Below are 56,038 nucleotides of genomic sequence, written 5' to 3' on the forward strand. Positions count from 1 at the left end.
CGAGTTTGTTGTTCTGCATTGGGATAGATGCGATAGCGAAAGGCCTTCTCTACGAGCAAGCCAACACCTCCCCTCAATCCAATTATATCCATTATAGCACATATGTTCGTTTTTCTCACAACAAAAAGGCATCGATTCATCCCCATTACGCATGGTGTTGAGGTCGAAGGCTACTCGAAATAGCTGATAAATTTTCCATGAATTCGGCATGCTTTCACATTTTCTATATTCCTAAAAATATAGAAATATTCTCGAAAAAAATTACTTCAACAAATAGGGCGCGTACTTCTGCGCCATATCGCGGTTTACGCTATAGAAAATATACGTGCCGTCCTTGCGCAGGTTCAGCAGGCCGCAATCGGCGAGCTGCTTCAGATGGTGCGACAGCGTAGAGCCGGCCACGGATTCCAGCTTGCCGCCAATGTCGGAGCAGCACAGATTGTTCTCCCCGTCCGCGAGCAGCAGCGCGATCTTCAGCCTTGTCGGTTCTCCGAGCGCTTTGTACACCTTCACCGCTTGCCCGACATCCTTGTCGTCCGCGTCCATCCTTTCTCACCTCGCCCTATATTTCTATATGTATCGAAATTAGATTAGCACAACGTTCGTCGTCTGTAAACAGGCAAAGAGGAGACGGGCAGATAAACGCCCATCCCCTCTTCTCCGTCTGCCAAACCCGATCGCGTTCCGGAGCCTGCCGTAAGTTGCCCTGCAGCGGGTTCTCCCCCGATCCTGAACCGGTCCGGATCATGGATCAGATCTCCACCGAGCCCGTGTAGACGGCCGCCGCCGGACCGGTCATATAGATACGGTCGCTGGCCTCGTCCCACTGGATGCGCAGATCGCCGCCGGCGAGCGAGATCGTCGCCTCGCGATCGGTCAGCCCGTTTAGCACCGAGGAGACGAGCGTCGCGCAAGCGCCCGTGCCGCACGCCAGCGTCGGCCCCGCGCCCCGCTCCCATACCCGCATGTCCACTTGGTCGCGGGTATTGACGGTCGCGAACTCGACGTTGATTTTGCGCGGGAACAGCGGATGCTTCTCCAGCTTCGGTCCCCATGTCGCCAGGTCGAACCCGGCCGCATCGTCGACGTAGATGACGCAGTGCGGATTGCCCATCGATACCGCCGTGAATCGGAACTCGCGTCCGTCCACCTCGACCGAGTGCCCGATGACCGGATTGGCGTCGATCGTCGTCGGCACGTCGAGCCCGTTCAGAATCGGCTTGCCCATATCGACGGTTACTTGCGCGACCTTGCCGTCTTCGACTTGAAGCACGACCGGCTGCACGCCGGCGCCCAGCGTCTCGATCGTCAGCTCCGTTTTGGCCGCCAGGCCGTTGTCGTAGACGTACTTGGCGACGCAGCGAATCGCGTTGCCGCACTGCTCCGCTTCCGATCCGTCGGAGTTGATGATTCTCATCCGGAAGTCCGCCTTTTCCGAAGGCAAAATGTATACCAGCCCGTCCGCCCCGATGCCGAAGTACCGGTTGCACAGCCGAACGGCCAATTCCGCCGCGTTGTCCGGCAAAGCTTGCTCGCCGGCCACGACAATGAAGTCGTTGCCGAGCCCGTGCATTTTCGTAAATTCCATAACAAAAGCCTCCCGCTATGACCAGTCAGTCAAGTATTCTCGCTCACTGGAATAATCATAACGGGAAGGCGGCGGGATGAGCATACAGCAAACCTTCATTTATTTGCACTTTTTGACTACGACGAACGGAAAATCAACCCTCTTGCACGCTTAGACGCTCCAGCGCCTTCGTCGCGCGCTCGCGCGCTTCGGCAACCGTGCCGCCCGTCGACAAAGCGACCGCCATCCGGCGTCCCGGCTTCGTGACCGGCTTGCCGAATACGCGCAGCTGCGTATACGGAACGGACAGGGCCTCGCCGATTCCGCCGATCCGGTAGTCGACCAGCTCCCGGTCCGCTTTCAACGGGCGGCTGGCTCCGGGAGCGATGTTCTCGATCTCCGGAATCGGATAGCCGAGAATGGCGCGGACGTGCAGCGCGAATTCGGACAGGTTCTGGCTCACGAGCGTGACGAGACCGGTATCGTGCGGCCGCGGCGACACTTCGCTGAAATACACCTTGTCCTTGGCGAGAAACAGCTCCACGCCGAAGATGCCCGCTCCGCCCAGCTCGTCCGTAATCGCTTTGGCGATCCGCTGCGCCTCTTCCAGCTGTCCGGCGGTCATCTCGTGCGGCTGCCACGATTCGATGTAGTCGCCGTCCTTCTGGATATGGCCGATCGGCGGGCAGAACGCCGTGCCGCTGACCGAACGCACCGTAAGCAGCGTAATCTCCGACTCGAACGTGATGAACTCCTCGACGATGACCCTCGTCTGCTGCACGCGGCCGCCCTCCATCGCGATCGTCCAGCAGCGATCCAGATCCGCTACCGAGCGGCAGACGCTTTGCCCCTTGCCCGACGAGCTCATCAGCGGCTTCACGACGCAGGGAAAGCCCATCTCCTTCGCCGCAACGGCGAATTGCTCGTACGTATCGGCGAACCGGTACGCAGCCGTAGGCAGGCCCAGCGTCTCCGCAGCCAATCGGCGAATGCCTTCGCGGTCCATCGTCAGACGCGCCGCTCGGGCGGTCGGGATAACCCGGTAGCCTTCCTCCTCCAGCTTCAGCAGCTCGGCGGTGGCGATCGCCTCGATCTCGGGCACGATCAGATCCGGCTTTTCCCGTTCGACGACTTCCCTGAGCGCCTGCTTGTCCAGCATGTCGATCACGTAGCTGCGATGCGCGACCTGCATGGCCAGAGCGCCTTCGTAACGGTCGACCGCCACGGTCTCCACCCCCAGACGCTGCGCCTCGATAACGACTTCCTTGCCAAGCTCGCCCGATCCGAGCAACAGTATTTTTTGACTGGCGTACATGTTAGCATTCCTCCATCATGAGCTCGAGTTCGATAACGTCCATTATACACGATGGCCAGCCGAAGCGTAGCCGTTTGTCTCTCTATAGCGGTGTCAAAGCCGATATCGCGAAACACGCCGCAAGCAGCAGACAGAGCGGGCTGTACAGGCGCGTATCGCTTGCCGCGAACGCCGTGCCGCGCACTTTTTTGAAGAAGCCGACATACTTGAAATCCCCCACCGTTCGCATCATAAAAACCGCCCCTCCCAGCAGGCAACCCCATTGCGTCCAAGTCCCCGAAAGCCCGAGCGGCAGCAATCCTCGGTGCGCGAGCAGCAGCGCTCCGGCCGCAAGCAGCATCGTCCCCACCGCCAGCGTCGCCGGCTTGCCCGGGCGAAACAGCGGTTCCCCGTCCGGTCTGTCCGGCACCGCAGCGCGTGCTCCCGCTTTCCCTCCGAACGCCCAATAGTAATGAAGCCCCCCAAGCCCCGCCAATACGAGGCTCGCAAACCAAGCAACGAAGTCCGCCATCCGAATCTCCTCCCGCCTCTCGCGAGTCACATTTATTTCCATTATACCGTCCCCTCAGAAGAGAGACACCGACGAGACTCCCGCGAATGTGACCGATTCCCGACAAAAAAAACAGCCCGTCATCCCACGAACGGGAGAGCAAGGCTGTTTGGCGGATCGAGCCGTTTATCTGGCGGGTCTCGCCGAAGCGGAGTTGCCTCCGTAAGTGACCTTGGTTCCTTTTCTCTTCTGCTTCGAAGAGCCCCAGACGCTGCCGGCGCCCATAGCGAACGTCGGGATGCCGGCGGCGACGATGACGAGCGCCCAGTCGCGCAAGTCCAGCGGCACGGTTTTGAATATCGGCTGCAGCGGCTCGATGTACAGCACGGCCAGCATCAGCACCAGCGAGGACAGCACCGCGAGGACGAGGAACTTGTTCTCCAACAGCTTGCGGTGAAAAATCGAACGGGAGCTGCGGCAGTCGAACACGTGAATGAGCTGAGCCATGACGAGAGTGGCGAACGCGACGGTCTGCGCGTGAATGAGCTGGTCCGGCTGCCCTTCTCCCGCTTTCAGCGCCAGCACGAACGCACCCAGCGTACAGAGGCCGATCAGCACGCCGCGGCTGACGATCTTCCAACCGAGCCGTCTGGCGAAAATGTTCTCCTTGGCCGGTCTTGGCTTCTGCTGCATCAGATCGCTCTCAGCCTGATCGACGCCGAGCGCCATCGCCGGCAGTCCGTCCGTCACCAGGTTGACCCACAAAATCTGGATCGGAACGAGGGGAAGCGGAAGCCCGGCCATCATCGCCAGGAACATCGTCATAATCTCGCCGACGTTCGACGCCAGCAGATAGCGGATGAACTTGCGGATGTTCTCGTAGATGCCGCGCCCTTCCTCCACGGCGGCGACGATGCTCGAGAAGTTGTCGTCGGACAGCACGAGCGCGGAAGCTTCCTTCGTCACATCCGTTCCGGTGATGCCCATCGCGATGCCGATGTCGGCCGCTTTGACCGCCGGAGCGTCGTTGACCCCGTCCCCCGTCATCGCCACGACGTGTCCGCGGCGCTGCAGCGCCTGCACGATTCTCAGCTTGTGCTCGGGAGAGACGCGGGCGTATACGTTCACGTCGTCGGCGACCTTCTCCAGCTCATCGTCAGGCATCGTCGACAGCTCTGTTCCGGTAATAACGCGGCCCTCGCGGCCGATAATGCCGAGCGTTCTGGCGATCGCCTCCGCCGTCGTGCCGTGATCCCCGGTAATCATGACCGTCTTGATGCCCGCCTGGCGGCACTTGTAGATCGCTTCCTTGACTTCCTTGCGCGGCGGGTCCATCATCCCCGTCAGCCCGACGAAGATGAGCCCGCTCTCGGCTTGCTCGCTGCTGTCGCAGTTCTCGTGGCCTTTGACGTCCCGATACGCCGTTCCCAGGACGCGAAGCGACTCCCTGGCCATCGCTTCGTTCGCGGCGAGCACCTTCGACTTGAGCGACGCCGTGAACGGGACGACCTGATCGTCCCATAGCACGTAAGCGCATTGGCCGACGAGCAGGTCGGGCGCTCCTTTGGCGCAGATCAGCTTGCCTCCCTGGTGGGAGACGAGCACCGACATCCGCTTGCGTTCGGCGTCGAACGGGAATTCTTTGACGCGCGTATACAGGCTTTGCAGCGCGGATTTGACCAGACCGGTCTTCGCCGCCAGCACGAGCAGCGCCGCTTCGGTCGGATCGCCTTTGATTTTCCATTCCGCCGCGTCGGAAACCGGCGGTTCTCCTTTGGCCGGCTTGCGCTTTTTGGCATCATCGCTCTTCTCCTGCTGCGACAGATCCGAGTTGTTGCAGAGCGCGGCGATCTGCGTCAGCCGGCGCAGGGCGGAGTCGCCCTTGGCGTCTATGCTCTTGCCGTTCTCCTTCAGCAGGCCGACCGGCTCGTAGCCTTCGCCCGTCACTTCGATCGTCCTGCCGCCGAGCCACAGCTTGGTGACGGTCATTTTGTTTTGCGTCAGCGTCCCGGTCTTGTCGGAACAAATCACGGAGGCGCAGCCGAGCGTCTCGACGGACGGCAGCTTGCGGACGATCGCCCTGCGCTTGATCATGCGCTGGACGCCCAGAGCCAGCGCGATCGTCACGATTGCCGGAAGACCTTCCGGAATGGCGGCGACGGCCAAGCTGACGCCGGCCAGGAACATGTCGTAAACGGGTTGTCCGTGCAAGATGCCGGCGAGCACGACGACGACCGTCAATACGAGCGCCACGACGATCAAAATTTTGCCGAGCTGCTCAAGACGGTGCTGAAGCGGCGTTTCCGCCTCTTCCGTCTGCTGGATCAGATCGGCGATTTTGCCCATCTCCGTCCGCATTCCTGTAACCGTCACGATGCCTTTCGCCGTTCCGCGCGTCACCATCGTCCCGAGATAGCCGCAATTTTTCCGGTCCCCGAGAGCCAAATCCGCCGAATCCAGCTTGCCCGCCGACTTGACGACAGGCACCGATTCTCCCGTCAAGGCGGACTCGTCCACCGAGCAGTCGTTGCATTCCACGAAACGAAGATCCGCGGGCACCCGGTCTCCGCTTTCCAGAAGCACGAGGTCCCCGGACACGAGGTCCCTCGCCGGAATGTGCAGCAGCTCTCCTCCCCGGATCACTTTGGCAAAAGGAGCGGACAGCTCCTTCAGCGCCCGAAGCGAACGCTCGGCCCGATATTCCTGGTAGAAGCCCAGCACGCCGTTAATGAGGATGATCGCGATGATCGTGAGCGCGTCCAGCATCTCCCCGAGCAATCCGGAGATGATCGTCGCCCCCACCAGCACGAGTACCATGAAATCCTTGAACTGATTCAGCAGCAGCTTCAGCGGAGAATCTCCGCGCTTCTCGGCGAGCTCGTTCGGACCGAACTCCTGAAGACGCTCGTCCGCCTGCTCCCGCGACAATCCTTTTTCGCCGTCGGTGTCCAGCGTCTTCGTCAATTGCTCCTCGCTCAGCTGATGCCATGCCTGACCTTCCAAGATCGTCAACCCCTTCCGTCTTATCCGCGTGCGGTTCTTGACCTATATGTATTCAGACAAGCCGGGAAATATCCCCGAGGGTTGTACGAGGAATGGCGATCGTCAAGCATGCAAAGAGCGGCCGCCCCGCCGCCATGCGAAATGGCGACAAGACGACCGCTTATTCTTCAAAACCGCGCTCTTTATCGGGCTTGGACCTTCTCCAGCTGCTCCTCCAGGCGATCCAGCAGCTCGCTGGCGCCTTCCGCCATGCCGGTTTGCAGCACCGCTTCGCGAACTTCCACGGAAGGATACAGCGTCAGCTCCGTAAACTTCGTCTTGCCGCCAGCCAATTCCTCGAACGTCGTCGTGACGAGCCCGACCACTCCGGGATAACCTTCGAACTCGTACGTGTTAATGAGCCGTTCCGGCGCGGCCACCTCGTGGTAAACCCCGTTATGCGCAAACTCGTTCCCGCCGCTTTCCCGCTGAACGTACCTCCAGACGCCGCCTTTTTTGACTTCCATCCGGTCTACCCTCGTCTGCAAGCTTCTCGGTCCCCACCAGTCCGGCACCGTGACCGGGTCCGTATACATCCGGAAAACAAGGTCCCGAGGGGCGTTGAAAATCCGGGTGATCGTGACTTCCTGTTTGCCCGGTTCGGCGATAATGTTCGTTTTGGACATGTTTGATTTCTCCTTTTTATCTCATCAGTATGAGTTGTTCCCGGCGTTCTCTTCGTGCTGGGCCTTCTGCAGCAATTGCTCGAAACGGTCGTACTGCTCTTCCTTGATCCGGATGAAAGTCTCCAACCAGTCGTTCATCTCGATCAGCGGCGTCGGACATAACGAATAAATACGGCGGTTCGCATCCACCTGCACTTGGACGAGACCGGCTTCGGCCAGCACATGCAAGTGCTTGGAAGATTGCGGGAGCCGCAACCCCAGCTTCTTGGCGATCTCGCTGACAGTCAGTGAGCCGTAATCGCGCAGCAGCTCGACAATGTTGAACCGGTTGGGCTCAGCAAGGGCGCTGAGCGTTGCGAATGTCATCGCTGGCGTTCCTCCTTTCCGAAAAGATTAAGCTTTATGGTTCCAATTTACACCACGGGGAAATTTCCGTCAAGGGAAATTTCTTTTGAAGGAAAATTGAATGAATGAGAGCAGAAAGTCCGCCTCGCTTTCCCTTTCCGAAAATGTATGGCATCATAGGAGACGGAAACTACCCGAAGCGAACCTACTTACACAGGAGATAAACGATATGTCATTGGACGGAATCGTCGTCAGAGCGCTCGTACGCGAGCTTCAATCGTGCGTCAGAGCGCGAATTCTTAAAATCTATCAGCCTACGGACAATGAACTGATCCTGCATATTCGCGGGCAAGGCGCCGGCGGCAAGCTGCTGCTGTCCGCACACCCTTCGATGCCCCGACTGCATTGGACGGAGCAGGTTTGGGCCAACCCGTCCGAACCGCCGATGTTCTGCATGCTGCTGCGCAAATATTGCGAAGGCGGCGTTATCGAATCCGTGCGCCAGGTCGGTCTGGAAAGAATCGTGGAGATCGACGTCCGGCACCGGGACGAGCTCGGGGACGCCTCCCTGAAGCGGCTTGTTATCGAAATTATGGGCCGGCACAGCAACGTTATTTTGATGGACCCGGTCACCGGCGTCGTGCACGACGGCATTCGCCACGTCACCCCGGCCATCAGCAGCTACCGCGTCGTCCTTCCGGGAAGCGCGTACGTCTCTCCTCCGGAGCAGGATAAGGCCGACCCTCTCGGCGTCGGCGAGTCGGAGTTTGCCGAATTGACGTCCCGCGGCGGCAATCTTCCGGAGCTTCGCGAAGATTCGTCTTACGTCGACGCCACTTCGAAGGCTTTGCTCGGAGCTTTCACCGGGCTGGGCCCGCTCATCTCCCGCGAGATCGCCTTCCGGGCCGCGCGGCACCCGCAAGGGTTGTGGGCAGAATTCAGGGATACGCTCGATCAAGTGGCGCGCGATGCGTACGAGCCGAATATCGTCGTGCAGGAGAACGGCAAAGCGGCCTTCTCCGCCCTTTCCCTGACGCATCTGGACGGGGCGGTGCAGACTTTCCCTTCCGTTCACGAGTGTCTGGAAAGCTTCTATCGGGATAAGGCGTCCCGCGATCTGGTCCGGCAGCGCACGACGGACTTGAACCGTTTCCTGCTGAACGAGATCGCCAAAAACGAGAAAAAGCTGGTCAAGCTGCAGGAGACGCTCGACGAAGCGGCCGAAGCCGACAAGTTCCGTCGGATCGGCGAACTTCTGACCGCGCATCTGTATGCCTTCCAGCGGGGCGACTCCTCCGTCGACGTTGTCGACTACTACGAGGAAGAGCAGCCGACGCGCACCGTCGCGCTCGATCCGCTGCTGACGCCTAACGAGAACGCCCAGCGCTACTTCCGCAAGTACAACAAGCTGAAAAACAGCCGCGACGTCGTAACGGAGCAGATCGAAGCGACGAACGCGGAACTCGCCTACTTGGCTTCCGTGCTGCAAGGACTCGAATCGGCGAGTCCGGACGACATCGGGGAAATCCGGGACGAGCTGATCGAGCAGGGCTACATTCGCGAGCGGGGCGTTAAACGGGGAGCTAAAAAGCGGAAAAAGGACCGCCCGGCCGTGCTGTGCTACACGTCGAGCGAGGGCGTCCCGATCTACGTCGGCAAAAACAACACGCAAAACGACTACATTACGAACCGTCTCGCATCGTCATCCGACACGTGGCTGCATACGAAGGATATTCCCGGCTCCCACGTGCTCATCCGCGGCGGCGAGTTCGGCGAAGCGACCCTGCACGAAGCGGCGATGCTGGCCGCTTATTACAGCAAGGCCAAGTCGTCGAGCAGCGTCCCCGTCGACTACACGCTCATCCGCTACGTCCGCAAGCCGAACGGGGCCAAACCCGGCTTTGTCATCTACGACGCCCAGAAGACGCTGTTCGTCACTCCGGACGAAAGCCGGATTCAGCAAATGGCTTCCGCGGTAAAGTAACAAAAGAGGCGGCAATCTCCGGAGCTTAGGCTCCAGCGATTGCCGCCTTTCTGTTGATCGTGCCGCCTCGCGGGCTTATTGGCCCGCGCTCATCGGCAGACAGACGGGCAAGCTATTCCGTCCGCACGCCGAGCCGATCGAGGATATCGGCGTCCACGCAGCGATTGCCGATAGCCCCGTGATAGACCTTGCCGTCCTTGACGCCGTGGAAATCGGAGCCCCCGGTCGCCAGCTTGCCGCGAGCCGCCGTCCATTCGGCGTAGCGGCGCTCCTGCTCCGGATTATGATCCGAATGGTACGCCTCCAGACCGTCCGCTCCCCCATCCAGCAAAGAGAGCACGAGATCGTCGTCCCCGTATATGCCCGGATGGGCGATGACAGCCTTGCCGCCCGCCTCGTGAATCCAACCGATCGCCTCCAGCGAGGAGGCGCGTTCCTGCCGCTCGTAAACCGGCTTTCCTTCCGCCAGCCACCGGTCGAACGCCTCTCTCAAGTCCGATACGTAGCCTTTGTCGACCATCGCCTGCGCGATGTGCGGCCTGCCGACCGATTTGTCCTTGCGCTCCGACTTCCCGGCCGCGGCCGCCAGCTCCTCCGGAGTGATCGGCATGCCGATTCTGCCCAGATTGGCCAGCATGCGCTCGTTCCGAAGATTCCTTCCTTCGCGCAGCGTCTCCAGCCTGGACAGCCACTTCCCGTCGTCCAATGCGAATCCGTAGGCCAGCACGTGAATATCCTTGCCGCCTGCAACCGTGCTAAGCTCGACTCCAGGCACGACGAAGACGCCAAGCTCGCGTCCGGCCCTCAGCGCTTCGTCTACCCCCGCCACCGTATCGTGATCGGTAATCGCTATCGCGAACAGCCCCGCTTCCTTAGCCATCCGAACGTTGTCGGCCGGAGCGAACATGCCGTCCGAGGCCGTCGTATGCATATGCAAATCCGCGCGTCTACTCATGCGACAATTCCCCCAATTCGCTCAGCAAGGCGACCGCCGGAATCGGCAGCAAAGACGAACGCAGCCTTACCGAATAGAACTGGCGCCTAAAGCTGACGCCCGTAATTCTCACCGGCTTCAGCAGACCAAGCGCAAGCTCGTGCTTGATCGTCCACACGGACAGCAGCGACAGGCCGAGTCCGGCCTCCACCGCCGATTTGACCGCACCCGTGCTGCCGAACTCGCTAACGACCCGCAGCCGGTCTTCGGTGACGCCGTGCCGCTGCAGCTCCTCCTCCATGATCTGTCTCGTCCCCGAGCCATTTTCCCGCAGCACGAGCGGCTCCCGGATCGCCTCTTCGAGCGATACCTGCTCCCGGGAAGCGAACGGATGGTTCGACGGAGCGATGAGCAGCAATTCGTCGTCCATGACCGCCTGGACCTCGAAGCCCGGAACGTCGCAAGGCGCTTCGATAATGCCGAAATCCAGCCCCTGATGGGCGACCGCTTCGATGATCTCGGTCGTGTTCATCACCTTCATATCGACGGAAACGTTCGGAAATCTTCGCAGGAAGCTGCCGAGCAGCCGAGGCAGCACGTATTCCCCGATCGTCAGGCTGGCCGCGAACTGCAGCCTCCCCTTCAGCTCTTCGATATACTTGGTCATCATCTCGTCCGTATCCCGCATCAACTCCACCGCTTTGCGGGCTTGAGGCAGCAGACGGTGCCCCGCCTCCGTCAGATCCAGCCGTTTCGTCGTCCGGTTGAACAGCTTCGTGCCGAACCGCTCCTCCAATGCTTGCACCTGCATCGTCACGGCGGGCTGGGTCATGTGGAGCGACTGCGCGGCCGCGGAGAAGCTTCCCCGCTCCGCGACGGTGTAGAAAATGTGAAGTTGGTGCACGTTGAGCGCCATCTCTTTCCGCCTTCCCGTCCGTAAGTTTCTCTCGCATTATACCACAGAATACGAACGGCCGGGCGGAGGGTGCTCCTCCGGCCCGGCCGTTCCGATCGCGCGCGGCCGCTTAGCGGCGTTTGCGGTTGTTTTTGATTAACGTCATGCGCCTGGAATGGCGCAGCCACGAATAATAAGTCTTCAGATCCCGGAGCTCCATCGTCTCCGACATTCTTCCGAGGAACGTAACGACGATCATCTTGTGGAGGGGATTTCCAAGCAGGTCCGTGTCGGTCTCGCTCACGGAAAATTCGGCGACGAAAACAAGGTCGTCGTCGATCGTATAGACGTCCTGCTCATTCCGGTAATAGGAAACGATACGCCCGTCCTTCAAGCATTGCCACATGAATTCGGCGATATCGGAATAGCCGGTCTTCTCCTGCTCCACTCGGTCCGACCAGCGGGTACGAGCATGGTTCGTAATGATGATGTCGGATACTTTCTTATCCCCAAGAACGACATGAAAGGGTTCGTATGTGCTCCATCGCTCCGTATGCCTATCCTTCACCGGGCCATCCCCTTCCCGATTCTAGGTCTTCTGAATCAAATTTGTCAGGTGTTCCTAGGAACTTAAGTACATTCTACAGCATCTATTCCCTACGATTCAACAATAAAATAGACGTTTAGAAAAAATTCCCATACAATAAAAAGAGGCGCCCGCCCACCATCGGATGATGAACCGGGACAGCCCCGTTTAACCCAATACGATACGGTCGTCCGACAGCTGGTGTCCGCTGATTCTCTCGAATTCTCCGAGCAGCTGCGCGACCGTCAGGCCCGCCTTGCGCTCCGCGGAAACGTCGAGGATGATGCGCCCTTTGTCCATCATGATCAGGCGGTTGCCCAGGCGGATCGCCTGCTCCATGTTGTGGGTCACCATCAGCGTCGTCAGCTTCATGTCGCGCACGATTTCATCCGTCAGCCGCGTGATCAGCTCGGCTCTGGCCGGATCCAGAGCGGCCGTATGCTCGTCGAGAAGCAAAATCTGCGGCTTCGTGAACGTCGCCATCAGCAGGCTGAGCGCTTGCCGCTCCCCGCCGGACAGCAAGCCGACCTTGGCGCTCATGCGGTTCTCGAGACCGATGCCCAGACGGCTGAGCTGCTCGCGGAACAGCTTTCGCTTCGAGGCGGTCGCTCCCCAGCCCAGTCCGCGCGGCTTGCCGCGCTTGTAGGCCATCGTCAGGTTCTCCTCGATCGTCATCCGCGGCGCGGTCCCGGCCATCGGATCTTGGAAGACCCGCCCGATCCAGCGGCTTCTCTTATATTCGGGCAATCCGTGCACCTCGGCGCCTTCGATTCTGATCGCTCCGATGTCCGGCTTCATGACGCCGGAGATCAGGTTCATCAACGTCGACTTGCCCGCCCCGTTGCTGCCGATGACGGTTACGAAATCTCCCGATTCGATTTTCAGGTTGGCGTTCATCAGCGCCACCTTCTCGTCCGGCGTTCCGGGGTTAAACAGCTTGGATACGTTCGTCAGGTCGAGCATCAGGCTTTGCCTCCTTTGCCTGGAGCGATCGTCGCGAGCAGCTCCTCGGAACGCTTCTTGGCGACGCTGCGCTGCCTCATCACCCGGCGAACGTAAGGAACGACGAGCGCGACAATGACGATAAGCGCGGTAACCAGCTTAAGATCGGAGGCTTCGAACAGCTCGACGCGCAGAGCGATGGCGATGACGATCCGGTAGATAATCGCGCCGATCACGACGGCCAGCGTCGCCATGAACACCGTTCTCGCGCCGAAGATCGCTTCTCCGATAATAACCGAAGCCAGACCGATCACAATCATCCCCACGCCCATCGTGACGTCGGCGAAACCGCCTTGCTGGGCAATCAGCGCGCCCGACAGCGCGACCAGGCCGTTCGAGAGGCTGACGCCCAATATTTTTGTGCCGTCCGTGTTCGCTCCGAAGCTGCGGATCATCCGCTCGTTATCGCCCGTAGCTCGGAGCGCAAGCCCGATATCCGTATGAAGGAAGGCGTCCAGCAGCAGCTTGACGAGCAGCACCGCAATGCCCATGACGAGAATAAACAGCCCGACCGGCTTCACGATCGATGAGATCAGCGTATCCGTATTGACAATCGACACGTTGGGACGGCCCATGATCCGGAGATTGATGGAGTGGAGCGCGATCATCATCAGAATGCCGGCCAGCAAACCGTTAATTTTGCCTTTCGTATGAAGAAGTCCGGTGCAGACCCCCGCGAGGAGCCCGCCTCCGAAGGCGGCCAACGTGGCGAGCGCGGGATGATAACCGGCCGAGATCATGATCGCGGCGATCCCTCCGCCCGTCGCGAAGCTCCCGTCGACGGTCAGGTCGGGGAAATCCAAGATGCGGAACGTGATGTAGACCCCGAGCGCCATTAAAGCGAACAGCAGTCCCAGCGCTACGGCTCCGTAGATCGAATCAATCATCGGTTAAGCCTCCTTACAGACAAATAGGGTGAGCGACGGCAGCCGCCCACCCCATTGTTCTGTTTACTGGATAATATTATTTTCTTTGTCCTTCACTTTATCCTTCATCGCGTCCGTAACGTCAATGCCTTGCGCTTCGGCCGCTTTCAGGTTCAGGATCAGGTCCAGCTTGTCCGGTACGGATACCGGCATGTCGGCGGGTTTCTTGCCGTTCTTCAGCACGTCGACGGCCATCTGGCCGACTTGGTAGCCGTGGTCGTAGTATTTGAACCCAACCGTCGCGAACGCGCCCTTCTCGACCGTGTCGCGGTCGCTGGAGAAGAACGGAAGCTTGTTGTCGTTGGCGACCTGGATAATCGAGTCCGCCGCGGTGACGACCGTATTGTCAAGCGTGATGTAAATCGCGTCCGCGCGTCCGATCAGCGACTCGGCCGCTTGCTTCACTTCGGAGGAGGTCGTCGCCGCCGCTCTGACCAGCTTGATGCCGTGGGCCGACAACGCTTCCTCGGCTTTCTTCGCCATAATGACGGCGTTGGACTCGCCTTCGTTGATCACGATGCCGACATTCTTCACGTTAGGGAAATCCGAAGCGATGAAGTCCATCAGCCGTACGATCGCTTCCGGGTTCGTGTCGGACGCGCCGGTGACGTTGGCGCCCGGCTTCTCCAGGCTGCTGACGACTTTGTCGGCGAGCGGATCCGTAACGGCCGCGAACAGAACCGGGAAATCCTTGACGTTCTGGGCGAGCGTCAGCGCCGAAGGCGTGGCGATGCCAAGCGCCAGATCGTATTTGCCGGAGGCGATCTTCTGCGCGATCGACAGGTTGTTCGTCGAGTCGCCTTGCGCGATGTTGACGTCGACCTTCAGGTTGTCGCCTGCTTTGATGCCGGCGTCTTCAAGCGCCTTGAGGAAGCCCTCTCTGGTGGCGTCAAGCGACGGATGTTCGACGATTTGCGAAATGGCAATCGAGTAGCTTGCGGAGCCGGATTCCTTACTGCCGCACCCTGCAAGCGCTAACAGCGCCGCGGTGGACAGCATTACGGTCGATAACAGTTTCTTTTTCAACTTCATTACCCCTTTATCGTGTTTGTTTTTTTCTCCAGCTGCTGAAAAGCTTCGACGCTTCTTCCAGTTACAGCGATAAAAAAGAATTGATACTAGTTTAATAGTCCGTTTCACGATTCGTCAATTGCAATCTTTCACAATCGTGGACAAAGGAAGAGACAGCCCCGCAGGCGAGGCTGTCTCTCTTGAGCGAATGCGGTTCCGTTCGAACGTCCGGCCCCCGAGAGATCGCGCTCCCGGACTTACAGGCCGTAAAACCGCGTTTTGTCCGGTACGTTCTTCTCGTACTCGGTTTTGATCTCGTTCCTGTAGGAACGTTCCACCTTGCGCACGAAGGGCAGCCGCTGCAAGTTGCGAACCGTCTCCTCCGCGACGTCGGCGTTCATATACATGACGGCGTAGTGCATCTTGCGGGACAAGTAATGGAGCGTTCCGTACTTGTCCAAGCCTCTGGCCGCCTTCGAATCGCTGAACCATACGATGTACCCTGTCCGTTCGGCAAACATGTCCAACCTCCGTCTGAACTGGAAATCCGTTACCCGCAGCCTCCGCTCCCGCAGGAGCAGCTGCCCCCGTTGCCGCAGCCCGAAGCTTTCGGATTAGGGTTGTTGTCCGGAACCTTGATGCTCTGCGATACCGCAAAAGCGAGCGTTCTGGATATATCGGTCAGCAACTCGTCCAAGGAGCTCTCCGCGGCTTTGTAGTTGCGCACGGATTCTACCTCGTCCAGCCGCTGCTGCGCTTCGTACACTTGCTCCAACGCGGCGTTGTAATCGGGATGGAATCTTCCGAAACGCTCGCACTCCGCGAACTTCTCCTTCGCCTGAAGAAACTGCTTCTTCAAGCTCTGGGCCTTGGCGTCCTGCAGAACTTCCGTCTTCCAATAAGCGTATTCCGCAGCGAAGTCGGAGCGGATCAGCGATTCCCCCAGCTCGTAAGCGCGGTCCAGCAGCAGCGCCATATCGACGGGCTCTGCCGCGCTATATTCCGCCGCGGGGAGGTTTTGCGTCATGCTGGCCATCGGCCTCACCTCACCATTCGGCTTTGTCTTACCTTCCCTATCATAACACAAGATGAGCTCATCCGGTCAAATGGTTTCAAGCTCCTCCAGATCGGGAAGAACGATCATCAGCTCGGCGACTTCCTCTGCGCGAACGCGCGCAGGTTCCATCGGACCGACAATGGAATCGCGGCCGTCGGACGAATGGCGCCATCTGCCCTCGGCCACCCAGGAAGCTCCGTTCTCGTGCATGGTGCGCGGCGCAAAATAACAGGCGTCTCCTTCCCGTTCCAGACGAACTGCCGTCCGCCACTCGATGGCCCGCCTGATCAACTCCTTGCTCGTGGAAGGATGATACTTCCTTGGCCTCGTCACCCATGCCGCAGGGATGTCTCCCAGCCCGGGGAACAGCTCTTCCGTACCGGTTATCCCCCTGTCCGACTCGAAGGCGGACAGGGCCGATCCGATGCCGAGCCACCCCCGTTCCTCGCTTGACGACCGTGCGTCTTTCCCGGCCAGCTCACCGCCTGCCGACCGTTCTCTAGTCTTTTGATCACCGCCTGCAGGTCGTTCGTCGCTCGCCAATCGCACTCTCTCCGGCCGTTCACCTCCGCTTCGAGACTCATCCGTCCCGCCCCGCTTCATTCGAACGGCATCCGCGGGCGGATAACCGACCTGCCGCAGCTTTGCACGAATCGTTTTGCCTGCGGCAGCGTCGACGAGAAAGTGCCTGTCCCCGATTCGCTCCAAGATCATCCCCGCTATGTCGGCGTCGGAGGCGACGACGTCCGCGACCTCCTTGCTGTCCGCGCGCAGCACCAGCGCTTCGACGAGCTCCGTCCTTCCGAGCGAAGCGAACCAGTCTCGGAGCGCCGCCCGAACGGGCTCGGGAACCGGGGCTCGGCCCCCCCGCTCCAATACGCCCAGCACCTCTCCGAGCGAATAGCCCAAGCGGAAAGCCTCCTCGCACGAGCGCCGCGTCAGCCGGTACACGCACAATTCGTCGGCCTTCTCCATCTCCGCAACGTCGAACAGCGTCCAGCGCGTCGCCAAGCCGACGTCCGGCGGAACGAGAATTTCCCCGTCGGGCTGCAGGATGAAAGGACTCTCCTCGCCCTCGTCATAGCTCATCGGCTCCATTCGCCTTCTTATGACCGTCTGACCCTGCCATGTTCCGCGTTCGATCCAGCCGAGCGCCTCCAGCAGGGCCAGCCGCCCGTCGGCTTCTTCCCGGCTCTGCCACTGGCCGCCGATTCGCCCTTCGGTATGCCACTTGCCAGCGCTTAATCCAAGCGCCGCCGAGAACGTCAGATGAAAGGCCGGCCGCGAGGAGCAGTATCTGGTCATGACCAGACCGTGCAGCCGGCGATCGGCTTCGCGCAGCGTCAAACCGAGCCATTCGTTCAAACCGCTCCGCCGAACGCCAATGATTCCGTCCTGCTCGTCCAGCACCCCGCAGACGAGTCCGAGATCGAGAGCCAGCACCGCCTGCGGGGGCACCTGTTCCGCATAAGGATAAGCCGGCAGCAAGCCTTTCAGCGCCTCCGCCTCAAGCCGCATAGCCGCCGCGACCCGTGCGACCGCCGCCTGCTGCGGCGCTCCCTTGGCCGTCCGCGCAACCGGCTTCCTGGCGATCTCGTGCCAGGCCGACAGCAAGCCGAGCGCCAGCGGCTGTCGGAAATCCGCCGCGTTCGGCGCGACCTCCCAGGCTTCCTCGGGCTCAAGCGGCCGATTATCCGCAGGAAGCAGCAGCGGCTGCCACAGCGCGACGGCGTCGTCCGGCACGTAGATCAGCCGGTCTCCCCAGCTTTTGCGCACCGCGAACACGATGCCGCTTCTGCGCAGCTTCGCGATCGCGACGCGCGCCTCGGCCCCGGTCAAACCGAGCTCCTCCTCCGCGTCCGCCGCGATCCGTTCCGGCTCGAACGGATTGGCTCCGTATTTGTTCAGCACGCCCCTTAATACGGCGAGCTGATCGGCGTCGCGGCAGCGATGCAGCCAAGCCTCGGCCCATTCCGGGTCCGACAGCGCGTCCGCCAGCTCCATGCCCGGCTCCAGCCTCGCCTTGACCGCGGGATCGGACGCAATGAGCCGCTTGATCGCTTCCGGCAGCCTCTCGACGGACCGTCTAACGTTCATGGGTACACCTCCCCGGCAGCTTGCCAACGGGTTCGGCGTTCCAGTAGTCGATCTGGTACGGATACCCCTGTTCAAGCAGGAAACGTCCGCGATTGCGCGAAAATTCCACCTCGTCCGTCCCCTCGCTGACGAGCGAATAGAACCGGGCTTTGGCCCCGTTCTTCTTCGGACGCAAAATGCGACCCAGCCGCTGCGCCTCCTCCTGGCGGGAACCGAAGCTTCCGGACACCTGGATCGCGATCGCAGCATCCGGCAGATCGACGGCGAAGTTGGCTACTTTGGAGACGAGCAGCACGCCCAGCTCGCCCCGCTTGAACCGCTCGAACAGCTCTTTGCGCCCGCGCAACGGCATCTCTCCGGTAATGAGCGGCAATGACAGCTCCCCGGCCAGTCCGTGCAATTGATCGAGATACTGGCCGATCACGATCGTCGGAACGCCGGAGTGGCGCTGCAGCAGCGCTTTGACGACCTCCGCCTTGCGCGGGTTCTCCCCGGCGATCCGGTTGCGCCGGCTTTTGGGAGCGGCGACGTAATCAGCTGCAGCGGCAGGTTCCATCGGCACGCGAACCTCGGTGCACTCCGCCTCCGCGATCCATCCCCGGTCCTCCATCGTCTTCCAGGGCAGCTCGTATCTCTTCGGTCCGATCAGCGCGAACGCGTCCTCCTCCCTGCCGTCCTCGCGTACCAGAGTGGCGGTAAGCCCCAATCTCCTCGTCGCCTGTATATCCGCCGTCATTCGGAACACCGGAGCCGGCAGCAGATGGACTTCGTCGTAGACGATCAGCCCCCAGTCCCGATTGACGAACAGTTCGAGATGAGGATATTCCTCGCCCTTGGAAGAGCGGTATGTGAGCACTTGGTAGGTCGCCACCGTGACCGGTCTTACGTTTTTCGATTGCCCCGTATATTCGCCGACCTCGCTCTCGGTCAGCGTCGTATGCCGCAGCAGCTCCGAGATCCATTGCGCCACCGACACTCCGTTCGGCGTCAAAATGAGCGTCTCGCATTGCAGGCGGGCGAGCGCGGCCATGCCGACCCACGTTTTGCCCGCACCGCACGGCAGCACGACAACCCCGCTCCCCGCGGAATCTCCCAGCAAGGCGTCCACAGCCTCCCGCTGATAGTCTCTCAGCTTCACGGGTCTGCCGTCCTCCGTCTCCGATCGCAGAGACACGGACAGCGGCTGCCCTTCACGAAAACCGGCCTCGTCCTTGACCGGGTAGCCCGCGCTCGCCAGCTCCCGCTTGATCCAGCCCCGGGCTTCGGGCCGAATCGCCCCCCGCGCGCCTTCGGGGCCGCCGGCGAAGCAGGCGGAGATCGATTCCAGCCGTCCGACCCGTTCCATTAACTCTAGCGAATCGGTCAATAGAACAAGCTCGCCGCCGTCGTTAACGAGCCGAATTTGCCCGTACCGCTCCATCTGCATCCGGACAAACTGCTCTACCGAAGCCGGAAGCGGACAGCGGGCCATGGCGGCGAGCCGCTCCGACACGTGCACGGAAGTCCAGCCGGCGGCGGCCGCGTTCCACAGCGTCACCGGCGTTAACCGGTATGTATGCCAAAAGCCCGGACGTTTCTGCAAGATAGCGACTTCCCTTAGAAAATCCCGCGCTTGCGCGTACTCCGGATGCCGCTCGTCCAGCAGCAGCGTGCCGTCCGACTGCACCCACAGCGGCCTCGTCTTTTCCATCCGGCATTCCTCCTTGTCGTTAACAAGGTTCTCCTCCTCGGCGCCGGTTCATGCATTGGGAACGCAAAGAGGCCGTCCTATAAGAGGTCAGCGAGCAACAATTGGCATTATCGATGAACAGGAACGGGGTACGTATCTCCTTACGCTGCTGATATGATCATGAAATATGGAACGGATAAACCCGTGACAGGGTAATTTCATGACCGTATGAGGCAGGCGCTTCGCTCTCCAGGAGATACATCCCCCTATTCTATCTCGATATACCTGTTGCCTGACTTAATGGGACGGCCTCGCTATCGTTAATGCGCGTAAGACGAGTTGCCGTGCTCGGAGATTTCGCTCAGCGCCTCTCCTGCTTCGTTGACGAAAATTTCCCGCACGGCCAAGTCGCCGATCGAGACGATGCCTTCCAGATGGCCGTCGTTCACGACTGGTAGTCTGCGGATTTGTTCCGCCGCCATAATCGACGCGGCTTCGTCGACGGACATGTCGGACGGCACCGTCCGAACCCCGCTCGTCAGCACTTCGTCCAGAGATTCGGAGCCCGAGCGATTGTCCGCGTAGCCGCGAACGACAAGATCCCGGTCGGTCACGACGCCGACCAGCTTGCGCCCGTCCACGACCGGGATGAAGCCGATATCGTGATCTCTCATCAAGCGCGCGGCTTCCGTAATGCTGGCACTCCGGGAAAGCGTCACGCAATCGGTCGACATAATGTCGGCAATTTTCCTCATCGATAGCCTCCTGTATGGCCGAATGACGCTAATGGCGCCCGATCCGGCTTCGTTGTTCTTTCCTACAGTAGAATGACCGAATCGCGGAGGCCCCATACAGGTAAAATCGGCTAAAGAAGGTCGAGCGCGGCATCGTCCGCCACCGCGATCAGAAGCCGGGCCGCGTGCAGCATAGCCTTCTCCTCGATGTCGAACATCGGATGGTGGTGGGGCGCCGAACTCCCCTCCGGCTTGCCCGCCCCGACGAAGAAGAAGCAGCCGGGCTTGCGTTCGAGATAATAAGAGAAGTCTTCGCCGGCCATGATGCGTTCGCACGGTCCGGAAGCCGTGTCCGGCAGCAGCTCGCCGATGATACGCAGCACCCGGCTGGCTTCGCGTTCGTCGTTCACGACGGGAGGATAGCCCTCGATAAACCGAAACCGGTAATCGCAGCCGTGCATCTCGCAAGTGTGCTTGACGATCTCCTCCATCCGCCCCCTCACGAGGGCTCTCATTTCCTTATTAAAGGAGCGAACCGTTCCGGCCAGCTTGCTGCCAGCGGCGATGACGTTGTTGGCCGTGCCGGCGGAAAACCTGCACACGGACAGCACGGCGGCGTCGAGCGGGTTGACGCTGCGCGAGACGATCGTCTGCAGCGCCGAGACGAGAGAAGCGCCTGCCAGGAGCGCGTCCCGGCTCTCGTGCGGGAGCCCTCCATGACCGCCGCGGCCGATGATCTCGATCTCGAACTCGTCCGGCGTCGCCATGAAGGGTCCCGGCCGGGTCGTCGCGGCGCCGCACGGCAGCGGAGACCACAGGTGAACGCCGTAGATTGCGTCCACGCCGTCCAGCGCGCCGTCCTCGATCATCCGGATCGCTCCGCCCGGCAGCATCTCCTCTCCGGGCTGGAAGAGAAAGACGCGCGTTCCGGCCGTCTCCGCCCGATGCAGGCTGTAATATTTGGCCACCGCCAGCAGTTCGGCCATATGCCCGTCATGGCCGCATGCATGCATGACTCCGGGGACGGTTGAACGATACTCACAATCTTTGGCGTCCTGAATCGGCAAGGCGTCGATATCGGACCTCAGCGCGATCGTCCGGCCCGGCAGGCCGCCGGCGAGCCGCGCGACGATTCCCGTTCCGGCGACGCCCCGGCGCACCTCCAGTCCCCACTCCTCCAGCAGCGCCGCGATCATCGCGGACGTTTCGTGCTCCTGAAAGCTCAGCTCGGGATGCCGATGCAAATGTCGGCGCCATTTCACCATCTCCCCGTAAAGAGGCTGAAGCGTTTGCTCGTTGACCGTCATGGCGACGACTCCTTTCCGTAAACCGCGTATTTTTATTATTGTATCAGAAACGGCAAGGCTCCGTAACCTACCGGGATAGCAGGCGAAGCGAATTGTCAATGAACGTTCGAACTTAGGTCCCGATGCAGGCTTGCAGAAGGCATGCAAACCGACTATCATGGAAGTGGACAGCGCTTGCCCCAACGGGCTCCGATTAAGCGCAAGCAGCCTGCACGTTGGATTGCACCTACATAAGGAGGATCACCATGTTACTCGAAAATACAGGGTTAAACGGAATGCGCAGCGATCTGGGCCATCTGGACGAGTCCGGCGACAAGCTCGGCTTCGTACGCTGGCAGTGGGAATATCGCCGCGCGACTTACGATCTGAAGCTGCACGACCGCACAAGCGGGCAAGATTACTATCTGCGCATCGCGACGAGAGCCGTCGAGGGCAAATTGGAAAATCCGGACGCCGTTCTGGAAGTGGAAGCCGTCTATCTCGGACGTTCGACGTTCCCGCACGGACTGGATTACGAATCTCCGATTCCCGAGCCGATCTTGAATGCCGCCAATCAACGCGCGCAGGATCTGAAGAAGCTGCTATCCTAAGCGGCACGGGGGAATTCGGGATGAAATCTCCGGAGAGCGGCCAGCGCGGCGCGCCAGATTTTCTGTTGCTGATCCTGACGCTTCTGCTCGTAGGATTCGGACTTGTCATGGTTTTCAGCGCCAGCTCCAGCATGGCGGTCACGAAGCCCGCCTACAACAATGACGCTTTCTACTTCCTGAAGCGTCAATTGATGTGGGTCGGGCTAGGCACGTTTATCATGCTGATTCTGATGAACATCCATTATCAGAAATACAAGAAGCTGTTTCTGTTGTTCTTCATCGGCACGCTTATTCTGCTCGTTCTCGTTCCGATCATCGGGGAGACGAGGAACGGCGCGAAAAGCTGGTTCGGAGTCGGTTCGTTCGGCGTTCAACCGACCGAATTCGCGAAGCTGGCGATCATTATGTACTTGGCCGCGATCATCGCGAAGAAGGACGAGAAGTTCCGGAATTTTAAAAAAGGGCTGCTCCCCGTCATGATCGTCGTCGGCTTCTTCGCCTTCCTCATCATGCTTCAGCCCGACTTCGGCTCGTGCGCCATCCTCGTCATGTGCGCGTCGGCCATCGTCGTCGCCGGGGGGTCGAACCTCAAGCACATCCTGCTTTCCTCCGCCGTTCTGATCGGCTTGGCCGCGCTCGGGACAAGCTTCTACCTGCTCCTGAATCCGGACGCGGGGTTCGGCTTCCGCGGCGACCGGTTTACCGCTTTCCTCGATCCGCTGGCGGACCAGCAAGGGAGCGGATATCATCTCACCCGTTCGCTGCAGGCGTTCGGGCACGGAGGATTGACCGGCGCCGGGCTCGGCAACAGCATCCAGAAGCTGTTCTACCTGCCCTACGCCTACAACGACTTCATTTTCGCCGTCATCGGCGAGGAGCTGGGCTTCATCGGCACGACGATCTTTATTCTGTTCTACGTGTTGTTCCTGTGGAGAGCGCTGATCGTCTCCCTGCGCTGCCCGGACATCTACGGCACGCTGGTCGGCATCGGCCTCGTCTCGCTGATCGCGATCCAGGCGCTTATCAATATGGGAGGCGTCAGCGGAGCGATTCCGATTACCGGAGTCACTTTGCCGTTTATCAGCTACGGGGGCTCCTCGATGCTCACGCTGCTCGCCGGGATGGGCATTCTGCTCAGCGTGTCCAGGGAGTACAACCGCGTCGAGAAAACGGCGCAGAACGCGCCTCAGGCGCCGTATACTCGCAACAAAGCCTATCCTTCATGAACAAAGAGAGCCTTCCGCTTGGCAACTCGCGGGAGGCTCTCTTTTTCGTGTACACGGATGACTCTACTTCACCCGGTTAGGCTCTTCGGTCTCTTCATCCTTGAAGGCTACGCCCTCCACCTTGACATTGACTTCGACGACGTTCAAGCCCGTCATATTCTCGACGGCTTCCCTTACGTTCTCCTGAAGTCTCCGACCGACTTCCTGAATCGGAATACCGTACTGGACGACGATTCGCAAATCGATGGCCGCTTCGACCTGGCCGACTTCCACGGAGACGCCCTTCTGGGCGTTGCGTCCGCTGAGCCTCTTGGCCAACCCTTCCGATATGCCGCCCGACATCGCGGCGACTCCCGGCGTCTCCAGCGCCGCCAATCCGGCAATCGTGGCGACGACGTCGTCGGAAATCCGTATCATTCCTTGTTGAAGTTCATCCGTCATAGCGGCCCACTCTCCCCGACCTGTTATGCTTCCATTGTAATGGAAGACTACACCATAATCAACCGCAGCGGTTAACCGCCTCGCATTGTTCAAAACTCGCCGTTTACGAACATACAGGAATTGGGTATAGTAAGAAATGCCAAATCCGGATTTTTACATTCTGCCTTCGAGAAGGTGACCGCTTGTTAAAAAAATCGTTTTATCCTCTGCTCGTCGCTACGTTTCTCCTTAGCGCCCTCTCCCATTATCTGCATTGGGGGATGGAGCTCCAATTCGCCTTCGCCGGAATCGCGATTCTGTTCGCGGCCGGCCTGCTCGGCAAAGCGACCGAATCGGTCGCGCACTACGCGGGACAGCGGCTCGGCGGATTTCTGAACGCCACGTTCGGCAACGCAGCCGAGCTGATCATCGCCATCTTCCTGATCAAGGAAGGCCTGTTCGAGATCGTCAAGGCGAGCTTGACGGGCGCCATCATCGGCAACCTGCTGCTGGTGCTCGGCGTGAGCGCTCTGGCCGGCGGATTCAAGTTCAAGGAGCAGAAATTCAACGTCCACCTAGCCGGCCAGAACGCGTCGCTCATGCTGCTGAGCATCATCGCGCTGTTCATCCCCGCCATCTTCGTCAAGACCGAGCATATCTCCGTCGAGGATACGTTGAAAATGAGCGAGATCGTGGCCGCTTTCCTCATCGTGGCCTACATCGGCTGGCTTGTCTATTCGATGGTCACCCATAAGGATCTGCTGGCGGACAACGAGGATACGAAAGCCGATCACGGCGAAAGCGCCGGATGGTCCAAGTCGCTGTCCATCGTCCTGCTCGTCGTCGCTACCGTCATGGTCGCCTTCATCAGCGAATGGCTCGTGCATACGCTGGACGCGTTCTCCGCGCGCTTCGGCCTGTCGGAGCTGTTCATCGGCGCCTTCGTCGTGGCTATCGTCGGCAACGCGGCGGAGCACAGCGCGGCCGTCATGCTCGCGATGAAGAACAAGATGGGAGCCGCGGTCGAGATCGCGGTCGGAAGCAGTCTGCAGATCGCCCTCTTCGTCGCTCCGGTGCTCGTCTTCGTCAGCCTGCTGTTCGGCGGGGGCATGAACCTGATTTTCACGACGATCGAGCTCGCCGCCATCGGGGTGGCCGTCTTCATCGCAATCTCCATCTCGCGGGACGGATCAACGACCTGGTTCGAAGGCATGCTGCTGCTGTTCGTCTATGTCATTCTCGGAGTCGCGTTCTTCTTCGTCTGACGTTCTCTAGCTACGTGAGTACCGGAAGACCCGGCTGAGTTCAAGATTCGATGTCGATTCCGCTCCCTGGTTCCGCTTCGTGATCAAAATTGGACTTTTTGAACTACCTCTTTAAAGAAAAGAAGAGCAGCAACCCTGCCCTGTCAGGGTGCTACTCTTCTTTCTTTTCCAACGCTTCGTATAGCATCGCCAGATTGCGTTCCAGTTGGCTGATCAGCAGCTTGCCTGCATTCTCGTCGACCAATCCCGTTCGCACCGCGAAATCCACCGCCCGTGAGAAGCCGTACATCTGGGTGTCCAGAACTTCTTCGTATAACGGGCATTTACGAGTCGTTAGGTTTTCCATCTGGATAGCGATCAACTTCTCGATTTTATCGGCGTCTTCCTGAAGCAGCCTTAGCGCTTTCTCGTGAAGATCGATTAGGGTATCCGATGCTGCCATTCCCACTCCCCCTGTGCCCTTGCTTCCAATTGTAAGCCATTCTTCGCCAGAACGACGAACCGCCCCATGCCAATGTTTCTAGCTATCACTTTTATATTAGACCATAATGCCCGGAAGCACAAGGACAGGTGGCCGTATTCCCGAAACTTTCCGGTTCCAAGCAAAAAAGCCTTCGTCGTCCGTAGGACCGAGAATTCGTATTATCGGAGACGATTCAGCGAAAGAGAAATAAAAGAGCCGTCCCTCCACGGTACGATACCGCAAGGAACGGCTCCATCATGAACCAATCCCGAAAAACTGAAACGGATTATTCCACGACTTTGACGTTCAAACCGTGCTTGGAGAAAATATCTCCGAGTTCCTTCTTCGCTTCCTCGGCATCCGGACCGTGTACATGGAGCTCATAAGAAAGGTTGCCTACGAGCGTCGTGAACAATCCCAGAATGCTTTTCACGTCGATGTACTTGTTATCCGCTTGAAGAACGATGGAAGAACGGAACTTGTTTGCGGTTTGGGACAACTCTACAATAGCCGCATTGTTCGACATAGGATTCCCTCCTAAATTTAGGCGTAACAATCTCTCCCACATCATAACTTGTTCCCCCATTTTCACGCAAGGGGAAAAAAATCATGATTTCAAGAAATCGGGGTTAAGACCTTCCAATTCCGGGATGACGAACAGTCCGTCCTTGCGGATCAGCACGTCGTCGAAGTAGACTTCACCGCCGCCGTACTCGGGGCGTTGAATGAGAACGAGATCCCAATGAATGGATGAACGGTTGCCGTTGTCGGTCACCTCGTACGCCTGTCCCGGGGTGAAATGCAGGCTGCCCGCGATCTTCTCGTCGAACAGCGTATCCTTCATCGGATGAAGAATATACGGGTTAAAACCGAGGCTGAATTCGCCGATATGGCGCGCGCCGTCGTCGCTGTCCAGAATCGCGTTGATCCGGTCCGTGTCGTTGGCCGTCGCTTCGACGATTTTGCCGTTCTTGAACGTGAATTTGACATTCTCGAACGTAAATCCGTTATAGACGCTCGGCGTATTGTACGAGATCGTGCCGTTCACGGAATTGCGCACCGGACAGGAATACACTTCTCCGTCGGGGATGTTGCGCTCTCCGGAACACTTCTGGGCTCCGATGCCTTTGATCGAGAACGACAGATCCGTGCCCGGGCCGACGATGCGAACCTTGTCGGTGCGCGCCATCAGCTGCTGCAGCGGGTCCATGGCGCGGTCCATCTTGGCATAATCGAGATTGCAGACGTCGAAGTAGAAATCCTCGAACGCCTCGGTGCTCATATTGGCCGATTGCGCCATCGAGCCGTTCGGGTAGCGCAGGATGACCCACTTCGTCTTCTTCACCCGCTGCTCCATATGTACCGGATGGCGATGTATGCGATCGTACGCCTTCATGCGGTCCGCCGGCACGTCGGCCAGCTCGTTGGCGTTGTCGCCCGCGCGGATGCCGATATAAGCGTCCATTCGCTTCATCCGCTCCAGGTCGTATTCGGCCCAAGTTTCCAACTGCGCGTCGGTGGCGTTGAGAAGCAAGGCACGAAGAACGGAACGGTCCTCTATTTCGACGAACGGATTTCCCCCGAGCTTCGCCACTTCCTCGATCAGGCTCTTCAGCAATTCCCGTTCGGTGCCGATCATTTCGATAAGTACGTTTTCTCCCGGCTTGACTTTCACCGAGTAGCCGGCCAAGTTGGCGGCCAGCCGCCGGATTCGCGGATCTCTCATGATAGCTGCTCTCCTTCTGCTGTCGCTGTGTTCTTCTAACATTGTACCACCTTAGGCTTTGGCAAGGAAATTCGTTTCCGAAGTTCGCTTCTCGCGATACGTCTTCCCTTCCCACGCGTAAGTCAACTCCGTCCGCTCCGACATGCGGCCGGGAAACCAGCTTTTCGGATCGGCCGTCCAGATGACGACCGTATCGACCTTTAACGTATCGAGCGCGGCCTCCAGCTTGCGCTCGGCGGCTTCCAGCGCGCCGCGAGCCTCCTCCGCGGCATACAACCGCTTATCCGCCCGGACTTCCGCCATCTCCTCCCGCAAGATGTCCGCAATGCGCCGTTTCGCCGCTTCCTCGTTCAGCCGGATGCGAATGCGCACGGGCTCGCCCGGCGTCGGAGGATTCGCGTAGGAGATCGACGCGTTGCGGCGGTTCAACGCTTCGAGCAGGCTCAGCGGCTTGTATCCCGGACCGAACTCCCGAGACGCGTCCATGCCCGGCTCCGTCCAGTTCAGCTTCAGATTGCCGTGACGGCTGACCTCTCCTTCGAACGCCGCCCTCGTCTCCATCTTTCCCCCAGGATTGTACAGGGCCAGCTCGCCCGCAAACCCGTAGCTGTCGCTGCCGGACAACGCCGAAGCCGACAAAGCGAAAGCTTGATCCGCAGGCAGGCTCCCGACCCGACCCATGCAGCCGGTCAACATCAGCAGCAGCCACCCCGCTCCGCAGATCGCCGCGCCAAACCGAATTGCCCCTTTCATTCCGATCCCCCCTTTCGCTTCGTATCGTTTCCCCATTTGCCTCGTCTATGCACCCGATCCCGAACATGACCCAAACGCACTCAGGCGGCGCCGGGATCATCTCCCGGCGCCGCCTGAGCTTCTCTGTCATTCCGTTAAGTTCCAGCTTATCCGACGACGATGCAGTTGCGCCCGTGGTGCTTCGCTTCGTACAACGCCATGTCCGCCTTATAGAACAGTGCCTCGACGCTGATCTTGTCATCTTGCAACCGCCATTCCGAAATGCCGCACGACACGGTCACCTGCGGGTTCGTCTCCGTCTCGACCCGCTGCCGAATTCTCTCCGCTACCCGCTCGGTCTGCTCCAGACTAAGCAACGGCAAATAGATCGCGAGCTCTTCTCCGCCCCATCGGGCCGCGATATCGCTGTCCCGAATCGACGTGCGAATGATCTGGCTGACCTGGATGAGAATGTCGTCGCCAACCTGGTGGCCGTAGGTGTCGTTGATTTTCTTGAAATGGTCGATATCGACGACAATCAGCGATCCGGAGCTGTCCCGAAGCTGCTTGCGGCCGATTCGTTCGTTCAAGTAGTGGCGTGCGTACAGACCGGTCAGGTTGTCGGTAATGACCATCCTGCGCACTTCGGCATGCAGGGTAGCGTTCGAGATGGCCAAGCCCAGATGCGCCGACAGCACCTGCAGCAGCTTGTAGTTGTCGTAGGAGAAATGGTTCGGCTCCCGCTTGGCGATCATGACGGCGCCGATCACTTCCCCGTTGAGCAGGAGCGGCGAAGCGAGCAAGGAACGGGAAAGCGTCACGTCCATTAGCTTAGAAGCGACAGGGGTCGCCGAACAGTAGTCGGACAAAATGATCGGTTCCTTCGTCGACCACATGACGCCGCAGAAGCCGTATTCCTTCGAATACGCGTCTCCGATCATCTCCGCCACGTTAGAGGACATCACCATGAATTGCTGCAGCGCCTTGTCGAACTGAAGGATGCAGCAAAAATCGGATTTGAATATCGCCATCAGCTCGGCGGAAGCGAACTGCATCGTCTCCGACAGCTTCAGGCTGCTGTTCAGCCTATGCGTGAGCTCGTTGATCAGGCGCAGTTCCCCGACGAGGACGTTGGCCTGCTCGTGAAGCTTGGCCTTCTCGAACGCGGCGCCCGCTGCCCCCGCCAGCATCGTGAGGAAGCTGATATCCGCTTCGTCGAATTGGCTCTCCGGCATAACCAGCCGGAGCACGCCGTACACGCCCTGCTTCCCGGACAGCGGCAGCGCGATGCGATGCCGCCCGGCTGACAGCTCTTCCCGGATTTTCCCGTCCAGGAACGCCGCCTTGCACAGATCCATGTCGTTCAGGTGAAAGGCGAGCGGACGAACCTTCTCATTGGGGCTCGTATAATCCTGCGACAGAAACAGGTCCGCCTTGCAGATCGGATAGAGCTGTTCAAGACTGTCCAGCACTTCGGACAGCACGTTCTCGACGTCGATATGGTCGTTCAGCCGCCTCATGACGCCGAACAGGATGTTCCTGCGGGCTTCTTCCTTCTTGGACAGCTTGCGTTCCCTCAACAAGCCGCCGACAAACAAATTCTCGAAGTCCCGATAGATGCAGCTTCTTATATGAAGCGCCGCGGCCTGAAGGAGCTTCAGGTCGCCCGCCTGCGCTGCGCCCGCGGGAAGCAGGCAAGCGACGACCGCGCACGGAAAGCCGGTCGTTCTCGTGAAGATCGGCACGGCGATCGAATCGTATTCTTTCAGCTTGGCGACGCGGTGCTCTTCCGCCCGCATCAGCGTCGGCCGGCAAGTGTCCAGCGCCCTGCTGGCGGCCGTAGGACCTATTGCCTCCTCGCTCCAGGAAGGGAGGTCGGCTTCCGACTCTTCCGGAACCCGGTTCGCAACGACGTTCGTTCCGTCCGGATGGAGCAGCGCCATCGGCCCTCCGAGCCAAGGAAATCCTTCCACTTCCTCCAACCACTCCGCGAAGCCGCTCGCCAGCAAATCGTGGATATACGGCAAGTCCGCTTCGGTTAGCTCCTGCTTCTGCAACCAATGCGGCAGTTGCCGACGGGTGCGGGATGGATTCTCCGTATTGTCTTGCGTTTCGTGATGCTGCTGCATTTTCCGCTTTAGGACCATACCCGACACCTCCATCCCCCGATGTCTCTTTCTTTTTACTATACAATGAAACCGTGATTTTTGCACTAGCTTCATAGAAGTCCATAGTCTTCCGGCTTATTTTTTAAGCGCTTTCTCTCCTGTTCCGCTTCGCCGTTCCGGTGCTGCAACCCGTTGAACGAAACGAATGGTTCTTGACAATTCCCCTCAACTTCTTATAATATATCTTGTTGAATACTGGGCTTAGATCTTGTGGCACCCTCTCGGACGATCCACCAGCGGGCAGCGGCTGAACTCCCTGCTGGAACCGGACATTCCGGTTAAGGAAAATCCGCGCAACGAAACCCATTTTCAAAACCATTTTATTTTGAAAAAGGAGTTTTCACACACATGGCAAGATATACAGGTCCTAAGTTCAAGCTAAGTCGCCGCCTGGGCATTTCCCTGAGCGGATCGGGCAAGGAATTGAAGCGCGCATTCCCTCCGGGACAACACGGCGCCAACCAACGCCGCAAAATCAGCGGATACGGCATGCAACTGCAAGAGAAACAAAAGCTTCGTCACATGTACGGCCTGAACGAGAAGCAATTCCGCAACTTGTTCGACCGCGCTTCGAAACAACAAGGTATCGCCGGCGACAACTTCTTGATCCTGTTGGAAAGCCGTCTCGACAATCTCGTCTACCGTCTCGGCTTGGCTAACTCCCGCTACGGTTCCCGTCAATTGGTCTCCCACGGCCACGTGACGGTCAACGGCAAGAAAGTCGACATCGCTTCCTACACGGTGCAAGTCGGCGACGTGATCGGCCTTCGTGAGCGTAGCCGCTCCCTGAAGTCGATCAAAGAAGCTCTGGAAGGACGTCACCACATTCCTGGCTACGTAGACTTCAACGCCAACGCAATGGAAGGCAAGTACACTCGTCTTCCGGACCGCGGCGAGCTGTCCCAAGAAATCGACGTCAAACAAATCGTCGAATTCTATAGCCGTTAATCGTCTTTTCAAGCCTCGGCGCCCCTCGTCTTCCTTATTCAAGGAAGCGAGGGGCGTTTTTTATTGTCCGCGGACGAGGTCTCGATTTTTCTCATTGACAATGATAATGAGAATTAATATCATTTGTATGGAGAATCGATACGTCGAAGAAGAAAGCCGGTGCGTGCCCCCATGAAAAAAATCAAATTTTGCTGCCGGAACTTCAAGCACGGTTCCAAGTCCGTGTACAAAACGCTAAAAGCCGAGTACCCAGATCTCAAGCGCAAGAAAAAAGATTGCCTGGGCGTCTGCAAGCTGTGCACGAAGCAATGCATGGCTCTGATCGGCAAAACCGAGGTCGTCGTCGCCCCTTCCCCCGAAGCGTTGTACGAGAAATTGAAGCAGCGGATAGGATGACTCGACGCTTTATGGTACAATTCGGGTAGAAACTGCCAGATTCCATAAGGAGTGAGTCGCGAGATGATCAACGAAACTTTAAGCAAAGCCCTCAACGACCAACTGAACTACGAGCTGTATTCCTCGCACGTGTATTTGGCGATCGCGGCATACTGCTCCGGCGAGAGCCTGGACGGCTTCGCCAACTTCTTCACCGTGCAGGCGGAAGAAGAGAAATTCCATGCGATGAAAATCTACAAATACTTAAACGACCGCGGCATTCGCGTCACGCTGTCCGGCATGGACACGCCAAACAACGAATATTCGTCTGTACTCGACGCTTACGAGCATGCCTACGAGCACGAGCAGGAAGTGACCCGGCGCATCTATCATCTGTCCGATCTGGCCCTGAACGACCGCGAGCATGCGACGATCCAGTTCCTCAAATGGTTCATCGACGAACAGGTCGAAGAGGAATCGATGTTCGACACGATCATCAACAAGCTTAAGCGAATCGACAAGGACAGCAACGCCTTCTTCATGATGGATGCCGAGTTCGCCGCCCGCACGTTCACTCCCCCGGCTCTGTAAGCCGCGCAAACGCGATAAGGATCGCCCGCTGTCATCCTCGGATGACGGGGCGATCTTTTTTTGTCTGTCGAAAACACAACCTCCGCCCGATTGCTGCGTATAACCGTTACGGTGCGGAATCGCAAGGCTCCCGGAGCAAGCGCGTTCCGCCGGAGCGACTTCCAAGGAAGCCAAACTATGGTTATGTATGCTATAATAGTTCTGTTTGTTGAAGGAGGCTTTCTAAAATTATGACGACTACTAAACAACCCCCTTCGGAGCCGGAACGCAAGGGCGAAGGCTTCAAGACGGCGGGGAAAATCGCGGGATTCACCGTGCTCTGGCTGATCTTGTTCGGGATTCTGGCCGGACTCGTCGGCGCCGGAGCGGTAGCGGGCTTCGTCGCTTCCCTCGTTCATGAAGAACCGATTCGCGATCGTGCCTTCATAGAAGAAAAGATCAACGAAAACGCGATTACCGGATTCGTCTATTTCAACGACGGAACCCCAATCGGACAGCTCCGCTCGGAGGAGGACCGCAGGCCGGTCACCTACGATCAGATTCCGCAAATCATCGTCGACGCGGTCATCGCCATCGAAGACAAAAACTTCTTCACGCACCCCGGCGTCGACACGAACGGTCTGTTCCGCGCCGTGAAGCAGCAGCTGCTGAACGAGAGCGTACAGACCGGCGGAAGCACGATCACCCAGCAGCTCGCCCGGCGCGTCTTCCTGAACCTGGACCAGACGTCCAGCCGCAAAGCCAAGGAGATCTTCCTGTCGCTTCGCCTGGAACGTTATTTGAGCAAAGAGGAAATTTTGACGGCCTACTTGAACAAGGTGCCTTACGGCAACGGCTCCAGCGGCTATCAAGTGTTCGGCATTAAAGCGGCGTCCAAAGGCATCTTCGGCATCGACAAGCTGGACCAGCTGAACATCGCCCAAGCAGCCTATCTCGCGGGCGTGCCGCAGCTCCCTTCCCTCTATTCCGCTTTTAACGGCAAGGGAGAGTTCAACGAGAAGAACTTCAAGCGAGCGGTCACGCGCCAGAAGCTCGTCCTCAGCCGCATGCTCGAGGAGAACAAGATCACGAAGGCGCAATACGACGAGGCGCTCGCTTTCGACTTGTACAAGTCGCTCGCGAAGCCTACGGAGAAAGCGTACAATACTTATCCTTACTTGATGCTCGAAGCCGAGCGGCAAGCCGCCGAGCTTCTCGTCATGAAGCAGAACCCGGATCTGACCCGCGAAGACTTGAAGAAGAAGGAAAATTCCTCTCTGGTCGAAGAAGCCCGCGCGCAGTTGCTGCGAGGCGGATACAAAGTGAAGACGACCATCGACAAGAAAATTTACAATTTGATGCACGATATCGCGGAAAACCCGGAAAACTTCGCGAAGGATCATCCGGTGAAAGGCGTGGAACAGATCGCCGCCGTCCTGATGGACCATAAGACGGGAGCGATTCTGGGCATGATCGAAGGACGCGACTTCCACATCGAGCAGATGAACTTCGCGACCCAGATGGTCCGGCAGCCCGGTTCCGCGATGAAGCCGATCGCCGCTTACCTGCCCGCGATCGACAAAGGGCTTATTCAGCCCGGCAGCGTCCTGGACGATTCTCCTATCATCCTGAAAAACGGCGGCGGAGGCTACCATATCCCGAAAAACTCCAACAACCGTTATTCGGGTCTTGTCACCGCGCGCCAAGCATTAAACAGCTCTTATAACATACCTGCGCTGAAAATATTCCTGGACAAAGTCGGCATCAAGGATTCCTGGGAATTCGTACGTTCCCTCGGCATCACGACGCTCGTCAAGGAAGACGACGAAGCCCAAACGGGCGTTATCGGCGGCTTGAAGTACGGAACGTCCGTCGAGGAACTGACGAACGCTTACGCCGCGATCGCGAACAAGGGCGTGTTCAACGACGCTTACTTGATCGAGAGTATCCGCGACGCGAACAACCAGATCGTGTACAAACATGAATTGAATCCGCAGCGGATCGTCTCGGAGCAATCCGCCTACTTGATGACGGATATGCTGCGTACGGTCGTCACGAACGGCACGGCGACTTCCCTGATGTCGCAATACAAAAATTACAAGAACATCCCGATCGTCGGCAAAACCGGCACAACGCAAAACTACAGCGACGTCTGGTTCGAAGGCTTCACGCCGGACATCACGCTCGGAGTTTGGGCCGGATACGAAAAGGTCATTCATACGCTCTCCTCGGACAGCCACGGGCGAGCGCGCACGATCTGGGCCAAGATCATGAACGAAGTAACCGAGGCGAAGCCGGAGCTGTTCCCGACCAAGACGTTCGAGAAACCGGACGACATCGTCTCGATGACGGTATCCAGCGTAAGCGGCAAGCTGCCTACGGACTTGACCAAGCAAGCGGGCAAACTGGTCACCGACATTTTCAACCGCAAGTTTATTCCGACCGAGTCCGACGACGCTCTGGTCAAGGTCAAGTATATTTCCTACAACGGGGTCAATTATTTGCCTCAGAGCGGCACGCCCGAGGATCTGCTGCGGGAATCCGTCATGGTCGTCCGGGAATCGCCGCTCGACAAGTTGATCGAGGAGCTGCAGGCGAAGCTGGGTCAAGTCGCGGCCCAAAGCCGCAAGCCTCTCGCGTATTACTTGCCCAAAGACGCGGGCCAAAGCGCGCCTTCCAAGATCGACCCGAGAGTCGAGGACGGGGCCGTACCGAGTGCACCGCGCAACGTGGCGGTCGAGACGCTCAACAACATAGCGAGAATAACGTTTAGCGCGCCTCCGCAAGCGGACGTCGCCGGCTATCGTCTGTACCGCTCCATTAACGGAAGCCCGTTCCAGAAGGTCGAAGCTTCCTTGCCGGTCGGAGAAGACTTGAAGTTCGTCAACTACATCAGCGCCCGCCAATCGTACAGCTACTACGTGACGGCCGTGGACGTCGCAGGCAACGAATCGGTTGCGAGCGAGATCATCTCGACGGACGGCGGCATCATCGTCGATCCTACGCTGCCCGGCCAGACGGACCCGGGAACCGGCAACGGCGACGGCGGCGACAATCCGGATACCGGGGTTCCTCCGGAAATTCCGAGCGGCGGCAACAGCAACGCTCCGTCCTCGCCTAGCGGTCTGAACGCTCGCGGCACGGATATCGGCGTCGTCCTGACCTGGAACGCGAATCCTTCGGAAGAAGGCGTAACCCAGTATCAAGTCTGGTACAGCGGCTCAGAGAACGACAAATACAAGCTGCTGGGCACAACCGAATCGACTTCCTTCGAGTATATCGCCCCCGCTTCCGCGGGCTGGTACAGAATTACGGCGATCAGCCCTTCCGGGGAATCGTCGCCTACTTCCGCCGTCGAAGTCAGATCGGGCGGATAGGGGATTTAAGAATAAAAGGGACGAAGCAGATTGGATTCTGCTTCGTCCCTTTTTTGTCGCCGTAAGACGGCGGCGCAACTTCGATTAATCCTCGATCGTGGACAAGTCGCCCGTCGGCAAGTTCAGCTCCCAGGCTTTCAGCACGCGGCGCATGATTTTGCCGCTGCGCGTCTTCGGAAGTTTGTCCTTGAACTCGATCTCGCGCGGCGAAGCGTGAGCCGACAAGCCTTCCTTGACGAACTTCGCGATGTCCGCCTTCAACTCGTCGGACGGCTCGAAGCCTTCGCGCAGCGAGATGAACGCCTTGATGATCTCGCCGCGAAGCGGATCGGGCTTGCCGATAACGCCGGCTTCCGCGACGGCAGGATGCTCGACCAGCTTGCTCTCGACCTCGAACGGCCCTACCCGCTCTCCGGACGTATTGATGACGTCGTCGATTCTTCCTTGGAACCAGAAGTAGCCTTCTTCATCCTTGTAGGCGGAATCTCCGGAGACGTACCACCCCGGAATATGGAAGTACTCCTGGTACTTCGTCGGGTTGTTCCAGATTGTGCGCATCATCGACGGCCAAGGCGTCTTGATCGCCAGATTGCCCATCCGGAACGGCGGAAGCTCATTGCCTTGATCGTCGATGATGGACGCCTGCACGCCCGGAATCGGGCGTCCCATCGAGCCCGGCTTGATCTCCATGCTCGGATAGTTGCAGATCAATTGTCCGCCGGTTTCCGTCATCCACCACGTATCGTGGATGCGCTGGCCGTACACGCGGTTGCCCCAGCGCACGACTTCCGGGTTCAGCGGCTCGCCAACGCTCAGCACGTGGCGAAGGCTGGACAGGTCGAACGATTTGACCGCGTCGTCGCCGGCCCCCATCAGCATCCGGAACGCGGTAGGCGCGCTGTACCAGACGGTTACTTTATATTTTTCGATCGTGGCGTACCAGTCCTGCGGACTGAAACGTCCGCCGCGCACGACGTTCGTTACGCCGTTAAGCCAGGGAGCGAAAATGCCGTAAGACGTTCCCGTTACCCAGCCGGGATCGGCCGTACACCAGTATACGTCGTCTTCGCGCAAATCAAGCACGATGCGGCCGGTATGGTAGTGCTGAACCATCGCGTTCTGGACGTGGAATACGCCTTTGGGCTTGCCCGTAGAACCGGAAGTATAATGAAGAATGAGGCCGTCTTCCCGCTCCAGGAAGGTCACCTCGGCTTCTTCCGAAGCTCCGGCCATCGCCTTGGAGAAGTCGATGAGGCCGTCTCCTTCTTCCACAGAATCTCCGTATACGAGAACGTGCTTCAGTTCGGGCAATTCCGCCCTGGGCACGCGAGAAAGCAATGCGGGAGTCGTGATCAGCGCGACGGCGCCGCTGTCCTGCAGACGATCCCTGACGGCGGTTTCCATAAACGCTTCGAACAACGGGCCTACGACGGCGCCGACTTTGATCGTCCCAAGCAAGCTGAAGTACAGCTCCGGCGTCCGGGGCATAAAAATAAAGACGCGGTCGCCCTTGCCCACTCCCAACCCGCGAAGCACATTGGCGAAACGGTTGGACTGCTTGGACAGATCCGCGAAAGTATAGCTCTCTTCGCGATGGTTGTCGCTGTAGTGAAGCGCGACTTTGTCGCCGCGGCCTTCCGCCAGATGCCGGTCGATCGCCTCATGCGCCATGTTCACCTTGCCGGTGGTCGACCACGTAAAACGCTGCTCGACATCCGCCCAGTTAAAGCTGTTTACCGCCTCTTCGTAAGATGCCATGTTGGACACCTTCGCCGTAACGGCTAATTTTTCGTCCGATTGCAATGTCACACTCCATCACCTTCCCATTGAAATGCGGGTACCCGTTATGCCGTATGCGCTTTCATGAACTCGAGGTTACCCCTCTACCAAAGACATTATACCACAGTGCATCCGAGCTCTGCATAGTAGGCAAGGACAAAATCTCCCATTGCAGGGGCAATATTCAGTTACAGGGTCGCTTCTAAGCCCGTTGCATGCCGCTAATGTGCTATAATATACGGAGCATAAACACGGTTAACAAGGGGGGAACGGCATGGAGCACATTAAAAAATACGTCCGTCATACGATTGAACGGCACGGCCGATCCCTAATCGTGGAAGGACCTATAGCGCCCGAAGAACTTCAGAAGCTGACGATGCATCCGAAGCTTGACGCTTTCCGCAGACCCGCCGAGCAGCACGTCGCGTTGGTTGAAATCGCGGAGCTGCCTGAAGGCCGGATTATCGCGGCGCGGGACGGAGACGTCATCGTCGGCTACGTCACCTTCCACTATCCCGACGAAATGGAACGTTGGTCGGAAGGCGGCATGGAAGATCTCGTCGAGCTCGGGGCGATCGAGGTCGCCGACGACTATCGCAATTACGGGCTCGGCAAAGCGTTGATATCCGCCGCGTTCGAGGACGGTCAACTGGACAATATGATCGTCTTCACGACCGAATATTATTGGCACTGGGATCTGGAATCGAGCGGGCTGAACGTCTGGGAGTACCGGGAGATGATGGAACGGCTGATGAAATCGGTCGGCATGGTCTGGTTCGCCACGGACGATCCGGAGATTTGCGCGCATCCCGCGAACTGTCTCATGGTCCGCATCGGCAAAGACGTCCCTCTGTCCTCCGCCGAGCAATTCGACCGCGTTCGGTTCAGACAACGTTTTATGTATTAGAAAGGCAGGCGACCTTATCTGGCTTCCAATACGATATGGATTGACAATCAAGCATCCGGGCATTATCGCTTTTCCGACGATCATCCCTTTCACCCGGTCAGGCTGGCGCTGACGGAAAATCTGCTGAGGGAATGCGGTGCGCTGGACGACAGGCAATCCCTCCCTCCCTTCTCCGTCGCGGAAGCCGAGAAGAGAGTACGGGACATTCATAGACCCGACTACATCGAAGTCGTGCAGGCGCTGAGCGTTGCCGAACCCGATATGAAAGCGCTTAGCTTGGCGGACCGTTACGGACTGGAGGCGGACGGAGACACGCCGTACTTCCCCGACATGCATCAGGCGGCGATCGAACTGGCGGCAGGCTCCATGGCCGCAGCGGACGCGGTCATGTCGGGTAAAGCGACGCGGGCGATGCATCTGGCCGGCGGGCTGCATCATGCTTTCCAGGAGCGGGCTTCGGGCTTCTGCGTCTATAACGACGCGGCCGCGGCGATCGCCCATGTGCGCGAGAAATATTCGGCCCGCGTCCTCTACATCGATACGGACGTTCATCACGGAGACGGGGTTCAATGGTTTTTTTACACCGATCCGGACGTATTCACGCTGTCGATTCACGAGACGGGCAAATTCCTGTTTCCCGGGAGCGGCTTTCCGCACGAGAGAGGCGACTCTTCCGGCTACGGAGCTTGCTTAAACGTCTCCATGGAGCCTTACACCGAAGACGATTCCTGGCTGGAATGCTTCGGCAAGGCGATCGAGAGCGCAGCCCGCGCGTTCCGTCCGGATCTCATCGTCAGCCAGCACGGCTGCGACGCGCACGCGTTCGATCCGCTCGCCCATATTCATTGCAGCATGCGCATTTATCGGGAGATGCCGAAAATGATTCGCAGGCTCGCAGACCGTTATACGGACGGGAGATGGGTCGCCCTCGGAGGCGGAGGGTACGATCACTGGAGAGTCGTGCCGCGGGCTTGGAGCCTGCTGTGGATGGAGATGAACGATCATCCTTTGCTCGCTTCCATCGACGCCCAAGCGGACGGCGGTTTGCTGCCGAAGGGCTGGCCCGGCGTGCCCTTGGATCGCATGCCTGACTATCCGCTTCCGTCCACCTGGCTGGACGACTTGGAGAGTTGGACGCCGATGCCGCGGAGAGCCGAAATCACCGACAAAAACCTCAAAAATCTCGAAATCGCGCTACAGCACATCGGGTAAAAAAAGGCCGCGCCGCAGATCTCCGGGACAATCCGGGACAACTGCGGCGCAGCTCTGTTTACATCGATTGACTCAAAGCGCCTCGACCATTTTCTCGATGATTGCGTAAGAGCGATTGGACGCTTCCACAGTGAACTCGGCGAAGTTCACGTGCGCCGATCCGTCGGCTTTGTCGGACATCGAGCGGATGATGACGTGAGGAATGCCGTTCATGAAGCACACCTGCGCGACCGAAGCCCCTTCCATTTCCGTACAAGCCCCTTCGAACTGCTCATGCAGCGTCTTCACAACCTCGCGATCGGCAATGAACTGATCTCCGGACAAAATCTTGCCGACCTTGCAGCGCCCCGGATACAAGGCGCGTCCGGCCTCTTCGGCCAATGCGACGAGCTTCTCGTCGGCTTTGTACTCCGATATGTCCTGATACGGAATCGTTCCCCGCGGAAAGCCGAGCGCGGTAACGTCGACATCGTGCTGAAGGCTGCTGGAGGAGATGACGATATCCCCGATGTTCAGGTTCGGATCGACCGCGCCGGCCACCCCGGTAAACAGAACCGCATCGGCTCCGAACTTGTCGATCAAGATCTGCGTGCATACCGCCGCATTCACTTTGCCGACGCCCGAACGGGTCAGTACGACCTTCTTCCCGCGAAAAACGCCGCGATAGTACGATATGCCCGCATGGGTTTCCGTTTGCTTGTTGTCCATTTGCGCAAGCAGAAGCTCAATCTCCTCCTGCATCGCTCCGATAATGCCGATCGTTCCGAACGTCATCCCAAATCCGTCCTTCCTTACTAGTCGATTAAGTTAGGTCCCCACAAAAGAGGCCCTGCTTCGGCGAACTCGCCGAGCAGGGCTTCCGTTATTGCAAATGTCAGTTGCCTTTCGGTCCGGCAACGGAACGGCGCGAGATTAATTCATGCGGTAACGTTACCGTAGCATTGTCCACGGTTTCTTTCTTCATCAGCTTCGTCAACAGTCTCATCGAGACCGCTCCGATATCGTACATCGGCTGGGCGACCGTCGTCAGAAGCGGGCGCACCATCGACGAAATCCGGCTGTTGTCCACGCTGATCACGGATACGTCTTCGGGAACGTTAAATCCGGCGTCCTGAATGCAATGAACGGCTCCGATCGCCATCTCGTCCGTCGCGGAGAACACCGCCGTCGGGCGATCCGGCAAATCGAGGAAATACTGCATCGCCTCGATGCCCGATTCGTACTTGTAGTTGCCGACGCGCACGTAATCTTCGCGATGGGGCAAGCCGGCTTCCTCCAACGCGCGCTTGTAGCCTTGGTAACGAGCGTATCCGTTCGCCGGATCCTGCAGCGTGCCGCTGATCATCGCGATCGACCGGTGTCCTTCTCCGATCAGCTTCGTCACCGCGTCGAATGCGGCCGCTTCATGATCGATGTCGACGGAAGGAATCGCTCCCCTCTCGTCCTTCGTTCCGCACAGCACGATCGGCACGTTCGACGTCTTGAACGCCTGAATATGCTCGTCCGTAACCGCGCCGCCCATGAACAGCAAGCCGTCGACCTGCTTCTCGAGCAGCGTGTTGATGACGCGGATTTCTTTGTCTTTGCGCTTGTCCGCATTGCAAAGAATGATATTGTAGTGATACATGTTGGCAATATCTTCGATGCCTCTGGCGACTTCCGCGAAATTCGCGTTCGCGATGTCGGGGATGACGACGCCGACCGTCGTCGTCTTCTTGCTCGCCAAACCGCGCGCGACCGCGTTCGGCCGATAGCCGAGTCTCTCTATCGCCTCGTAAACTTTTTTGCGCGTCTGAGGCTTGACGTTAGGATTATTGTTGACGACGCGGGATACCGTCGCCATCGACACGCCTGCTTCCCGTGCCACGTCGTAAATAGTTACCGTCACAATGATTCGCTCCAATGTTCATGACCGCAAACCGGAGGTTTGTCCCATCATGGATTATTAAGGTAATGATACGACAAAACCGCATGTTTAGCAATCAAACCTATATAATGTAGTTCAAAAAGTCCAATTTTGATCACGAAGGGGCTCGGAGAAGCGGGTTCGGCGTCGAATCTTGCATTCAGCCGGGCCTTCCGGTACTCACGTAGCTTCCACTACGTTCCGTTCCTCAGTCCCTAAGCTTCATACAACCTTCTCGGTGCTGAAAACCGGACTTTTTGAACCTTCATTTGAACGGTAGTTCAAAAAGTCCAATTTTGATCACGAAGGGGCTCGGAGAAGCGGGTTCGGCGTCGAATCTTGCATTCAGCCGGGCCTTCCGGTACTCACGTAGCTTCCACTACGTTCCGTTCCTCAGTCCCGGTCTTCATCCAACCTTAAGAGCCGTTAGCCGAAGCGCCGAACTTTTCGGACAGGAAGTCGTAAGTAATATGCCAGTGGGAAGTGTTCCATACCGCCTCCCCGTCCTTCACCAGAATGACCTGGGGGGAAGCGTGCTTGACGCCGAGCCGCTCCGCGATCTCGTTGCTGACCGGGCGGTCCTCGATGACATGGACGATCGCGTAATCCACTTTTTCCGAACGATCGTTATCGATATAACGAACCGTCTCTTCGCGGGCTCCGGCGCTGATCGGGCAGCTTGTGCTGTGCTTGAATACGAGCAGCGGCTTGCCCGAAGACCCTTCCAGCACGGCGTTCCATTGCTCTAGAGACGTAAGCTGTTGCAGATTGGCCATTAGGTAGTTCCCTCCTTGAAAATCGTTACGAATATCGTAGCAGAAAATGGGTTGGCGCGCAAAATACCCTCTCCGAAATACAAGAGGGGTTGTCCCTTCCGGGACAGCCCCTCTCATCTGCGCTATGAAACGTATTGGGCACTTAATTGGCTCAGACGCGTATGTATTTCGTTCTTCCAGCGTTCGTCGTCCAGCGATGAAGCGATAAGCAGCAGATCGAGCAGTTGATCGATTCTCTCCTCGGTCGCCCTCGCGATCGCCGCCGCTTGCAGCGATTCGGAAACGTGCAGCGCCTGCGACAGAACGCCGGCCCATTCGTGAACCTGATCGAACGGGATACTGCCTGGGTCGGGTCTGGCGCCAAGCTGGCCGACCAGCTTGCCGACATCCTCCTTCACGCCCGGAAACACGTCGTTCCTACCGCATCCCGGACAATTGTACACCGGGACGTTGATGATATTGACTTTTCTCGCGAAAATGACGGTACGGAGACCCAGGCTCATTTCTTCTCCGCATGAGCAACGTTTAAGCAACGGCATTCTCTCCTTAATTACAAAGAGCTATCCGTAACCTATTCGCTCACCGGCGCTTTTTCTCCTGCTCATGAAGCGGTGTAATTTCTGGAACGGCGCCTATTAAATAGTCGGTAGATCAGCAGCACGAGCAGGCTCGCCGCCGCGGCTCCCATGCCGTCGTGAAGCAGGTCGAGCGGATCCGGGCTGCGCATCGGCACGAACGATTGGTGCCATTCGTCCGTCAGTCCGTACACGACGCAAACGGCGATATTAAGCAGACAGCCTCTCCATGTCGCCGATCGCGCGCCCATCCCGTACGCGATCGTCAAGGCCAGGATGAAATAGGCGACGTAGTGCATCGGATTAAAATCGGATAAAAAAGGCAGCCAGCGCTGAACCCACGGCAGCACGCTGTCGAGCTGGTCGCCGCTTCGCGACGAGGATATGAATATGGCGATCATGCAGAGCAGCGCCGGTATGTATCTCCATTTTCCCTTCATGGGATCACTCCTCTCTCTCTTGCCTGGTCGCGAACGTGAAGGAAGGGCCAAGTTCTGGTACAATGGAGGTCTGATCCCTATCGTTCTATCGAAATGGAGGTGGCCTGCCTTGGCCTCGACCAAAAGAGTCGTATGTTTGCTGGATGACGAATTCGAAGATTTGGAGCTTTGGTATCCCGTCTACCGCGCGCGCGAAGAAGGCGCGGAAGTGCTGTACGCCGGACCGGAGCAAGGCCGCAAGCACATCGGCAAGTACGGTGTTCCCGCCGTGGCCGACATCTCGTACGACGGGCTGGACGCCGACAAATTCGACGGCTTGCTCGTTCCCGGAGGCTGGGCCCCGGACAAAATCCGCAGAGACCCCCGCGTGCTCGAGTTCGTGCGCCGGATGGACGCCGCCGGCAAGCCGATCGGCCAAATCTGCCATGCGGGATGGGTGCTCGTCTCCGCCAAAATCTTAAACGGCAGGACGGTAACCTCGACGCCCGGCATTCGCGACGACATGGAAAACGCCGGAGCGACATGGGTGGACGAGGCTGTCGTCGTCGACCGCAATCTCGTCTCCGCCCGCAGACCGCCCGATCTTCCGCCGTACGCGAAGGCGTTCTGCGACCTGCTGTTCGGCCGCTAACGCTGGCAGCTTATCGCGCCGCATTTGGCCCTCGCCCGCCCGGCTGCCGCTTCTGGCGCTCGGAGCGGGCTTTTTAGCGCGCACGAATGCGGCGGCCGGCCGTTCACGTTACACAAGCGGGTTGGCGCTGCCCGGGGCGAGCGCGGCTTCTGCGTGGAACTGGCGGGCGAGCTCGCGCGCTTCCTTCGACGTCCTGCAGCGGAACAGACCGTCGAGCAGCCTGCGGCTGTCGGAGGCTTTGGAGCGCAGCAGGCGCTCCTTCACCGGCAGAATCGCCTGCGCGGAGAGGCTCAGCTCGTCGATGCCAAGAGCGAGCCAGATCGGCAGCGCGTTCACGTCGCCGGCGATCTCCCCGCAAATATTGACGGGGATTCCCTTCGCCTTGGCGGCTTGCGCGACCGAGCGGATCATCCGCAAAATCGCCGGGTGGAACGGTTCGTACATGTGGCTGATCTGCTCGTTCATCCGGTCGACCGCCAGCGTGAACTGGATCAGGTCGTTCGTGCCGATGCTGAAGAACGACGCCTCCTCGGCCAAAATATCGGCGATCGCCACGGCGGCCGGAACTTCGACCATGATGCCAGCCTTGATATCGGAGCGGAACGGAACGCCTTCGGCTTCCAGTTCGCGCTTAGCTTCGGCCAGCACCTCGTTCGCTTCGCGCACCTCTTCGACGGACGTGATCAGCGGATACATGATCTGCACGTCGCCGTAGTTCGACGCCCGGAGAATGGCGCGAAGCTGGATTTTGAACAAATCTTTGCGCTTGAGGCTGAAGCGGATCGCCCGGAAGCCGAGGAACGGATTCTCCTCCTCGGGCATTTCGTAGTAGTCCAGCTGCTTGTCTCCGCCGATGTCGAGCGTGCGGACGACCAGCGTCTCGCCTTTCAGCTTCTGTACGGCGGTCCGATACACCTCGAACTGCTCCTCTTCTGAAGGAAAATGAGATCTGTCCATGTACAGGAACTCCGTCCGGAACAAGCCCACGCCCTGCGCGCCGTTGCCCAGCGCCGCTTCCAGCTCCTTCAGAGAGCTGATGTTCGCCGCCAGCGTGATCGACAGGCCGTCCATCGTCACCGAAGGCACTTCGGCCAGCTTGAGCAGCTGCTCCTTCTGCGCGATCAGCCGCCGGCGCATCTCCGTGTAGCGGGCAACCATTTCCGGCGTCGGATCGACCTGAAGCATGCCCGTCTCGCCGTCGAGAATCAGCAGATCTCCCGTGCCGATCGGCTGCTCCAGCTTGCCTTCCGCGCCCATTACCATCGGAATGCCGAACGCCCGCGCCATGATCGCCGAATGCGACGTCGGGCTGCCGACCATCGTCACGATGCCGAGCACGAGCTCCGGCTTCAGATGAACGAGCTGCGAAGGCGACAGCTCCCGCACGACGAGTACGAAGGGCTGGGTATCCTCAGGCAGCGAAATCTCCGGCGCGCCGAGCAAATGCTTCAGGAGCCGGTTGCCCACGTCCTTGATGTCCAGCGCTCTCTCTTTCATATACTCGTCGTCCAGAAGGTCGAACATCGTGACGAAGTGATCGATCGCTTCCTTGACGGCGACTTCGGCCACCTTATACTGCCGCTGGATGATGCCCTGAATTTCGTTCATGAACACCGGATCTTCCAGAATCGCGAGATGGGCGTCGAAGATGCTCGCCTCCTCGGAGCCGACCGCCTCGTCCAGCTCCGTCTTCATCTGGCTGATCTCCGTCTTCGAACGGCGAATCCCCTCGTACAGCCGGTCGAACTCCTTGGCCAGATCGCCTACGTCGATCTTCTGATCCGGCAGCTCCCACTCCCAATGCGGAAGCACGAAGGCTTTGCCGATCGCGATCCCCTGCGACGCCCCCAATGCCTGTATCATTTCTCCGCCCCCTTGTTCTCTCTCTCGTGCACGACAACCGACATGACTGCGGCCTGACCCTTTTTAACCGCTTTATACGGAGCGAACCTCCAGGACTTGACCTTGTCGCTATTCGTAATGACCATCGGAGTCTCCAGCGATTTGGCGTGCTGCTTCAGCGTCGGAATATGGAACTTCAGCAGCGGCTGGCCCGGAGACACTTCGTCTCCCATCTTGACGAGCGCCGTGAAGCCTTTGCCTTCCAACTGGGAGGTGTTGATGCCGACGTGCAGCAGCACTTCCAGGCCGTCCTTCGTCACGAGACCGATCGCATGGAGCGAAGGGTGGATGTGGATGATCTTGCCTTGCACCGGAGCGACCAGTTCTCCCTTGTCCGGGACGAACGCGACGCCCCGGCCGACGAGCCGTCCGGAGAAGATCGGATCGTCGACCTCCTCGAGCGGAATCATCCTCCCCTGCACCGGGGAATGGAACTGGATCTGCTGCACGTCGGTCTGCATGATCTTGTGGATTTCTTCCCGGATCAGTTCGGAGAACGTGCCGAATACGACTTGCACGTGGCCACCGCCAAGGCGAATGACGCCCGCCGCCCCGAGGTGGCGCAGCGACTGCACGTCGACTTTGCGGTCGTCCTCCAAAGTCAGCCTCAACCGGGTGATGCAGGCTTCGAGCCGAACCATGTTCTCCTTGCCGCCGAGCGCTTGCAGAATAAGCGGGGCCCGGTAAGGGATGTCCCCCGCCCAATCGTCCAGCCGGGTCGAATCCTCGCGACCCGGAGTGGCGAGCTGGAAGCGGCGGATGCTCCACCGGAACAGCACGTAATACAGCAATCCCGTAGCCGCCCCGATCGGCAGCAGCAGCCAGCCTCTCTGGGCAAGCGGCAGGTTGACCAAGTATTCGAGCACTCCGGCGGAGAACGCGAAGCCGTGATGGATGTCGAGCTCGTAGACGAGCCACATGATCCCGCCCGACAACACCGCGTGAATGAGGAACAAGTACGGCGCGACGAACAGAAAGGCGAATTCGACCGGCTCCGTAATGCCCGTCAGGAACGAGCCGAGCGCGGCCGCGCGAAACTGCTTGCTCGTCTTCGGCTTCAAGTCCTCGCGCGCCTCGTGAATGATCGCGAAGGCGACGGCGGGCAAGGCGAACATCATCGTCGGATATAGTCCGGCCATGAAGATGCCCGCGGTAGTGTCCCCGGCGAAGAAGCGCGGCAGATCGCCGAAGTAGACCGCTCCGTCCGCCCCTTGATATTCCCCGACCTGAAACCAGAACAGATGATTCAAAATATGGTGCAGTCCGAAGGCGACGAGAATGCGGTGCAGAAACCCGTACAGGAACACACCGAAGCCGCCTGCGGAATAGACGAGCGTTCCCGCCGAAGCCGCCCAGCTCTGCAGCCCTTCTCCGAGACCGATCATCAACCAGGCGAACGCGAGCGACACGGCGCTCATGAACAACGGAACGAACCGCGAGCCTCCAAGGAACTGCAAATACTCGGGCAGCCGGAAAGACTTGAAGCGGTCGTGCGCCCAAGCGGACAAAATGCCGATGACCGCTCCGGCGAACATCGATGGCTGAACGCCGTTCGGATCGTAGGTGTGGGCCACGACATGAAAAATAAACATCCCGACGAGCGCCCCCATGCCCGCCGTCGCGGACTGGTTGGACATCCCGAGCGCGATGCCGATGGCAAACACGTAGGGAACGTATTCAAAAATCGCCATGCCCGCGGCGTGCAGCATCTCGGGCACTTGCTCCCATCCAAACGAATCCCACGGCAGCCGCGCCAGCATCAGAAAGATGGCCGCGGCCGGCAGCACCGTCATCGGCAGCATCATCGCCCGGCCCAGCCTTTGCAGGTAACCGATTCCGTACATGCGTCTCCTCCTCCCCGCAACGATCTCGCGGCGCCGCCGTCAGCCAGGACGACGGCGCCGCGGAAGGGAACGGGCTATCTGCTTAAGCCTTACCGTTCGGCAGCAGGATGGAATCTTCCACTTTAATGCAGCGATCCATGATCACGTTAAGCCCGCCTTCGGCGGCGAGCGCTCCCGCTTCCTCGTTCAGAATGCCGAGCTGCAGCCACAGCGTCTTGGCGCCGATCTCGACGGCTTCCCGGGCGATCGGAGGCGTATGCTCCGGACGGCGGAATACGTTGACGATGTCTACCGGCTCCGGAATGTCCTTCAACGAAGCGTACACTTTCTCTCCGAGAATCGTCTCCGCGTTCGGATTGACCGGAATGATGCGATAGCCTTTGCGCTGCATCGCTTCGGACACCATATGCGACGTCTTCGACGGGTCGTCGGACAGACCGACGACGGCGATCGTGGCGGATTGCTCCAAAATTCGTTTAATCTCTTCGCGGGACGGGTGAACGTAAGCCATCCTTCAAGCCTCCCTTATTTTAGAAACGGGCGAACCCGGTTAGTCTGTCCATTCGACCTGGGCGCCAAGCGACTTCAGATGGTCGAAATAGATCGGATACGATTTGGCGACGTGGTGCGCGTCCTTGATGCGAATCGGCTTGGCCGAACGAAGGCCGACGATCGTCAGCGCCATAATGACGCGGTGATCGTAGTGGGCGTCGATCTCCACGCCCCCTTCCACGCCTTCCGGACGGCCGTGGACGATAATCTCGTCCCGCTTCTCCTCGACGTTCGCGCCCGCCTTGCGGAGCTCCGTCAAGTAGTCGGTAATGCGGTCGCATTCCTTGTAGCGCAAGTTCTCCACGTTATAGAAACGGGAAGTGCCTTCCGCGAACACGGCTGCGGCGACCATCGCCAGCACGCCGTCGGTGAACTCGTCCCCGTCGAATTCGCCCGCCGTCAGCTTGCCGTTGCCCTTGACGTGCACGATGCCGTTCTCATGCGTAAGCGGAACGTTCATCGCCTTCAGCACGTCGACGACGGCTCGCTCGCCCTGCTTGCTGTCTTCCTTCAGCCGGTGAACGACGACGTCCGATTCGGTGACGGCCGCGGCGGCCAGAAGGGCCGCCGAACCCGGGTAGTCGCCCTGGACGACGTACGTCTGGGCTTTATATTTCTGCTTGCCGGGAATCCGGTAGCGCATCAGATCTTCGGACGCCTCGATAACGATGCCCGCTTGCTCCAGCACCTCCAGCGTCTGGCCGACGACGACTTTCGATTTCAGGTCGTGCAGCACTTCGATTTCGCTGTCCTCGTCCAGAAGCGGCGTCAAGAACAGCAGGGAGCTGAGAAACTGGGAGCTGACGTTGCCCGATACCTGGATTTTGCCGCCGCAGGGCTGACCGCCGCGAATCGTCATCGGCAGCCTCCCGTTCTGATGCTCGATCCGAACGCCCATGCTCTCCAGCGCGACGATCAAGTCGTCGTGCGGACGCTTGCCTAGGGAAGCCGGGTACGAATTGACGAAATGCACTTCGGGGAGCAAAGCCGCCACGGACATAATGAAACGAAGCACGGCGCCTGCGTTGCCTACGTCCAGTTCCTTCGTCGGACGAGGGTTGCGGCCGAAGCCGGTAATGACGATCTTCTCGTCGTCTTCCTCAACGACCGCGCCGAGGTCGCGGATGCAGCGCCGCATCGCTTCGCCGTCTTCGCTGTGCGCAGGGTACAGAATCGTGCTCGTTCCTTCCGCCAGCGCGGAGACGAGCAGATAGCGGGTCGTATAATTTTTCGAGGACAGCGCTTGAATCTCGCCGTTCAGTTTGCCAGTCGGAGTTACAATCATATCCATGTTCGTTATACACGCTCCTTGGAAGCTATTAATGATAGATTAGCCAGCCTAATCCGACGCCGACCGCGGTCAGCGCCAGGCCGCCGGCGTAAGTCGCGGCCAAGTAGACGATCAGCGGCCGCCTTGCGGCCGCGCCTCCGCGAAGCATCGTCGCTTTCTGCACGTTCAGGGTGGAGTAGGTCGTCAGCCCGCCCAGAAAGCCGATTCCGGCAAAAGCGTAGGCCGCGGCGTTGCGCTGCTCCAGTCCAAGTCCGATAAATACGCCCAGCGCCAGCGAACCGGCCAGATTCACGGCAAGCGTGCCGTAAAATCCGGGCTTGTCCTTGGAAGAAAACCAGCGGCCGACTCCGAAGCGCAGCAGCGTGCCCGCCGCTCCCCCCAGGCCGACAAGGCATGCGAGACCGAAACCGCTCATGTCCGCTTCGCCCCTCTCTTGCCCAAGCTCAAGCCCAGCGCAGCCAACGCCCAGCCCGCTGCCGCGCTGGCGAATAAGTAAGCCGCGGCGAAGCCGTAGGCCTGATGTTCCAGCAGCAGCCACAGCTGCCCGTTAAATGCGCTGAACGTCGTATACGCGCCGAGAAAGCCCGTGCCGAGCGCCTCGCCGATCCAGGCCAAGGCCGATCGGCCCGCGAGCCAGCCGATCAGCAAGCCCAGCAGCAACGAGCCCGACAAGTTGATGAATGCCGTCGCCCACGGAAAGGCATCCGGTGTCGCCGGGGCCGGGAACAGAAATCCGACCCCGTACCGTGCGAGCGCTCCCAGAAAGCCCGCGAGAGCGACGCCGAGCACGATTCTCATAATCATTACCGCCTATCGTTTGACAGCGCCGTGCGCATTTTCTTATGATGAAGCTATACTCTTGGAAGGAAGGCTGGTCCCCGCATGAGTCATTATGGAACGATAACCGTGGAGGAACTGAAAGCCCGGCTGGACGCCGGGGAAACTCCGCATATGATCGACGTTCGCGAAGAGGAAGAAGTCGCTCAGGGCATGATCGACGGCGCTCGTCATCTTCCGCTCGGCCAAGTGCCGCAGCAGCTCGACGCAATCCCGAAGCACGAGGAAGTCATCCTCATCTGCCGCAGCGGAGCGCGCAGCGACAGAGCTTGCCAGTATCTCGCTTCGCTAGGCTACGAGGGCGCCACCAATCTGCTCGGCGGCATGCTTGCCTGGAACGAGCTCGACCAGGCTTAAAAGCCGTCGCGAGGGCTGAGGTTACGCGTTCAGCGTTACAGCCAGCCCTCCGGCAGCCCCCGAAGCAGCTCCTCGGCGACTTCTTCGGGAGACTTGTCCGTCGTGTCCACTCTCGCATGCGCGAAATCGTAGGCATGCCGCCTCGACTCCAGCAGCTGCGAGACGCGAGCCTCGGCATCGCCCGCCAGCAGCGGCCGCGTGCCCTCGGCGGCGCTCGTCACGCGGCGGATCAAGCTCGCCTTGTCCGCGGTCAGCGCCACGACCCTGCCCCGTTCCAGCATCTGCAGCCGGTTGCTCTCGCGCAGCACGGCGCCTCCGCCGGTGGCGACGATTCGCCGCTCCGCGCTCAACGCTTCCCGCACCGCTTCGCTCTCCCAGTCCCGGAAAGCCGTCTCTCCGTCCTCCGCGAAAATTTGCGGAATGGACTTGCCCGCCAATCTCCCGATGACTTCGTCCGTGTCCAGGCATTCCCAGCCGAGACGCTCCGACAACAGACGGCTGACCGTCGACTTGCCGGTTCCCATAAAGCCTACAAGAATAATGTTCATGCCGAAATCGCTACCGCTCAATGCACGTTCCCCATTCCTGCCGTAATTCGTCCCATGTTTTATTTTTACTTTATAACCATCATAGCATATCGATTCCAAGGTATAAAACGAAGAGTTTTACCGTAAGTTTGATAGTGTACAATCCTGCGCGCAAAGTAAAGGTGATGTCTACCGTGAACAATTACCGGCCGAAGCCGCCGTTCGAGCAGCCTCTCCGCCGCCTTCTCGACCCTTCTTATCCCCTCTGCCGCGAGGACGTCCTGTGGGCGCTCGGCTTCATCAAGAAAAAAGTGGCCGATAGAGCCCCCGAATGGTCGGGACTCGATCGGCCACAGCTGCTTGCCCATTTTGCCTGTTTCGCGGACATGGCCTTGCTGCTGCTTCATCGGCGCAGCCCAAGCGGCCAAGAAACCGACTGCTTCCGCACGATGCTAAGCGAGCTTCTGCCGCGCGAACAAGAGCATTAGGAATGGATCCAGTTGTGGTGGAACGTGCCTTCCTTGTCCACCCGCTTGAACGTATGCGCTCCGAAGTAGTCGCGCTGCGCCTGAAGCAGGTTGGCCGGCAGACGTTCGGAACGGTAGCTGTCGTAGTAAGCGAGCGCACTGGCGAACGACGGAACCGGAACGCCGTAAGCGACCGCAGTCGTGACGACTTCGCGCCATGCGTCCTGATACGATTCGACAACGCCTTTGAAGTACTCGTCCAGCAACAGGTTGCGAAGTTGCGGGTCGCGGTCGTAGGCGTCTTTGATGTTTTGCAGGAAACGCGCGCGGATGATGCAGCCGCCGCGGAAAATCATCGCGATGTCGCCGTAGCGCAGGTTCCAGCCATACTCCTCGGAAGCGGCGCGCATTTGCGCGAAGCCTTGCGCGTAGGAGCAGATTTTGCTGGCGAACAGCGCCTTGCGCACTCTCTCGATGAACGCCGCCTTATCGCCTTGGAACGGCTTCGTTTGCGGTCCTTTGAGCACTTTGCTCGCAGCGACGCGCTCTTCCTTCATCGCGGAGAGGAAGCGCGAGAATACCGACTCCGTAATGATGGACAGCGGCACGCCGAGGTCGAGCGCGCTTTGGCTCGTCCACTTGCCCGTACCCTTCTGTCCCGCAGCGTCAAGGATGACGTCGACCATCGGCTTGCCGGTCTCGGGGTCCTTCTGCGCGAAGATGTCGGTCGTGATTTCGATCAGATAGCTGTCCAGCTCGCCCTTGTTCCACTCGCCGAAAATGTCGTGCAGCTCGTCCGTGGAGACGCCGAGCACGTCCTTCAGCAATTGGTAAGCTTCGCAGATGAGCTGCATGTCGCCGTACTCGATGCCGTTGTGCACCATTTTGACGTAGTGTCCGGCGCCGTCCGGTCCGATGTACGTGCAGCACGGATCTCCGTTCACCTTGGCGGATATGCCCGTCAAAATCGGCTCGACGAGACGATAAGCTTCCTCCGGTCCGCCCGGCATGATGGACGGGCCTTTCAGCGCGCCTTCTTCGCCGCCGGAGACGCCGGTGCCGATGAAGTGGAAGCCCTTGGCCGTCAAATCCTTGCTGCGGCGCTGGGTATCCGGGAAATAGGCGTTGCCGCCGTCGATAATGATATCGCCTTGATCCAGATGAGGCACGAGGGAATCGATCGTCGCGTCGGTGCCTGCTCCGGCTTGTACCATGATCAAAATTTTGCGGGGCTTCTCCAGGGAGTTCACGAACTCTTCGACAGAGTAGGCGCCGACAAGGTTTTTGCCTTGTCCTTCCGTGTTCAGCAGGTCATCGGTTTTCTCTCTCGAGCGGTTATACACCGCGACCGTGAATCCGCGGCTCTCGATGTTAAGAGCCAGGTTGCGCCCCATGACGGCCAGGCCGACGACGCCAATGTTAGCTTTCGACATGATTTTCTTCATCCTTTAGCGCAAAATTTTCACAATAAGGCTATTGTACTCTTTTTGCCCGGAGATGAAAACCATCATTTGCATTCCCTCGATCGTCGCCAAAGGGCAGAATGAAAAAAAGTTCTTGCATTTTTACGTTACTTATATTTTAATAGTTAATATAATTTATAAAGGATGTGTTCAAAGATGGCAGCAAGCACTTGGAACCTGGATAAATCCCACAGCGGCATTACGTTCAGCGTGCGGCACATGATGATTACGAACGTACGGGGCAGCTTCAACGACTTCGACGCGTCGGTATCCGCCGATCCGGCCGATCTCGCGAGCCTCGAGGCCTCGCTGACGATCGACGTGAACAGCATCGACACGAAGGACGAAAGCCGTGACGGCCACCTGAAATCCGCGGACTTCTTCAATGCCGAGCAGTTCCCGCAAATCTCGTTCAAGAAGACGGCGCTCGTCTCCAAGGGCGGAGAAGATTACGCGCTGACCGGCGACCTGACGATTGCCGGCGTCACGAAATCCGTTACGCTGAACACCGAAATTTCCGGTCCGGCCAAAGACCCTTGGGGCAACACGAAGTTTGGCGTCGTCGCCGACGGCGTGATCAACCGCTCCGAATTCGGCCTGTCCTGGAACGCCGCACTCGAGACCGGCGGATTCCTCGTCGGAGACGCGATCAAAATCCACATCGAGCTGGAATTCGCGCAGGCCTAACCGGTCGACCCCGAAGCGACAGAAAAAGCGGAGCCATCGTCTTCTTGGATGAGGCTCCGCTTTTCAATATATGGAGGAGAAAATATCGGAGTTGCGGGCGTTACAGCTCAAGCTGCAGCATTTCCGTCCTCATGACCTTCAGCTTTTCCTTGCTCGCTTCTACGGCGTCCTGCCATCCGTTCTGGATCGCTTCGTGCAGCACGGCAAGCTCGTAATCGATTTCAAGCCGCAGAACACCCGCTCGCAGCTCGGCTCTGTTCGACCTGAACGCTTGCACCATGTCTTCCACCGTCACTTGCGGCCTTTTCTGAAAAATAATGCGATGTTCCATGCCGGACACCTCCACGAGTCGGATAATTTCACCGAACATGATATTCTCGATTCTAAGCACCTGACGATCGTGAAATCTCTTGACGACGGCGTGGCCGCGGGAATCGTTGATCAGCTTCTCGATCCAGATCGCCAGCTTCTCGTCCCTGACCAGATAATTGCCTACCATCTTGTAACGTCCCATCGTTCTCAGAAACTTCAGCTTCAGCAGCTTGCGACCCGTTCGCACCGACACGATAAAATGGTGCTCGCTCTCGTTCCAGTACAGGGAGTAACCGTCCTGGATCAGCTCACGGATCAAGTTCTGGATTTGCCTTCGATCGAAGCGAAGCTCCAGATTGCAGTATTCCACTTCGTGACTGCGGTTCACGGCCATCCCCTCCTCCTGCCCTATTCGCATGGCTTGAGATGTTGACCGAATTGTCAGAATATTGTGTCTTAACTCTATCTTATACTCCATCTTATGATCTGGCAACTTGGTTTCTTGACTATTTTCATTCCTATTTTTTGAAAAGAATGGGCCGCCCCGCGCACTAGCGCCGGGCAGCCCGTCGGAATTTCGTTATGAACCGCCGCTTCAGCGGTCGGCGGGACGCAGCACGTAGGAGCCGAAGGCGAGCAGCACGGCGGCGAACAGCCCGAGCACGCCGAGCTGAAGGCCGATACCGGCCAACGATTCGCCCGCGGACGCCTGCTCAAGGGCGGAGATCGCCCACCGCTGCGGCGTGAAGTTGGCCAGCTTCCGCATAAAGTCCGGCATCATCGCGATCGGCCAGAAGCAGCCGCCGAGCATGCAGGTCGGAATGACGATCATATTGTTGATGCTGCCGAGCATCGCGCTGTTCTTCACGAGAGCGGCAGCGGCGGTGGACAGTCCGACTGCCGCCAGCAGGAAGCATTCCATGACCGCGACGAGCACGCCGAACGGCACGCCCAGGTCGAAGCCGATGACGTACCGGGTCACGGCGAGAATGAGCACGAGTTGAATCGTCCCGAGCAGGAAGCAGCCGAGGAAGTTGCCCAAGGCGATCCCCGAAGCCCGGACCGGCGCCGCGAAGATTCGGGCCATCGTCCGGTTGTCGCGATCTTCGACGACACCGTGAATGGACTGATTGACCAGCATCATCACGAACACGAGCATAAGGCCGATGACAAGCACGTGCGCATTGTTGGCTCTATGGACGATCTGTTCCCGTTCGACGCGCAAGCCCTCGATCGCCTGCCTCTCCAGCATCGAGCGGACGAGCCTTTCCCGCTCCTCCGGCCTCTCCTCCGCCGCCGCGGCCAGCGCAGCGGTGCCTGCCAAGCGATTCGTCGTCTCCGACAGCGTCAGTCCTAACGAGACGTTCCAAGACTTTTCGTTTTTACGGATGAGCTGGATCGCCGTCTCCTCGCCGCTCAGCAGCTTGGCGGTAAAGTCCGGCGGGATGTAGACGAGCGCTCCCTGCTTATCGTCATACACTTCGTCCTTCAGCCGTTCCAGATCGGCCGAGGCCGGTTCCCGCTCCTGCACCTCGTAGATGTCGCCGGCGCGAAGCGCGGCCGCCACCGACTCGCTAAGCCAGCCTCCGTCCGCGTTCAACAGCACGACCGGAACCCGGGCGTCGGACGACCGGCCGAACAGGCCGACGATCCCCGAGATGACCAGGATCGGAAGCAGGACGAGCGCGATCAGCGCTTTGCGATTGCCCAGCGTCCTGCGGATATGAAGATTCGCTATAATCAGACTGCTCACGCCAGCGCCACCGCCTTTCGGAATCTAAGCATCGCCGCCGTCACGACCGCCGCCGCGATCGCGACGAGAACGAGCGCTTCCCGCCAGCCTTCGCCCATCGTGCCTCCCGCCATCAGAATGCGGAGCACTTCGTTCGCCCAATGATTGATCGTGAACTTGCCGATTTCGCGCAAGCCTGAGCCGATATCCGCGATCATCCCGCCGCTCAGGAAAGTCATCGCGACGATGACAAGGCTGAAGATCGATTCGATCGCCCTGCGATTGCGGACGAAGGAGCATACAATGATGGCGAAGCCGATCGCCGCTGCCGACACGAGCACGCAGACGAGCGCGATGGACGCGTAGCTGACGCCCCAATCGACGCCGTACACCG

General features: G+C 59.0%; 57 protein-coding genes (1 of these 57 cut by a window edge). 14 read left to right on the forward strand and 43 right to left on the reverse strand.

What is annotated here, in order from left to right; genetic code table 11:
- From ACESLM_RS09990 to ACESLM_RS10025, 8 genes are all read right to left on the reverse strand, one after another.
- The coding region (locus tag ACESLM_RS09990) for a helix-turn-helix domain-containing protein (protein WP_372631492.1) at positions 1-146 on the reverse strand (146 nt) is incomplete at its 3' end.
- Positions 147-261: 115 nt separating this feature from the next.
- Positions 262-546: an ArsR/SmtB family transcription factor gene (locus ACESLM_RS09995; protein WP_372631427.1), complete on the reverse strand. Its 285-nt coding sequence runs from the start codon at positions 544-546 to the stop codon at positions 262-264.
- Positions 547-751: 205 nt separating this feature from the next.
- A complete protein-coding gene (gene dapF / locus ACESLM_RS10000) occupies positions 752-1,588 on the reverse strand; it encodes a diaminopimelate epimerase (RefSeq protein ID WP_372631428.1) in 837 nt (278 codons plus the stop codon).
- Between the two features lie 133 nt (positions 1,589-1,721).
- Positions 1,722-2,882: a phosphoribosylglycinamide formyltransferase 2 gene (purT, locus tag ACESLM_RS10005; protein WP_372631429.1), complete on the reverse strand. Its 1,161-nt coding sequence runs from the start codon at positions 2,880-2,882 to the stop codon at positions 1,722-1,724.
- Between the two features lie 82 nt (positions 2,883-2,964).
- Positions 2,965-3,393, reverse strand: a complete 429-nt coding sequence (locus ACESLM_RS10010) for a DUF3995 domain-containing protein (protein ID WP_372631430.1) — start codon at positions 3,391-3,393, stop codon at positions 2,965-2,967.
- Positions 3,394-3,558: 165 nt separating this feature from the next.
- Complete coding sequence (locus tag ACESLM_RS10015) at positions 3,559-6,375, reverse strand: calcium-translocating P-type ATPase, SERCA-type (RefSeq protein ID WP_372631431.1); 2,817 nt, start codon at positions 6,373-6,375, stop codon at positions 3,559-3,561.
- 182 nt (positions 6,376-6,557) lie between these two features.
- Entirely contained in the window at positions 6,558-7,040 is a 483-nt protein-coding gene (locus ACESLM_RS10020) for an SRPBCC family protein (RefSeq protein WP_372631432.1), read from the reverse strand.
- Between the two features lie 24 nt (positions 7,041-7,064).
- Positions 7,065-7,406, reverse strand: coding sequence for an ArsR/SmtB family transcription factor (locus ACESLM_RS10025; protein WP_372631433.1), 342 nt, complete (start codon positions 7,404-7,406; stop codon positions 7,065-7,067).
- A gap of 208 nt (positions 7,407-7,614) precedes the next feature.
- Between ACESLM_RS10025 and ACESLM_RS10030 the strand changes: the two genes are divergently transcribed.
- The gene (locus tag ACESLM_RS10030; protein WP_372631434.1) at positions 7,615-9,369 is read left to right on the forward strand and encodes an Rqc2 family fibronectin-binding protein; all 1,755 of its coding nucleotides are present in this window, start codon (positions 7,615-7,617) and stop codon (positions 9,367-9,369) included.
- 112 nt (positions 9,370-9,481) lie between these two features.
- Here ACESLM_RS10030 and ACESLM_RS10035 read toward each other — a convergent pair whose 3' ends face one another.
- From ACESLM_RS10035 to ACESLM_RS10090, 12 genes are all read right to left on the reverse strand, one after another.
- Positions 9,482-10,324: a PHP domain-containing protein gene (locus tag ACESLM_RS10035; protein WP_372631435.1), complete on the reverse strand. Its 843-nt coding sequence runs from the start codon at positions 10,322-10,324 to the stop codon at positions 9,482-9,484.
- Positions 10,317-11,219 (reverse strand): LysR family transcriptional regulator, encoded by a 903-nt coding sequence (locus ACESLM_RS10040; protein ID WP_372631436.1) that lies wholly within the window; start codon positions 11,217-11,219, stop codon positions 10,317-10,319. Before ACESLM_RS10040 ends, ACESLM_RS10035 begins: the two co-directional genes overlap by 8 nt.
- A gap of 109 nt (positions 11,220-11,328) precedes the next feature.
- A complete protein-coding gene (locus ACESLM_RS10045) occupies positions 11,329-11,766 on the reverse strand; it encodes a hypothetical protein (RefSeq protein ID WP_094041511.1) in 438 nt (145 codons plus the stop codon).
- Between the two features lie 186 nt (positions 11,767-11,952).
- Complete coding sequence (locus ACESLM_RS10050; protein ID WP_372631437.1) at positions 11,953-12,747, reverse strand: ABC transporter ATP-binding protein; 795 nt, start codon at positions 12,745-12,747, stop codon at positions 11,953-11,955.
- A complete protein-coding gene (locus ACESLM_RS10055) occupies positions 12,747-13,673 on the reverse strand; it encodes an ABC transporter permease (RefSeq protein WP_372631438.1) in 927 nt (308 codons plus the stop codon). The genes ACESLM_RS10050 and ACESLM_RS10055 overlap by 1 nt, the downstream gene beginning before the upstream one ends.
- A 63-nt stretch (positions 13,674-13,736) precedes the next feature.
- Positions 13,737-14,744 carry an ABC transporter substrate-binding protein gene (locus tag ACESLM_RS10060; protein WP_372631439.1) on the reverse strand — a complete coding sequence of 336 codons (1,008 nt, stop codon included), beginning with the start codon at positions 14,742-14,744 and terminating at the stop codon, positions 13,737-13,739.
- A gap of 236 nt (positions 14,745-14,980) precedes the next feature.
- A complete protein-coding gene (locus ACESLM_RS10065) occupies positions 14,981-15,244 on the reverse strand; it encodes a YlbG family protein (protein WP_372631440.1) in 264 nt (87 codons plus the stop codon).
- A 29-nt stretch (positions 15,245-15,273) separates the two neighbouring features.
- Complete coding sequence (locus ACESLM_RS10070; protein WP_372631441.1) at positions 15,274-15,759, reverse strand: YlbF/YmcA family competence regulator; 486 nt, start codon at positions 15,757-15,759, stop codon at positions 15,274-15,276.
- Positions 15,760-15,825: 66 nt separating this feature from the next.
- Positions 15,826-17,877, reverse strand: coding sequence for a helicase-associated domain-containing protein (locus ACESLM_RS10075; protein ID WP_372631442.1), 2,052 nt, complete (start codon positions 17,875-17,877; stop codon positions 15,826-15,828).
- Positions 17,867-19,567, reverse strand: a complete 1,701-nt coding sequence (locus tag ACESLM_RS10080) for a DNA repair helicase XPB (protein WP_372631444.1) — start codon at positions 19,565-19,567, stop codon at positions 17,867-17,869. Before ACESLM_RS10080 ends, ACESLM_RS10075 begins: the two co-directional genes overlap by 11 nt.
- 299 nt (positions 19,568-19,866) lie before the next feature.
- Positions 19,867-20,301, reverse strand: coding sequence for a CBS domain-containing protein (locus ACESLM_RS10085; RefSeq protein WP_372631445.1), 435 nt, complete (start codon positions 20,299-20,301; stop codon positions 19,867-19,869).
- Positions 20,302-20,411: 110 nt separating this feature from the next.
- The gene (locus ACESLM_RS10090) at positions 20,412-21,587 is read right to left on the reverse strand and encodes a M20 metallopeptidase family protein (protein ID WP_372631446.1); all 1,176 of its coding nucleotides are present in this window, start codon (positions 21,585-21,587) and stop codon (positions 20,412-20,414) included.
- A 245-nt stretch (positions 21,588-21,832) separates the two neighbouring features.
- On the opposite strand from ACESLM_RS10090, the gene ACESLM_RS10095 reads away from it, so the two are divergent.
- Positions 21,833-22,177: a YugN family protein gene (locus tag ACESLM_RS10095; protein ID WP_094041521.1), complete on the forward strand. Its 345-nt coding sequence runs from the start codon at positions 21,833-21,835 to the stop codon at positions 22,175-22,177.
- A 20-nt stretch (positions 22,178-22,197) separates the two neighbouring features.
- Entirely contained in the window at positions 22,198-23,403 is a 1,206-nt protein-coding gene (gene ftsW, locus ACESLM_RS10100; protein ID WP_372631447.1) for a putative lipid II flippase FtsW, read from the forward strand.
- A 63-nt stretch (positions 23,404-23,466) separates the two neighbouring features.
- Here the strand turns inward: ftsW and ACESLM_RS10105 are convergent, their stop codons facing one another.
- Positions 23,467-23,844 carry an Asp23/Gls24 family envelope stress response protein gene (locus ACESLM_RS10105; RefSeq protein WP_094041523.1) on the reverse strand — a complete coding sequence of 126 codons (378 nt, stop codon included), beginning with the start codon at positions 23,842-23,844 and terminating at the stop codon, positions 23,467-23,469.
- A gap of 182 nt (positions 23,845-24,026) precedes the next feature.
- Between ACESLM_RS10105 and cax the strand changes: the two genes are divergently transcribed.
- On the forward strand, positions 24,027-25,088 hold the full coding sequence (gene cax / locus ACESLM_RS10110; protein WP_372631448.1) for a calcium/proton exchanger: 1,062 nt from the start codon (positions 24,027-24,029) through the stop codon (positions 25,086-25,088).
- Positions 25,089-25,239: 151 nt separating this feature from the next.
- Here the strand turns inward: cax and ACESLM_RS10115 are convergent, their stop codons facing one another.
- The 5 genes from ACESLM_RS10115 to ACESLM_RS10135 all read right to left on the reverse strand — a co-directional run bounded on the left by ACESLM_RS10115 (position 25,240) and on the right by ACESLM_RS10135 (position 30,156).
- On the reverse strand, positions 25,240-25,530 hold the full coding sequence (locus ACESLM_RS10115; RefSeq protein ID WP_372631450.1) for an Fpa/YlaN family protein: 291 nt from the start codon (positions 25,528-25,530) through the stop codon (positions 25,240-25,242).
- 307 nt (positions 25,531-25,837) lie between these two features.
- On the reverse strand, positions 25,838-26,077 hold the full coding sequence (locus ACESLM_RS10120) for an HPr family phosphocarrier protein (RefSeq protein ID WP_094041526.1): 240 nt from the start codon (positions 26,075-26,077) through the stop codon (positions 25,838-25,840).
- Positions 26,078-26,158: 81 nt separating this feature from the next.
- Complete coding sequence (locus tag ACESLM_RS10125) at positions 26,159-27,277, reverse strand: aminopeptidase (RefSeq protein WP_372631451.1); 1,119 nt, start codon at positions 27,275-27,277, stop codon at positions 26,159-26,161.
- Between the two features lie 51 nt (positions 27,278-27,328).
- Positions 27,329-28,030: a hypothetical protein gene (locus tag ACESLM_RS10130; RefSeq protein ID WP_372631452.1), complete on the reverse strand. Its 702-nt coding sequence runs from the start codon at positions 28,028-28,030 to the stop codon at positions 27,329-27,331.
- A 146-nt stretch (positions 28,031-28,176) separates the two neighbouring features.
- Positions 28,177-30,156 (reverse strand): sensor domain-containing diguanylate cyclase, encoded by a 1,980-nt coding sequence (locus tag ACESLM_RS10135; RefSeq protein WP_372631453.1) that lies wholly within the window; start codon positions 30,154-30,156, stop codon positions 28,177-28,179.
- A 369-nt stretch (positions 30,157-30,525) separates the two neighbouring features.
- On the opposite strand from ACESLM_RS10135, the gene rpsD reads away from it, so the two are divergent.
- The 4 genes from rpsD to ACESLM_RS10155 all read left to right on the forward strand — a co-directional run bounded on the left by rpsD (position 30,526) and on the right by ACESLM_RS10155 (position 35,447).
- Positions 30,526-31,125: a 30S ribosomal protein S4 gene (rpsD, locus tag ACESLM_RS10140; protein ID WP_372631454.1), complete on the forward strand. Its 600-nt coding sequence runs from the start codon at positions 30,526-30,528 to the stop codon at positions 31,123-31,125.
- A gap of 171 nt (positions 31,126-31,296) precedes the next feature.
- A complete protein-coding gene (locus tag ACESLM_RS10145) occupies positions 31,297-31,521 on the forward strand; it encodes a DUF1450 domain-containing protein (protein WP_094041531.1) in 225 nt (74 codons plus the stop codon).
- A gap of 63 nt (positions 31,522-31,584) precedes the next feature.
- A complete protein-coding gene (locus ACESLM_RS10150; protein WP_094041532.1) occupies positions 31,585-32,091 on the forward strand; it encodes a ferritin in 507 nt (168 codons plus the stop codon).
- Between the two features lie 230 nt (positions 32,092-32,321).
- Positions 32,322-35,447 carry a transglycosylase domain-containing protein gene (locus tag ACESLM_RS10155; protein ID WP_372631455.1) on the forward strand — a complete coding sequence of 1,042 codons (3,126 nt, stop codon included), beginning with the start codon at positions 32,322-32,324 and terminating at the stop codon, positions 35,445-35,447.
- 84 nt (positions 35,448-35,531) lie between these two features.
- Here ACESLM_RS10155 and acsA read toward each other — a convergent pair whose 3' ends face one another.
- Entirely contained in the window at positions 35,532-37,256 is a 1,725-nt protein-coding gene (acsA, locus tag ACESLM_RS10160) for an acetate--CoA ligase (RefSeq protein ID WP_372631456.1), read from the reverse strand.
- 244 nt (positions 37,257-37,500) lie between these two features.
- Here acsA and ACESLM_RS10165 point away from each other — a divergent pair, with 244 nt between their 5' ends.
- Both ACESLM_RS10165 and ACESLM_RS10170 read left to right on the forward strand, forming a co-directional pair.
- A complete protein-coding gene (locus tag ACESLM_RS10165; protein WP_094041535.1) occupies positions 37,501-38,133 on the forward strand; it encodes a GNAT family N-acetyltransferase in 633 nt (210 codons plus the stop codon).
- Positions 38,134-38,151: 18 nt separating this feature from the next.
- Positions 38,152-39,345, forward strand: a complete 1,194-nt coding sequence (locus ACESLM_RS10170) for an acetoin utilization protein AcuC (protein ID WP_372631493.1) — start codon at positions 38,152-38,154, stop codon at positions 39,343-39,345.
- A gap of 72 nt (positions 39,346-39,417) precedes the next feature.
- On the opposite strand, the gene ACESLM_RS10175 is transcribed toward ACESLM_RS10170, so the two are convergent.
- The 5 genes from ACESLM_RS10175 to ACESLM_RS10195 form a co-directional block, all read right to left on the reverse strand.
- The gene (locus ACESLM_RS10175) at positions 39,418-40,119 is read right to left on the reverse strand and encodes a 5'-methylthioadenosine/adenosylhomocysteine nucleosidase (protein ID WP_372631457.1); all 702 of its coding nucleotides are present in this window, start codon (positions 40,117-40,119) and stop codon (positions 39,418-39,420) included.
- Positions 40,120-40,219: 100 nt separating this feature from the next.
- The gene (gene ccpA / locus ACESLM_RS10180; RefSeq protein WP_372631458.1) at positions 40,220-41,233 is read right to left on the reverse strand and encodes a catabolite control protein A; all 1,014 of its coding nucleotides are present in this window, start codon (positions 41,231-41,233) and stop codon (positions 40,220-40,222) included.
- Positions 41,234-41,667: 434 nt separating this feature from the next.
- On the reverse strand, positions 41,668-42,027 hold the full coding sequence (gene ytxJ / locus ACESLM_RS10185) for a bacillithiol system redox-active protein YtxJ (protein ID WP_372631459.1): 360 nt from the start codon (positions 42,025-42,027) through the stop codon (positions 41,668-41,670).
- Positions 42,028-42,149: 122 nt separating this feature from the next.
- Positions 42,150-42,560: a hypothetical protein gene (locus tag ACESLM_RS10190; RefSeq protein WP_372631460.1), complete on the reverse strand. Its 411-nt coding sequence runs from the start codon at positions 42,558-42,560 to the stop codon at positions 42,150-42,152.
- 68 nt (positions 42,561-42,628) lie between these two features.
- A complete protein-coding gene (locus tag ACESLM_RS10195; RefSeq protein ID WP_372631461.1) occupies positions 42,629-43,042 on the reverse strand; it encodes a VanZ family protein in 414 nt (137 codons plus the stop codon).
- Positions 43,043-43,151: 109 nt separating this feature from the next.
- Here ACESLM_RS10195 and ACESLM_RS10200 point away from each other — a divergent pair, with 109 nt between their 5' ends.
- Positions 43,152-43,673: a type 1 glutamine amidotransferase domain-containing protein gene (locus ACESLM_RS10200; RefSeq protein ID WP_372631462.1), complete on the forward strand. Its 522-nt coding sequence runs from the start codon at positions 43,152-43,154 to the stop codon at positions 43,671-43,673.
- A gap of 108 nt (positions 43,674-43,781) precedes the next feature.
- Here the strand turns inward: ACESLM_RS10200 and ptsP are convergent, their stop codons facing one another.
- The 6 genes from ptsP to ACESLM_RS10230 all read right to left on the reverse strand — a co-directional run bounded on the left by ptsP (position 43,782) and on the right by ACESLM_RS10230 (position 50,060).
- Complete coding sequence (ptsP, locus tag ACESLM_RS10205) at positions 43,782-45,536, reverse strand: phosphoenolpyruvate--protein phosphotransferase (protein ID WP_372631463.1); 1,755 nt, start codon at positions 45,534-45,536, stop codon at positions 43,782-43,784.
- Positions 45,533-47,419, reverse strand: a complete 1,887-nt coding sequence (locus tag ACESLM_RS10210; protein ID WP_372631464.1) for a glucose PTS transporter subunit IIA — start codon at positions 47,417-47,419, stop codon at positions 45,533-45,535. Before ACESLM_RS10210 ends, ptsP begins: the two co-directional genes overlap by 4 nt.
- Before the next feature lie 82 nt (positions 47,420-47,501).
- Positions 47,502-47,930: a CoA-binding protein gene (locus ACESLM_RS10215; protein WP_094041545.1), complete on the reverse strand. Its 429-nt coding sequence runs from the start codon at positions 47,928-47,930 to the stop codon at positions 47,502-47,504.
- A gap of 39 nt (positions 47,931-47,969) precedes the next feature.
- Complete coding sequence (aroA, locus tag ACESLM_RS10220) at positions 47,970-49,262, reverse strand: 3-phosphoshikimate 1-carboxyvinyltransferase (RefSeq protein ID WP_372631466.1); 1,293 nt, start codon at positions 49,260-49,262, stop codon at positions 47,970-47,972.
- A gap of 28 nt (positions 49,263-49,290) precedes the next feature.
- Positions 49,291-49,677, reverse strand: a complete 387-nt coding sequence (locus ACESLM_RS10225; protein WP_372631468.1) for a fluoride efflux transporter FluC — start codon at positions 49,675-49,677, stop codon at positions 49,291-49,293.
- Entirely contained in the window at positions 49,674-50,060 is a 387-nt protein-coding gene (locus tag ACESLM_RS10230) for a fluoride efflux transporter FluC (RefSeq protein ID WP_372631469.1), read from the reverse strand. The genes ACESLM_RS10225 and ACESLM_RS10230 overlap by 4 nt, the downstream gene beginning before the upstream one ends.
- Positions 50,061-50,144: 84 nt before the next feature.
- On the opposite strand from ACESLM_RS10230, the gene ACESLM_RS10235 reads away from it, so the two are divergent.
- The gene (locus tag ACESLM_RS10235; RefSeq protein ID WP_094041549.1) at positions 50,145-50,456 is read left to right on the forward strand and encodes a rhodanese-like domain-containing protein; all 312 of its coding nucleotides are present in this window, start codon (positions 50,145-50,147) and stop codon (positions 50,454-50,456) included.
- Between the two features lie 35 nt (positions 50,457-50,491).
- On the opposite strand, the gene ACESLM_RS10240 is transcribed toward ACESLM_RS10235, so the two are convergent.
- On the reverse strand, positions 50,492-51,025 hold the full coding sequence (locus ACESLM_RS10240; protein WP_372631470.1) for a shikimate kinase: 534 nt from the start codon (positions 51,023-51,025) through the stop codon (positions 50,492-50,494).
- A gap of 152 nt (positions 51,026-51,177) precedes the next feature.
- Between ACESLM_RS10240 and ACESLM_RS10245 the strand changes: the two genes are divergently transcribed.
- On the forward strand, positions 51,178-51,471 hold the full coding sequence (locus tag ACESLM_RS10245; RefSeq protein WP_094041550.1) for a hypothetical protein: 294 nt from the start codon (positions 51,178-51,180) through the stop codon (positions 51,469-51,471).
- Here the strand turns inward: ACESLM_RS10245 and gndA are convergent.
- Positions 51,468-52,883: an NADP-dependent phosphogluconate dehydrogenase gene (gene gndA, locus ACESLM_RS10250; protein ID WP_372631471.1), complete on the reverse strand. Its 1,416-nt coding sequence runs from the start codon at positions 52,881-52,883 to the stop codon at positions 51,468-51,470. The two genes, ACESLM_RS10245 and gndA, sit on opposite strands and share 4 nt — an antisense overlap.
- 186 nt (positions 52,884-53,069) lie before the next feature.
- Between gndA and ACESLM_RS10255 the strand changes: the two genes are divergently transcribed.
- Entirely contained in the window at positions 53,070-53,600 is a 531-nt protein-coding gene (locus ACESLM_RS10255) for a YceI family protein (protein ID WP_372631472.1), read from the forward strand.
- A 100-nt stretch (positions 53,601-53,700) separates the two neighbouring features.
- On the opposite strand, the gene ACESLM_RS10260 is transcribed toward ACESLM_RS10255, so the two are convergent.
- From ACESLM_RS10260 to ACESLM_RS10270, 3 genes are all read right to left on the reverse strand, one after another.
- A complete protein-coding gene (locus tag ACESLM_RS10260; RefSeq protein ID WP_372631473.1) occupies positions 53,701-54,300 on the reverse strand; it encodes a hypothetical protein in 600 nt (199 codons plus the stop codon).
- 207 nt (positions 54,301-54,507) lie between these two features.
- A complete protein-coding gene (locus ACESLM_RS10265; protein ID WP_372631474.1) occupies positions 54,508-55,665 on the reverse strand; it encodes an ABC transporter permease in 1,158 nt (385 codons plus the stop codon).
- Positions 55,662-56,038, reverse strand: partial view of an ABC transporter permease gene (locus ACESLM_RS10270; RefSeq protein WP_372631475.1) — the 3' end only. Its footprint extends 754 nt past the window's final position; 377 of the gene's 1,131 nt are visible here — the last part of the coding sequence; the start codon falls outside the window, past its right edge — the gene reads right to left on this strand; the stop codon is at positions 55,662-55,664. The genes ACESLM_RS10265 and ACESLM_RS10270 overlap by 4 nt, the downstream gene beginning before the upstream one ends.

This window comes from Cohnella sp., from assembly GCF_041641335.1.
Classification (GTDB): Bacteria; Bacillota; Bacilli; order Paenibacillales; family Paenibacillaceae; genus Cohnella.

What these genes read in the sequence shown, in the direction of transcription:
- ACESLM_RS09995 (WP_372631427.1), bottom strand. Translation starts at nt 546, where the DNA reads ATGGACGCGGACGACAAGGATGTCGGGCAAGCGGTGAAGGTGTACAAA.
- dapF (WP_372631428.1), bottom strand. Translation starts at nt 1,588, where the DNA reads ATGGAATTTACGAAAATGCACGGGCTCGGCAACGACTTCATTGTCGTG.
- purT (WP_372631429.1), bottom strand. Translation starts at nt 2,882, where the DNA reads ATGTACGCCAGTCAAAAAATACTGTTGCTCGGATCGGGCGAGCTTGGC.
- ACESLM_RS10010 (WP_372631430.1), bottom strand. Translation starts at nt 3,393, where the DNA reads ATGGCGGACTTCGTTGCTTGGTTTGCGAGCCTCGTATTGGCGGGGCTT.
- ACESLM_RS10020 (WP_372631432.1), bottom strand. Translation starts at nt 7,040, where the DNA reads ATGTCCAAAACGAACATTATCGCCGAACCGGGCAAACAGGAAGTCACG.
- ACESLM_RS10025 (WP_372631433.1), bottom strand. Translation starts at nt 7,406, where the DNA reads ATGACATTCGCAACGCTCAGCGCCCTTGCTGAGCCCAACCGGTTCAAC.
- ACESLM_RS10030 (WP_372631434.1), top strand. Translation starts at nt 7,615, where the DNA reads ATGTCATTGGACGGAATCGTCGTCAGAGCGCTCGTACGCGAGCTTCAA.
- ACESLM_RS10035 (WP_372631435.1), bottom strand. Translation starts at nt 10,324, where the DNA reads ATGAGTAGACGCGCGGATTTGCATATGCATACGACGGCCTCGGACGGC.
- ACESLM_RS10040 (WP_372631436.1), bottom strand. Translation starts at nt 11,219, where the DNA reads ATGGCGCTCAACGTGCACCAACTTCACATTTTCTACACCGTCGCGGAG.
- ACESLM_RS10050 (WP_372631437.1), bottom strand. Translation starts at nt 12,747, where the DNA reads ATGCTCGACCTGACGAACGTATCCAAGCTGTTTAACCCCGGAACGCCG.
- ACESLM_RS10055 (WP_372631438.1), bottom strand. Translation starts at nt 13,673, where the DNA reads ATGATTGATTCGATCTACGGAGCCGTAGCGCTGGGACTGCTGTTCGCT.
- ACESLM_RS10060 (WP_372631439.1), bottom strand. Translation starts at nt 14,744, where the DNA reads ATGAAGTTGAAAAAGAAACTGTTATCGACCGTAATGCTGTCCACCGCG.
- ACESLM_RS10065 (WP_372631440.1), bottom strand. Translation starts at nt 15,244, where the DNA reads ATGTTTGCCGAACGGACAGGGTACATCGTATGGTTCAGCGATTCGAAG.
- ACESLM_RS10070 (WP_372631441.1), bottom strand. Translation starts at nt 15,759, where the DNA reads ATGGCCAGCATGACGCAAAACCTCCCCGCGGCGGAATATAGCGCGGCA.
- ACESLM_RS10075 (WP_372631442.1), bottom strand. Translation starts at nt 17,877, where the DNA reads ATGAACGTTAGACGGTCCGTCGAGAGGCTGCCGGAAGCGATCAAGCGG.
- ACESLM_RS10080 (WP_372631444.1), bottom strand. Translation starts at nt 19,567, where the DNA reads ATGGAAAAGACGAGGCCGCTGTGGGTGCAGTCGGACGGCACGCTGCTG.
- ACESLM_RS10085 (WP_372631445.1), bottom strand. Translation starts at nt 20,301, where the DNA reads ATGAGGAAAATTGCCGACATTATGTCGACCGATTGCGTGACGCTTTCC.
- ACESLM_RS10090 (WP_372631446.1), bottom strand. Translation starts at nt 21,587, where the DNA reads ATGACGGTCAACGAGCAAACGCTTCAGCCTCTTTACGGGGAGATGGTG.
- ACESLM_RS10095 (WP_094041521.1), top strand. Translation starts at nt 21,833, where the DNA reads ATGTTACTCGAAAATACAGGGTTAAACGGAATGCGCAGCGATCTGGGC.
- ftsW (WP_372631447.1), top strand. Translation starts at nt 22,198, where the DNA reads ATGAAATCTCCGGAGAGCGGCCAGCGCGGCGCGCCAGATTTTCTGTTG.
- ACESLM_RS10105 (WP_094041523.1), bottom strand. Translation starts at nt 23,844, where the DNA reads ATGACGGATGAACTTCAACAAGGAATGATACGGATTTCCGACGACGTC.
- ACESLM_RS10115 (WP_372631450.1), bottom strand. Translation starts at nt 25,530, where the DNA reads ATGGCAGCATCGGATACCCTAATCGATCTTCACGAGAAAGCGCTAAGG.
- ACESLM_RS10120 (WP_094041526.1), bottom strand. Translation starts at nt 26,077, where the DNA reads ATGTCGAACAATGCGGCTATTGTAGAGTTGTCCCAAACCGCAAACAAG.
- ACESLM_RS10125 (WP_372631451.1), bottom strand. Translation starts at nt 27,277, where the DNA reads ATGAGAGATCCGCGAATCCGGCGGCTGGCCGCCAACTTGGCCGGCTAC.
- ACESLM_RS10130 (WP_372631452.1), bottom strand. Translation starts at nt 28,030, where the DNA reads ATGAAAGGGGCAATTCGGTTTGGCGCGGCGATCTGCGGAGCGGGGTGG.
- ACESLM_RS10135 (WP_372631453.1), bottom strand. Translation starts at nt 30,156, where the DNA reads ATGGTCCTAAAGCGGAAAATGCAGCAGCATCACGAAACGCAAGACAAT.
- rpsD (WP_372631454.1), top strand. Translation starts at nt 30,526, where the DNA reads ATGGCAAGATATACAGGTCCTAAGTTCAAGCTAAGTCGCCGCCTGGGC.
- ACESLM_RS10145 (WP_094041531.1), top strand. Translation starts at nt 31,297, where the DNA reads ATGAAAAAAATCAAATTTTGCTGCCGGAACTTCAAGCACGGTTCCAAG.
- ACESLM_RS10150 (WP_094041532.1), top strand. Translation starts at nt 31,585, where the DNA reads ATGATCAACGAAACTTTAAGCAAAGCCCTCAACGACCAACTGAACTAC.
- ACESLM_RS10155 (WP_372631455.1), top strand. Translation starts at nt 32,322, where the DNA reads ATGACGACTACTAAACAACCCCCTTCGGAGCCGGAACGCAAGGGCGAA.
- ACESLM_RS10165 (WP_094041535.1), top strand. Translation starts at nt 37,501, where the DNA reads ATGGAGCACATTAAAAAATACGTCCGTCATACGATTGAACGGCACGGC.
- ACESLM_RS10175 (WP_372631457.1), bottom strand. Translation starts at nt 40,119, where the DNA reads ATGACGTTCGGAACGATCGGCATTATCGGAGCGATGCAGGAGGAGATT.
- ytxJ (WP_372631459.1), bottom strand. Translation starts at nt 42,027, where the DNA reads ATGGCCAATCTGCAACAGCTTACGTCTCTAGAGCAATGGAACGCCGTG.
- ACESLM_RS10195 (WP_372631461.1), bottom strand. Translation starts at nt 43,042, where the DNA reads ATGAAGGGAAAATGGAGATACATACCGGCGCTGCTCTGCATGATCGCC.
- ptsP (WP_372631463.1), bottom strand. Translation starts at nt 45,536, where the DNA reads ATGATACAGGCATTGGGGGCGTCGCAGGGGATCGCGATCGGCAAAGCC.
- ACESLM_RS10210 (WP_372631464.1), bottom strand. Translation starts at nt 47,419, where the DNA reads ATGTACGGAATCGGTTACCTGCAAAGGCTGGGCCGGGCGATGATGCTG.
- ACESLM_RS10215 (WP_094041545.1), bottom strand. Translation starts at nt 47,930, where the DNA reads ATGGCTTACGTTCACCCGTCCCGCGAAGAGATTAAACGAATTTTGGAG.
- aroA (WP_372631466.1), bottom strand. Translation starts at nt 49,262, where the DNA reads ATGGATATGATTGTAACTCCGACTGGCAAACTGAACGGCGAGATTCAA.
- ACESLM_RS10225 (WP_372631468.1), bottom strand. Translation starts at nt 49,677, where the DNA reads ATGAGCGGTTTCGGTCTCGCATGCCTTGTCGGCCTGGGGGGAGCGGCG.
- ACESLM_RS10230 (WP_372631469.1), bottom strand. Translation starts at nt 50,060, where the DNA reads ATGAGAATCGTGCTCGGCGTCGCTCTCGCGGGCTTTCTGGGAGCGCTC.
- ACESLM_RS10235 (WP_094041549.1), top strand. Translation starts at nt 50,145, where the DNA reads ATGAGTCATTATGGAACGATAACCGTGGAGGAACTGAAAGCCCGGCTG.
- gndA (WP_372631471.1), bottom strand. Translation starts at nt 52,883, where the DNA reads ATGTCGAAAGCTAACATTGGCGTCGTCGGCCTGGCCGTCATGGGGCGC.
- ACESLM_RS10255 (WP_372631472.1), top strand. Translation starts at nt 53,070, where the DNA reads ATGGCAGCAAGCACTTGGAACCTGGATAAATCCCACAGCGGCATTACG.